Source organism: Candidatus Enterococcus huntleyi, assembly GCF_009933175.1.
GTDB classification, from domain to species: Bacteria; Bacillota; Bacilli; order Lactobacillales; family Enterococcaceae; genus Enterococcus_K; species Enterococcus_K huntleyi.
Genome location: NZ_MAEJ01000009.1, coordinates 1 through 57,671 on the forward strand (window position 1 = coordinate 1; position 57,671 = coordinate 57,671).

The window sequence follows — 57,671 nt, forward strand, 5'->3', positions numbered from 1 at the left end:
CTATTGACGGGGTGCACACCAATTCTTGTCATTTGCCACTCTTCTAAAAATCTCGAAAACTGTGCGAATAGACACTAGTGGGAAAAAATCCCAAAATCTCTAATTATCAACACATTATGAAAAATTAAAAAAAGCGATTTGTTATTGCCAGTCCTGCTTACCAAGTTTCACAGTAGCAGGATGGTAGGCGTTGAGCTATCATGTGAACTGGAACAGTTCACTTCATTTGAAAGCTCTTAGCTGCCAGTCCTGCTTACCAAGTTTTACAGTAGCAGGATGGTAGGCGTTGAGCAATCTTGTAAACTGGAACAGTTTGCTTCATTTAAAAGCTCCTAGCTGCCAGTTCCACTTATATAAGTACACTAGTGGGATGGTAGGCGTTGAGCGATCATGTGAACTGGAACAGTTCACTTCATTTGAAAGCTCTTAGCTGTCAGTCCTGCTTACCAAGTTTCACAGTAGCAGGATGGCAGGCGTAGAGTAATCTCGTAAACTGAAACAGTTTGCTTCGTTTAAAAGCTCTTAGCTGCCAGTCCTGATTACCAAGTTTCACAGTAGCAGGATGGTAGGCGTTGAGCAATCTTGTAAACTGGGACAGTTTGTTTCATTTAAAAGCTCCTAGCTGCCAGTCCCACTTTTATAAGTACACTAGTGGGATGGTAGGCGTTGAGCAATTTTGTGAACTGTTCCAGTTCACAAGATCGCTTTTTAGCACGCACAATAGTTATACTTTCTTTAATATAAAAAAAGAGAGCAGGATTTCCCCTACTCTCCATTCTTGATTCTATACTAAACAGTATTAGCTGATTTTATTCAACTACTTTTTTCTTTTTAGAAGATTTTTCACGTTCACTCTTATTCAGAATTTGTTTACGTAAACGGATGCTTTCTGGTGTTACTTCACAATATTCATCATCATTCAAGAATTCTAATGATTCTTCTAAAGTTAATTTTTTCGGTTTTTTAATTACTGACGTTTGGTCTTTATTAGCAGAACGCACGTTAGTCATTTGTTTAGCTTTAGTAATATTAACGGTTAAATCGTTGTCACGATTGTTTTCACCGATAATCATACCTTCGTAAACATCAGTTGTTGGTTCTACAAAGACTGTTCCACGTTCTTCAATACTCATGATTGAGTAAGTAGTCGCTTTACCAGTATCGATTGATACCAACGCACCTTGATGACGTCCGCCGATTTGACCTTTAATCATTGGTAGATATTGATCAAATGTGTGGTGCATAATGCCGTAACCACGAGTCATAGATAAGAATTCAGTTGTATAACCGATTAATCCACGAGCAGGTGCTAAGAAAATCAAACGAATTTGACCATTTCCTGTATGGATCATATCTTGCATTTCACCTTTACGTAGGCTTAATGACTCGATTACACTACCCATATATTCTTCAGGTGTGTCAATTTGAACACGTTCAAACGGTTCACATTTAACGCCTTCGATCATACGTTCAATTACTTCAGGACGTGATACTTGTAATTCAAAGCCTTCACGACGCATGTTTTCAATCAGGATAGATAAATGAAGTTCCCCACGACCAGAAACAGTCCAAGCATCAGGTGAATCTGTTGGTTCGATATTAAGAGAAACGTCTGTTTGCAATTCTGCCATTAAACGTTCTTCGATTTTACGAGCTGTAACAAATTTTCCTTCGCGACCAGCAAATGGTGAATTATTTACTAAGAAAGTCATTTGTAAAGTAGGTTCGTCAATATGCAGAATTGGTAATGCATCTTGGTGGTCAAACGGTGTAACTGTTTCCCCAACGAAGATATCTTCCATACCAGATACGGCAATCAAATCACCAGCTTTAGCTTCTTGGATTTCTAAACGTTTTAAACCAAAGAAACCGAACAATTTAGTGACACGGAATTTTTTAACTGTGCCATCTAATTTCATTAGTGCAACGTTATCGCCAACTTTAACAGATCCTCTAAAGATCCGGCCAATTCCGATACGTCCAACGTAATCATTGTAATCAAGTAAAGAGACTTGGAATTGCAAAGGCTCGTCACTGTTATCAACAGGCGCTGGAATGTGTTCAAGAATTGTATCAAAGACAGGTGCCATACTTGCTTGTTGGTCATCTGGATTATCAGATAAACTTGATGTTCCATTCAAAGCTGAAGCATAGATAACTGGGAAATCTAATTGATCGTCATCTGCTCCTAATTCGATGAATAATTCTAAAACTTCATCAACTACGTGTTCTGGACGTGCTGATGGTTTGTCAATTTTATTTACAACAACAATCGGTGTAAGATGTTGTTCTAAGGCTTTTTTCAATACAAAACGTGTTTGTGGCATTGTTCCTTCGTAAGCATCTACGACTAAAAGAACCCCATCAACCATTTTCATGATACGTTCAACTTCACCACCGAAGTCCGCGTGTCCTGGTGTATCCATGATATTAATACGGGTTGTTTTATAATCAACCGCAGTATTTTTGGCTAAGATCGTAATTCCACGTTCTTTTTCGATTGCATTTGAGTCCATTGCACGTTCTTGTAATTGTGTATGACCATCTAATGTATCAGACTGTTTTAATAATTCATCTACCAAGGTTGTTTTTCCATGATCGACGTGGGCAATAATTGCTACGTTACGGATATCATCTCTATATTTCAATGTAAATTAACTCCTTTTTTCTTCCCGAATGTGACAAGGCATTTGACTCGACTGTTTATTATAACAAAATTCTTTCATGAAATATAGTAAAAAGTTTTCAAAATTGCAGAAAATCTTAAATTTAGCAATATTTTTGTGAAAAAAGAGCTATTTTTTTGATTAACCAAAGAATTTTCTCATCAAATTATAGCATTCCTATCATTTGACTGTAGGCTTTTGGTGTACCCGCCACGAAATGTTCTCTTCCATTGAACGATAACGATTGTCCGTCTATACGACTATAGCGAAAATCAAAAGCATCTAAAATCGCACAACCAGCCGCATAATCCCATGGACTCAAATTTGTTAGATAAGCAACTCTTGCCCCTTTTATAACAGCAATCAACTCAATCCCAGCGCAACCACTCATACGCACACCCATGCTCCGTTTGCCGATTGCTTGGGCTTGATAATGATTATGCAGATACATATGGGCATTCATGCCAATCAGCCCCTCTGTCAAAGCCTTGTCTTCAGGCCGCTCAAGCTGTTTCTCATTACAAAAGACGCCATATCCACGTCCTCCCCAGTATAATTCATCTTGCATGACATTATAGATGAAGCCTAATTTAGAACGCCCTTCTTCATACAATCCAACCATAATACAAAAGTTTTCTTTTTCTAAAACAAAGTTTAAAGTTCCATCAATAGGGTCAATTACAAAAACTTCTCCACTCATGGATGTTAGTTCATTATAGCCATTTTCTTCAGCTAAAATTTTAGCTTCTGGATAATTCTGGTGGACTTTATCGATTAAAAAATTCTGGATTTCGCGATCCATATTGGTAACTAGATCCGTCCGACTACTCTTTTCGTCAATTGAAAGCTCTGCACTTAGACTAGATTTAATTTTATCGCCAGCCTGATAGAGCCACTGTTTAATTTCTTGGATTTGTTGGTCCATTAAGCTCACCCTTTCATCTTTAAGCGTCCAGATTTTAAATTTTTGGCCTCTTGAACTGTTCGGTACAACGAATAGCCAGAAACTTTTTCAAACTCTTTACCTAAGCGTTTCTCTTCTCCGATACTCTTCACCACTTCTTTAAATCGCTTATAAGTTTGCATGAATGCTTCAACTGAAATTCCTTGCTCATTAGCCGCCTCTAAATCCGACCACATATTCATCACAACCACCATTTCATCTGTGGTCCAATCTAAGTCTATTGGGTACTGATAATCTGACATTTTTAATGCTCCTCTTCTAGCTATTTCTTCCTTCTCATTGTAACATATTGGAAGCCAGCTGTTTCTATCAAATAACTTAACCATGTTGTTAGAGAAATTCACTAAATAAGTTGAGCGAGTATTTTAAATGGTAGAAAATTAGCGCATTAAGTCGCGGAGGTAAAATAAATAAAAAATGTCTCGAGAGTACCTCAGATTTCACTCGTCAATCAGCCAATCATTTAGGCTACTAACTGAATGAATAATCTCTAATAAGCTAGGCAAACCTATTAATCATTATTATCACCGTTGTCTGTTTTTGGAAACCTTAATCCGTTATTTAAAATAAGAAAAATAGCGATAAAGGACTGTAAATCACCTACTTTTTAAAGACTTGTGGCTAGTTGCGTATCATTTCGGGGAAATATCGAGGTAAAAATGCTAGTTTAGAGGGCAAAACTCACTAGGTAAAGGTTTTCTGATTTTTTGGACTTTGCTAAATTATGGAAAAACACCGCAACTAGCCACAACTTTGAAAAAACGCGAAAAACCGCAATTTCCAGCAAAACGTGAATTTAACTCAGATGTTTTTTATAAAGATCGTCCGTAGAATCCTGAGTTTGCAACGTTTATAGCTCTTATAATTTCCAACCCTATCATCTAATAGGTAGTAAACCAGCAAACTTGTGGCTAGTTGCGCACCTTTCAGGGAAAATATCGACGTGAAAATGCTACTTTTAAAAGAAAAATCCATTGTTCAGTGGCTTTTTGCTAATTACAGATCTTTTAAAAAACGCGAAAACAGCGCAACTAGCCACAACTTTGAAAAAAGCAGAAACTATCAAGCAAACGACTCTATGTAAAATAAATAGAATAATTGATTTGTTATTGCCAGTTGCCAGTTCTGCTAACCAAGTTTCGCAGTAGCAGAATGGTATGCGTAGGGCAATTCCGAAAAATGGTACATTTTTCCACCGCTCTGCGCCCTTAGCGCCAGACTCGTTTATACAGAAGATATAGTTGCAAGCTCTATTAGTATCTGCAATTCTAATATAAGTCCATTAATCGAATGGCATTCGTAGAGCAATCTTGTGAATTGGAACAATTCACCTCATTTAGATGCTCTTAGCTGCTCAACACTATAGTTGGAAATCCATCTAGCAAGAATGGTATTCGTAGGACAATAAAAGAAAATGGAACATTTTCATTCCTTATCCGTCCCTAGCTGCCAAACTCGTTCACACAGGAATATTTAGTTCCCCAATCAGTATACTTAGCTATTCATACTATCCATATCTAAAAAAACAACTTCACCTTATACCATTTCTGCTCTATCTCATCTAAAACCAGGTAACTAAAATAGACAACCTACTGTACAAATAAATTCAGCAGGTTGCTTATCCTTAACTACTCAAGGAATAGTTTACTTGTGATTTTTCCGTGCTCAGTTGATAAATCGACTTTTTCGCTCAGATATTAGCTCCTATTATCTCTTATCAATAGAGATATTTATTCTCTTCCTGAACACTCCTTCTCAAGCATTCTGCCGTGATTGTTTGGGCATTTTCAAACATGTCATAAGGTACCCCTTCAAAAACTAGATGACCACCAAATTTACCGCCATCTGGTCCTATGTCAATAATCCAATCCGCTTGTTTAACTACCTCTAAATTATGCTCAATCACAATAATTGAATTTCCATTATCGACTAGTTTGTTCAATAGCTTCATTAGTTTACGTACATCTGATAAATGCAGACCCGTTGTCGGTTCATCTAAAATAATTACGCTATTTTTCTGCTTAATTTTTTGAGCTAACTTTACTCTTTGACGCTCACCACCAGATAATGTACTTAATGGTTGCCCTAGAGAAAGATAGTTTAGTCCAACCTCTTTCAGTGTCTCTAACTTGCTAATTATTTTTTGATTCTCAAAAAAGTGTAGAGCCTCATCCACAGTTAGATTCAATACATCTACAATACTGTGTCCTTTTACTTGATGCTTGATCGCTTCGCTGCTATAACGAGAGCCTTTACAAGTTTCACAAGTAGTGATTACTGGATCCATAAAAACAAGTTCGGTCACTATCACACCTTTTCCACCACAGATTTCACAGGCACCTTTAGAATTAAAACTGAATAAGGCAGGATCCTGTTTTGTTTCATCAGCAAATAGTTTACGTATCGGATCAAAAAAATTCAGAAATGTTGCTGCTGTAGATCGACTTGATGCTGTTATTGGCTTCTGATCAATTCTACTTATTTTATCTTGATTTGCATTGTATAGACAATCCGTAATCAATGAGCTTTTCCCAGAGCCAGCTACACCAGTAACAGCGACCAAAATCCCTAGTGGGATATTGACACTTAAGTGTTTCAAATTATGCGTCGCTGCATCAACTATTGGAAGCACCCCGTTTGCTTTCCTAACATTTTTTTTAATCCCCACAACTTGCTTCATAAAATCACCAGTAAGCGTTCCTGATTCGAGTAGTGCTTCATAACTTCCCTGAAAAACTATTTGACCGCCAAATCGTCCTGCTTTTGGACCCACATCAATAATTTCATCAGCGATTGAGATCACATCTTTATCGTGCTCTATGACAAGTATCGTGTTGCCTTTGTCTCTAAGCTCCAGTAGTAGCTTATTAATCTTACTGACATCTCGCGGATGCATACCTGTACTCGGTTCATCAAATATATAGGTCATATCCGTTAATGTACTACCTAAATGCTTCACTAGTTTCACTCTTTGCGCCTCTCCACCTGATAACGTTGAGGTCTGTCGATTTAAACTAATGTAAGGCAACCCAATGTCAATCAACTTTTGCAACTGGCCAGATAAGTCACTAATTAAGGAAGAAACATTATTATTTTTAATAGAAGAAATCACTTCATGGAGTTCTGAGATTTCCATGCTCGCCATATCAGCTATCGAGTAATCTAAAATTTTAGAAGCTATTGCTGCCTCGTTTAAACGCATGCCTTTACATGCGGGGCATTCTACAGTTGAAAGAATTTTTTTGCTTTTTTCTTGTGTGCTTTTACTTAATTGTGATACGTCTCTATTAAGATAGGACTTTGAAAATTTATTATATAAACCTTCAACCTTAGGATGTTTCCTGTCCCCTACTTTTTCAGTTGATCCATAAAGTAATAAATTATATTCTTCATTCGTGTATTGATCAATCCTCTTATTGTTATCAAACAGACCTGATTCCACATATACTTTCCAGTACCATGAACCAATAGCATACGATGAGTCTAAAATTGCCCCCTCATTTAAAGACTTCCTTTTATCTAACAATAAGTCCATATCTATATCTGTGATGTTTCCAAGACCAGAGCAGGTACGACACATTCCTTTAGGATCATTAAATGAGAAGCACGATGCACTTTCTAATAAAGGAAAGCCAATCCGAGCGTACAATAATCTTAAACTCGTATACAGGTCACTAATTGTACCTACCGTTGAACGAACATTTCCCCCTAAAGAAGTTTGATCTATAATTACAACCGGTGTTAAGTTGTCAATCGCATCTACTTTAGGTCGTGCTTTTTGAGGAAGCTTAGCTCTAATAAATGTCGGATAGGTTTCATTCATTTGCCTTTGCGCCTCTGTTCCAATCGCATCAAAAACAAGCGTCGACTTACCCGACCCCGAAACACCTGTAAAGACTGTTAATTTTCTCTTCTCAACAGTCAAAGAAACGTTTTGAATATTATGCTCTGACAGATTTTTAATTTCAATTTTCTCTTTCAATCCCACACCCATCCTCTTCAAAATAGTCACCATCTACATGGTCAGTTTCTATTTTAAGGTGTGACATTATGTCAAGGTCAAGCAGTAATCTCAAACTGCAACTCTACCACATAATTATCTGTATTCGTTTCATTATGAGGACCTAATTCATAGACATGCCTGCTCTTCCCAGTCATGCTGTAGCGTTCATTATTCTGTAACCAACGCAAAAAATCACAATATGCTTCCTCAATATTATCTAAACTGCCATAGACACTTTTACACGCAATCAGATTTGTGTTAGTCAGATGTTTCATTTTGATAGTCTCTGTTGTAGGAATCAATTCTAGCGCATTTTTAGGTAAGACCTCGACACAAACCTCTATCTCTTTCTTATTCCGCTCAACAATTGAAAAACGATTCGTATGATTGATTTCAATTTTATTTTCTTCGATAAAATTGTTTAACGTGAGCCACAATTCATCCTCATCCTGATAATTTCTAACCTTATTTTTATAAGTGATAACTGACGTTGGTGCCAAGTTTTTTATTTTAAAAAAATGATTTTGTTCATTCTTTACAGCCTGCATATTTTCAATATAAATATCTGCTTTAGTTATCTCGTTCTCTCGGTCTTTAATTTCACGCTTCAAAAATTCTTGCTTATTTCTTATTTCAACAATTAATTCATTTTCTGGATAAGCCAGTAATTGTTTTACTTCAGGAAAACTAAAACCTAAATTTCTTAAAAATGAAATTTTTTCTAATTTTAAAATATCATTATCTGAATAATATCTATAATTTGTTCGTTCATCTACTTCATAAGGAGTAAACAAGCCCAATTTTTCATAATAACGCAACATTCTTTTAGAGATTTTTGTCATTTTAGAGAGTTCACTAATTAAGTACATCCACAGTCAGCTCCTTTTCTACACTAAACTATTCTACCAAGCACCATCCACTGATTAATTTACCTATACTTTACCACAAATAGTTCTATTCTATGTAGCTGATTCTGCCAGTTCTGCTAACCAAGTTTCCGGATGCGTAGAGCTATCCTGAAAAGTTCATTACCTTTTAAAAGCAAAACACGGCCAAACTTACTCAGTAGAAAAACATTGATTTTCTACTTCATTTTACTCTGCAATCAGCAAATTAGTTAGAATGCTAAATTTTAATACAGCTCCTAATACTCTCAATATACTTACACGTTGAATTCGATATGTACTCTTTATATTTTATTATGTTTCTAAACATTCCTACATCGGTAAAAACAGCGTCTCATGACGAAATCAGAATTGCTAGTAACAAAAATGCTTAGTTTGTACATAAAATGCAATACAGATTTCTTATTATTAGACTCATAGACATGTCCGAAGAAGTTATCTATTAGCTGTTTTATATTAGTAAAAATAATAGCTAGCACATCTAGCAGTAGGGATTCCTGTAATTAAAAAATTCTGCAGTCCCTAGAGGGGAATCATGAATTACTGGCTGTTGCTCCTGTTTTTTACAGCTAGTTTGAACTGATTTAGCAATGAGATCAACGCACTTTGTTGAGCTGCTTGCGACCAGACTGCGAACTTTTTTGATGAAAGGAATCCCGGATGCGACACATAGTTTCATACATAAAAAAAGCGGTACTATTCTTGAGCCCACAACAAAAAGCCGAGCATGGCGGCTCGGCTTTTCTTGTGTGACAAAATAATGCTATTAAATGTGAATTGGCAAACCTAATGCCAATTCAGAAGCATCCATAGTAATTTCTCCAAGAGATGGATGAGGGTGAATTGTTAACGCAATATCTTCAGCATTCATGCCAGATTCAATTGCTAGAGATAATTCAGAGATCATGTCGCTGGCACCAACGCCACCGATTTGCGCACCAATTACAACGTTGTCGCCAACCGTTGTTACTAAGCGCAAGAATCCTTCTGTTTTACCTAATGAAATCGCACGGCCGTTCCCACCGAATGGGAATTTGAAGGCTTTCGCTTCAAGTCCAGCTTCTTTAGCTTCAGCAATAGTCATCCCAACACTTGCTAATTCAGGATCAGTAAAGGCTACAGCTGGCATAGCTTTGTAGTCAACTGCGACTTTCTTGCCAGAAATTGCTTCTGCCGCAATCTTCGCTTCGTAGCTTGCTTTATGTGCTAAAGCAGCACCAGGTACGATATCACCAATCGCAAAAATATTTTTAACGTTTGTACGTCCTTGGTTATCGACTGGAATCAAGCCACGTTCGCCAACTTCAACGCCTGCTTGTTCTAAACCTAAATCGTCTGTATTTGGACGACGACCAACAGTCACCATCACATAATCCGCTTCGACAGATTCTTCTTTGCCGTTTACTTCATATTTAACTGTTACGCTATCTCCATTGTCGACAGCTTCTTTAGCCATCGCAGAAGTTACGACAGTTACGTTTTTCTTCTTGAAATCATCTAAGACAAGTTTAACCATGTCTTTTTCATACGTTGGTAAAATTGATGGACTACCTTCTAAAATAGTTACTTCAGCACCAAGGTTCGCATACGCGCCCCCTAGTTCAGCGCCAATAACACCGCCACCGATAATAACAAATTTCTTCGGTACTTCTTTCAAGTTTAAGCCGCCTGTTGAATCAAGTACACGTCCACCAAATTTGAATCCTGGGATTTCAATCGGACGAGAACCTGTTGCAACAATCGCATTGTTGAATGAATACGTTTGTGCTGAATCCGGATGGATGACACGTAATGTATTTTCATCAACGAAGAAAGCTTCCCCTTCAATCACTTCAATTTTGTGTTTTTTCAGTAACATGCTGACACCTGAAGTTAATTTTGGTACAACTTTTGTATCTTTCCACTCTTGTGTTTTTGTAAAATCAAGTTCAACACCTTTGGCAGTTACACCAAATAATGTAGAGTCTAATGATTCTTGGTAATGATGGCCTGCTGAAATTAAGGCTTTTGAAGGAATACAACCAACGTTTAAACAAACGCCGCCGATATATTCACGTTCAATAACCGCTACTTTTTGGCCCATTTCAGCCGCGCGGATGGCAGCTACATAGCCGCCAGGTCCCGCACCAATTACTACTGTATCTAATTCAATGGCGAAATCTCCTACTACCATTTGTCAATCATCCTTCCATCAATAATAATTCTGGGTCTGCTAAAAGACGTTTAATGTTGTTCATTGCTTTTTGGGCAGTTGCGCCATCAACGATACGATGGTCGAAGCTTAATGAAAGTTTCATCACGCGACCAACAACAATTTCACCCTCTGCATTAACAACTGGTTGTTGTGCAATCGTACCGACACCTAAAATAGCTACTTCAGGGTAGTTAATGACTGGTGTGAACCAACCACCACCGACAGAACCGATATTACTGATTGTGATTGAGCCATCGCGCATATCTTGAGCAGATAATTTACCTTCAATTGCTTGCGCTGCTTTTTCATTAATTTCATCAGCAATTGTAAACATACTCTTCGTATTTGCATCTTTAATATTTGGTACATATAAACCATGATCCGTATCTGTTGCAATACCAATATTAAAGTAGTTTTTGTAGACAATCTCTTGTGCTTTATCATCGATTGAAGCATTCAAGATTGGGAATTTTTGAACTGTTGCTGTTAAAGCTTTAACAACATATGGTAAGAACGTTAATTTTGTGCCATTTTCAGCGGCAACATCTTTAAATTTCTTACGGTGATCCCAAAGTTTAGAAACTTCAACATCATCATGTAATGTAACATGAGGTGCAGTGTGCTTGCTATTAACCATCGCTTTAGCAATTGCTTTACGCGTTGGTGTCATTGCTTCACGTGTTTCTAATTCGCCAAGGTTAGATTTGAAGGCTTTTGCAGGAGCTGGTGCTGCTGCTGGCGCTTCATTAGTTGTTGTAGTTGTTGCTGGTGCAGCTTCATTTGTAGCTGCTGCGGCTGGTGCTTGACCACCACCGGCTAAGAAGCTATCGATATCAGCTTTGACCACACGGCCACCGTTTCCAGTAGGTGCTACTTGTGTAATATCAACGTCTTTTTCACGTGCATATTGACGGACTGAAGGCATTGCTAAAACACGTTTGTTTGGATCTGCTGCGGCAACAACTCCAGTATTTCCACTTGCTACAGGAGCTGCAGCTGTTGGAGCTGGCGCTGCGTCAGTTGCAGGTGCTGCTGGTGCAACGGCTGCATCATTGTGACCAGGTGCATCGATTTCCACTAAGACATCGCCAACATTTGCGACTGTCCCTTCTGGAACAACGATTGTTTTAACAGTCCCAGTCACAGGAGATGGAATTTCTTCCACTGATTTATCGTTTTGTACTTCTAATAATGTATCATCTTCGTTAATTGTATCGCCGGCTTTAACAAACCATTTAACGATTTCACCTTCAGCAATTCCTTCACCAATATCTGGTAATTTGAATTGGAAGACGCCTCCGCCACCTGCTGCAGGAGCGGCTGGAGCTGCGGCTTCAGTTGGAGCAGCAGGCGCAGCTGGTGCTTCTGCTGTAGGTGCTGCATCGTTTCCTTCATGTCCAGGTGCGTCGATTTCGACTAGGACGTCGCCAACATTAGCGACTGTCCCTTCTGGAACCACGATTGATTTAACTGTTCCGGTTACAGGAGAAGGAATTTCTTCTACTGATTTATCGTTTTGAACTTCTAATAATGTATCATCTTCATTGATGGTGTCGCCTGGTTGTACAAACCATTTGACGATCTCGCCTTCCGCGATTCCTTCACCAATATCTGGTAATTTAAATTGAAATGGCATCGTTTTTCTTCCCTTCTTAAATTAATCCTTAGAATGTTGCAATTTCTTTCGCTTTTGCTTCGATATCAGAAGCATTTGGTAACCAAGTATTTTCTGCTTGACCAAATGGGAAGACTGTATCAGGAGCTGACACGCGGCCAATTGGTGCTTCTAACGAAAGTACTGCGCGTTCAGAGATTTCAGAAACTACTTGAGCGCCGACACCTGCTTGTTTTTGTGCTTCTTGAACCACAACTACGCGGCCTGTTTTTTCAACTGATTTGATAATTGTTTCAATATCTAAAGGAGCGACTGTACGTAAGTCGATAATTTCAGCTGAGATATTTTCTTTCGCTAAGTTATCAGCTGCTTTGACAGCTTCACGAACCATTGCACCATAAGTGATGATAGAAACGTCTGTTCCTTCACGAGTCACAGCTGCTTTATCTAAAGGCACTTCATATGCTTCATCTGGCACTTCCTCACGGAAAGAACGATACAATTTCATGTGCTCTAAGAAGACCACTGGATCGTTACTTCTAATAGAAGAAATTAATAAACCTTTTGCATCATATGGGTTTGAAGGAATAACCACACGTAAACCTGGTGATTGAGCCATCAAGCCTTCTAAGTTATCTGAGTGAAGTTCTGGTGTATGCACCCCACCACCAAATGGTGAACGGATAGTGATTGGCATGTTTCTAGTGCCACCCATACGGTAACGTGTACGAGCCATTTGTCCAACAACTTCATCCATTACTTCAAATACGAATCCAAAGAATTGGATTTCTGGAACTGGACGGTAGCCTTCTAGTGCTAAACCAAAAGCCAATCCACCGATTCCTGATTCTGCTAAAGGTGTATCGAATACACGATCTTCCCCAAATTTTTCTTGTAAACCTTCTGTTGCACGGAATACCCCACCGTTTTTACCAACGTCTTCACCAAAGATTAGGACGTTTTCATCGTTCTCTAATTCAAGAGCTAAGGCATCAGTGATAGCCTGAATCATTGTTTTTTGTGCCATGATTATTTCGACTCCTTCGCTTCATAGAATGCAATTTGCTCTTTAATCGCTTGTGGTTGTACTTCAAACATATTTTTCAAGAAATCTGAAACTTTTTGTTTAGGTACACGGTCAGCTTCGGCAATTGCTGTTTTAATTTCTTCTTTAGTTTGTTCAATAACTGCTTCTTCTTTTTCTTCAGACCATAGTCCTTTTGCTTCCAAGTATTTACGGAAACGAACTAATGGATCTTTTTGTTGCCATTCGTTATCCATATCTTTCGAACGGTAACGAGTTGGATCATCCCCTGAAAGTGTATGTGGACCATAACGATAAGTTAATGTTTCAATTAAGACAGGGCCATTACCATTTGCTGCCCATTCACGTGCTTTTTTAGAAACTGTATAAACTGCTAATGGATCCATACCATCAACTTGGATCCCTGGAATCCCAGCTGACACAGCTTTTTGTGCTAATGTTTTAGCAGCTGTTTGTTTTTCACGCGGTGTTGAAATCGCGAAACCATTATTTTGAATAAAGAATACGCCATTTGCTTTGTAAGCTCCGGCAAAGTTGATTGCTTCATAAAAATCACCTTGCGATGAACCACCATCACCTGTATAAGTAAACACAACATTTTTCTTGTTACGTTTCTTCATACCTAAAGCAACACCTGCTGCTTGGATGTACTGTGCACCGATAATGATTTGTGGTGGCAACGCTTTTAAATCTTCTGCATAATAGTTCCCTGCAGCATGACCACGTGACCATAGGAAAGCTTCTGTTAAAGGTAAGCCATGTTGTACTAATTGAGGCACATCACGATACCCTGGTAATAAGTAATCTTCTTTTTCCATAGCAAATTGACTTGCTAGTTGACTTGCTTCTTGTCCAGCTGTTGGTGCGAAGAAGCCTAGACGTCCTTGACGGTTCAAAGCTGTTGAACGTTGGTCAAGTACTCGTGACCAAACCATGCGAGTCATTAGTTCAACTAATTCCTCATCTGATAAATCTGGTACTAACTCAGGATTTACTACGTTCCCATCAATATCAAGTGCTTGATATGTTGGAAATTCTGCGTTGATTTCGTCTAATAGTAGGTTGAAATCAAGTGGTTTTTGTTTCTCTGCCATTTTGTCACACATTCCTCTCTATAATAGAACTTTTTTTCCTTTGCGGTTGAAACAGATACTCAAACTGTATCATAATTCTCCCGGCTACATTTATAAATTATCATTTATCCAAAATAAACACAAATAATATGCCCGAGATTTGAAAATAAATATTTCAGCAGTAATCCAAGCAATGACAATATTAGTGAAGGTACTCACAAATAACGAAAGCGATTCACAGGTTTTATTTTATTCTTTGAATAATTTTATCAGAAAAATAATACAGGTATATTGATAATTCAGCATTGTTATACTTTCATAAAAAATGAAGCGTTTTACTGGACAATGTGAAAATCCGCTCAAAAAAATGACAAGCATTATTTATTTTTTTATTTTCACTACAAAAAAAGTAACAGAGTCTCAAAACTTGATCCCCTGTTACAAAAGTTTTTTTATTATTTGACTAAATCCACTCATTTGTTAAGTGAATATAAATTTTCTTAGCTCCTTGCACGGAAATTAAGTACAGCACAACCAAAAGGAGCATCCAAAACCAATAAGTCGTAGGTAAAGAAACAAAATCAAAGAATTGGCGTACTGGCGTCAAGACGATGAGTAGCCCCGCAACAATAACAGCTAGACTAGATAAGAACACGGGCCATGATGGGCGACTTTGAATAAACGGAATTCTCCGTGTCCGAACAACTTGGACAACAAACGTTTGAGTGAGCAACCCTACAACAAACCAGCCTGTTTGAAACAGCCCTTGTTGCTCAACTGTATTGGCTGAGAAGACAAACCACATGACAAGAAACGTCATTATATCGAAAATACTGCTGACGGGTCCAATGAAGACGGTAAACTTGAGTAATTTCTTCGTCTCCCATTTAACTGGCTTCACTAACTCTTCTTCATCCACTTTATCCCACGGCATTGTCAATTGAGCCAAATCATAAATCAAATTTTGGACAAGCAGCTGGATAGAAAGCATTGGCAAGAATGGCAGAAAAGCACTGGCTACTAAGATAGAAAAAACATTTCCAAAATTTGAGCTGATGGTAATCTTAATGTACTTCATCATATTGCTGAAAACTTTCCGACCTTCCAATACACCCTCTTCTAGCACATGCAAACTTTTTTCGAGAAGAATAATCGAGCTGGCATCTTTGGTGATATCAGCGGCCGTATCGACAGAAATGCCAACATCAGCTTTTCTCAAAGCAGGTGCATCATTAATCCCATCGCCCATAAAGCCGACTGTATGACCATTTGCTTGAAGCGCCGCAATAATTCTAGATTTTTGCATTGGTGTCAATTTAGCAAATAGATTGGTCTGTTCAACTACTTCTTGCAGCTGCTCATCTGTATAAATTTCAACTTGAGGACCTAAAACAACTTGAGCGACTTCAATCCCAACATCGCCACAGACTTTTTTTGCCACTACTTCATTGTCCCCTGTCAAAACTTTGACATTTACACCATGTGCATGCAGTGAATCGATTGCTGTTTTGGCAGATTTTTTCGCTGGATCAAGAAAGCCCATATATCCGACAAGAATCATCTCAGACTCATCTTCCACCGTATAGACAGCCTCACGATGAGCATCTTTCTTCATAGCAACTGCAATCACGCGCATTCCTTGCTCATTCATTTGATGATTCAGTTGATTCATTTTTTGCCGTAGCTCGTCAGTCAAAGGAACAACTTCACCGTCTATTTCAGCAAATTGACAGACAGTTGCCATTTCTTCAATTGCCCCTTTAGTGATCATCATTTGATGACCATCTGCTTCCATGACAACTGTTAATCGACGGCGCGAGAAATCAAATGGAATTTCATCTATTTTTTTAAGGCTAGAAAATTGTGCCGTTCTTTGTTCCATATTATAGTAGGAAATCACCGCAACATCCATTAAATTTTTCCAACCCGTTTGATAGTGTGAATTCAAATAGGCCAAATCTAGGACTTGCTGATTCTCTTCACCCAATGGACTCAGATGCTTCACCAAGACCACTTTATCTTCGGTAATCGTCCCAGTTTTATCTGTACATAAGACATCCATACTGCCTAAATTTTGAATGGATGGCAACTCTTTGACGATAACTTTATGCTTCGCTAGACTCATCGCCCCTTTTGCCAAATTACTAGTCACAATCATCGGCAACATCTCGGGCGTTAAACCCACAGCCACGGCGATGGCGAAAAAGAAAGCATTCGGCCAATCGCCTTTAGTCAACCCATTAATGACAAGCACCACTGGAAATAAGACAAAAATCATTCGTAACAAAAGCTTGCTTACCTGGGTTAAACCAGTATCAAAGGCCGTTTTCCCACGTTGAGTCGTCGCATTCTTAGCAATGTCACCAAAGAAAGTCTGCGCCCCTGTTTTCAAGATAATCGCTTGGCCTTGGCCACTTAAAACATCCGTGCCCATGAAGACTAGATCTTGTAAATCAATCGCTGAAATATCATCCTTTTTCTGATCAATCCCCGCATCCACAAATTTCTCAACCGGCATCGCTTCTCCTGTGAGCGATGATTGATTAACAAATAAATCCTTTGTCCAAATCAAGACAGCATCAGCCGGAATCATGTCCCCGGTTGCCAACGTAATTAAATCTCCAGGAACAACTGCTTCCATCGGAATTTCCTTATTTGTTCCATTTCGCGTGACTTGGCAGGTATTTTCGATTAACTCCTTTAAAGCTAAACTAGCTTTTTGAGAACGATACTCCTGAACAAAAGTAATCAGCACACTCGCCATAATCATCGTTCCCATCACAATGGTTGCTTCTAAATCATGGGTCAAGAATGAAATAATCATCAGTAAAGCGAGCACATAGACAAAGGGGTCTTTAAAGCCTCCTAAAAATAATAAAACAGCTGGCGTCGGGCGTTGTGCGCTAACTTCATTAGGTCCAAATTCCTCCAACCGTTCTCTAGCATCCTCTTCAGACAAACCTTTCAGTGAAGTCCGCAATTCCATTAATAATTCTCGTTGCGATAATTGAGCCAACTTTTTTAGCTCTTGATCCTTTCTCATTACATTCATTCCGCTACTTTTTTTATTCATCATGTCAAAATCCTCCTACTTCCGCTAGAAGGACTTTGACATAATGGTCCCTCTAGCAGCTATTTAATTTTTCCCTCTGGGGACTGGGGTGATCCATCTGTTTCTCATCCTTTCTGTTTTTGGGTTTTGTTTTTGAAAATTATAAGTGTTAGGGTGGTGGATTGGGACTAATTTCTGGCTGCGACTATAGGTAATAATGATTTGAATTGCTCAATTTACTATCCTAGATTACACATCTAGTTTTGCTAATGGTAACTTGTTGATAGTAAAATAATGCTACTTCATTATTATCGCGCTGTGTTTAGCGATTTTCCTAATTGCTTTTCGCTAGAGCAACAAGTACTAATAGAACTCACGACTTTATATTTCTTCAGAAACGAGTCTGGCAGCTAAGGGCTTAAAGTGGTGGAAAAATGTTCCATTTTTCGGGATTGCCCTACGCATTACTGTAATACGTTTAGCCCTTTTACTAGAGTGGCAGGTGCTAATAGATCTTGCAGCTCCGTCTTTTGTATACACGAGTCTGGCGCTAGGGACGGGTAAGGAATGAAAATGGGACATTTTCTTTATTGTCCTACGCATACCATTCCACTACTGCGAAACTTGGTAAGTGGAACTGGCAAAAAACGCGTGCTCAACTAATGAGCACGCGTAAAATAAACATTCATGTCCATCGTTGAGCTTTAGCACTATAGGGCGTAGATAGCATTTGCTATCAGCTACATTATGGATAACCTTCACGATCATCCCTGTTCGACCAACTAAAAATCTCTCGATCTTTTCGCGGCAGTAGCTTGTGTCCATATAGGAGCCTCACCTAACAATTATTCTTTTCATAAATACTATAATCGATAACATTTTAAAAGTCAAAGCATACCTAAACTTTTTTTCACAAATACCGAAACTTTCCTGTAAAATTTATAAATCAGTCCCTCTCACTCATCTTTCAATAGCTGCTCTAGCTCATCCATTTTTTCAGTAAATTGTTTAAAATTTTGTTGGTGAATTCGACTGACGTTAATCCGTAGGCCATTTTCTTTACTGCCATACAGATAAGCGGGTCCTGCGGCTATACCGAGTTGGAGCATTTGTTTAGCTAGTGGTTTAGTTAGCGATTTGCCTTGCCAAGTCAACCAAGAATAATAGCCGCCTTGAGGTGCTTGACCTTGCCAAAAAGTTTGTCCGTCGAGCCATTCTTGAAAATGCTGCGCTTGCTGTTGCAATTTCACACCTAATTGTTTTAGTTTATCGGGATAACTTTCATCTGACAAGGCCCAGTATGCTAATACTTGCGGAATAATGCTGACTGAAAAATCCATTGTTTTTCGAGCTTGTACCAATGAATCCAGCACATGACTTGGTGCGCAGACCCAGCCAATCCGCGTTGTATTACCTAAAATTTTAGAAAATGAACCTATGTATAGCACATTATCTGGATCAAGTTTTTTCAAAGTTGGTAACGTTGGCTTATTATAGGAAAGTTCCGCAAAAACGTCATCTTCCACGATGGGTATTTGATAATTTCGACAGAGTGCAATCAATGCTTTCCTTCTATCTAAACTCATGACAATCCCTGTCGGATTTTGAAAGTTAGGATTGACCATCACCATTTTAATTTTTTTTGCCAAAATCATTTCCTCTAATGCTTCGATTTGAATGCCCTCTTCATCCATCGGCACACCATAAAGTCTGACTCCAGCTGCTTGAAACATCGGCAATTGATAAAAGAAGGACGGATCTTCCACAGCTACCGCTTCGCCGGCTGATAACATCGTCTGTAAAATGAGGAACATTCCTTGCTGCCCACCAGCTGTGATTAACGTTTCTCGCGGACTCACAGACTGTTCATAAATTTCTGAGATTAATTGACCAATCGCTATGCGTAATGGCAGATAACCTAGCTCATCTTGCTTCGTCTCCTCCGAAAGAATTTCACTCCATGAAAACGTCGGAAACTCGAAAGATGGAATCAGTGCAGTTGGCAATTCTCCTGAAAAAACATCGATCAGTTGCTTTTGCTTTTTACGTTCAGTAAATTCATTGACGAATGAATCATCTTTAAATAGAAGGTTTTGAGAAAGATAGTTGCGCCAATCAATGCGCGGTTCTGCATAAACGCCCCATTTCTCTTCATTCACAAAGGTGCCGCTGCCTTGTTTTCGTACCAAAACGCCTAAGCTAGTCAACTCTTCTAAAGAGCGAACCACTGTTGAACGATTGACGCCAAATAAGTCAGCCAATTTGCGTTCTGACGGTAACTGCTCCCCTCCGTTGAGAACGCCTTTTTTTATTCGCTCCGTAATCTGTTCCATAATCTGTATGTACGCCGCTTTGTCGGCTTGCTCATTTTTCCGTATTCTATCCCACATGAGTGATTCCACTCCTTTTAATTTTAAAATTGGATGAGTTAAAAATAAGCCAATTGGCTGTTTTTGTCAAATCAAGACTCGCGTATACTAAGTTTACTGATAAATTTATGGATGGAGGCACACATATGATTAAAAAAATAGTAACCGTGGCCGGCTCAGATTCTAGCGGAGGCGCTGGGCTTCAAGCGGATTTAAAAACATTTCAAGAATATGGGACGTTCGGCTTTTCAGCTGTCACAAGTATTGTCACTATGGATCCTGCAGAAAATTGGTCCCACACCGTCACGCCAATCGCACCTGAGTTAGTCGAAAAACAATTGAAAACCATTTTTGCTGGCGGCAAATTAGATGCAATAAAAACGGGGATGTTAGGAACTGTTGATGCCATCGAAGCCACCCGCAAAGTAATTGACGACTTTCAAATGGACAACATCGTGATTGATCCAGTCATTGCTTGCAAAGGAACCAGCGAATTATTGCAACCAGAAAATGTGGCGGCGATGAAGCGTCTCCTTTTACCTAAAGCAACGATTACCACACCAAACTTAGTTGAAGCGGGTATTTTATCTGAATTAGGTGACTTAACTTCTATCGAACAGATGAAACAAGCTGCGAAAAAGATTGCTCTATTAGGCCCTCAGCATGTGGTCGTAAAAGGTGGTCATCGTCTAGGGTTAGACAAAGCCGTTGATGTCTATTATGACGGACAACAATTCACAATTCTTGAAAATGAATTGATTCCAACCGATTACAATCATGGCGCGGGCTGTACCTTTGCAGCTGCCATTACGGCTGGCTTAGCAAAAGGTTATTCTGTAGAAAAATCAGTTACCTTGGCCAAAGCCTTTGTAGCAGCTGCCATTAAACAAGGAATAAAGATTAATCCCTATCTGGGCCATGTCTGGCACGGTGCTTATAATCACGCAGAAAATCGGATGAATGGGAAAGGAGCCACGTATGAATAAAAAAATATCACTCCAAAGTATCGTTCAAGTCGCCTTATTCGCTGCCCTCACAATGGTCGGCACAACGATCAGAATCCCTTTTCCCGGTGCCTTCGTGCATCTTGGTAACGCGGTTTTACTGTTGGCGGTTCTCCTCATTGGTTACAAAGGCGCTTTAGCTTCCGGCATCGGTTTTGCTCTTTTTGATAGCTTAAATGGGTATATCACCGAAGCGCCTTATTTCTTAGTGGAAAGTTTACTAGTCGGTGGCGTCGCTTATTTATTGTTTCTTCTATTTAAAAAGAATCCCTCAGCGATTTGGCAATTATTGGTGATTGGCGCAGGAACCGGTCTGGCAAAAATAGTCATGACGCAACTGAAAAATACCGTCATGAATGTACTAGCAGGTGCTGATCTTTCGGTCGCCTTCACAGGAGCTTTAGCGAAATTACCCGCCACTTTGATTAATGTCTGCATCACGATGTTAATCGTGACCCTGGTCTACTTCCCTTTACGGAAAAGTATGTCTGTAATATTTCGTGGGTCCGTTCATTAAACAAATTATTCACCTCTTCATATAAATCAAATAGGACCTGCCACCGACAAACTAGTTTTTAGACTGGTGCGCCAAGTGACAGGTCCTATTCGATTATGTTTGTTCGGCATTAATAGACAGTCTATTTATTTCACTGAAACGTTTCTGGCCGTGGTTGTTCTTTATCAAAATAATAAGCAATCGCGTCCAAAATGCGTTGACTCGCTTGCCCATCGCCATAAGGATTAGCCGCTTTAGCCATTTTTTCATGAGCGATTGGATCCAGCAATTTGGTGGTTTCTTCATAAACAACTGCTTCATCTGTGCCAATCATTTTTAACGTCCCCGCTGTCACCCCTTCTGGTCGCTCGGTCGTATCGCGCAAGACAAGTACTGGCACACCTAATGACGGCGCTTCTTCTTGAACCCCACCCGAGTCAGTTAATATTAAGTAGCTACGGGCTGCAAAATTGTGGAAATCGACGACATCTAATGGTTCAATCAAATGAACACTCGCTAAGTCACCTAAAATCGCTTGGGCTTCTTTACGTACTTGAGGATTTTTGTGCATCGGGAAAATCACTTCTACCTCCTGATTCTCTTCAACAATTCGGCGGATACTACGAAAAACTGCCCGCATCGCTTCCCCAAGATTTTCTCGGCGGTGCATCGTCACTAAAATCAGCTTTTTATGATCGATTGCTTTAGGCAATTCAGGATGCGTATAAGTTTGCGATACCGTGTATTTCATCGCATCAATCGCCGTATTCCCAGTAATAAAGATTGCTTCTTCAGGATGATTTTCCTTCAATAAGTTTTCTTTACTAGTGGTTGTCGGCGCAAAATACAAATCGCTCAAGACATCAATCAATTGGCGATTCATCTCTTCGGGAAATGGGGACCACTTATTCCATGTTCGTAAGCCGGCTTCCACATGCCCCACTGCAATTTGTTGATAAAAGGCGGCATTTGTAGCCGCATAAGCGGTGGTTGTATCGCCATGCACTAAGACAATATCTGGTTTTTCCGTTTCCAAGACAGGTTTCAGCTCAGTCAATACGCGACTAGTGATATCCGTCAACGTTTGACCATTTTTCATAATATTTAAATCATACTCAGGCACTAATTCAAAAACAGTCAATACTTGATCAAGCATTTCTCTATGTTGAGCCGTTACGGCTATTTTTGCGTTAAAGCGAGCGTCACTGTGCAGTGCTTTTACTAACGGCGCCATTTTGATTGCTTCAGGCCTTGTACCAAAGACCGATAAAACATTTATTTTTTTCAAGTCACGTCCCACTTTCCTGCTATTTTTTCTATTACTCATATTTTACCATGATTAACCAAATAAAAAAGTCCTTTGCCTATTTTTGACAAAGAACTCATGAATTTATAGTAAAGCGACAAAACGACCCATTTTATTTTGATTACTCTCTAACACCGAAAGCATTCTTGATCACGTTAAAAATAGCACCTGAGAAGATATAAATCAGCCAGCTTGTGGCCCAACCACCCATCCAACCAGAAAATCCCCAGATAAAGAAGATAATCGTTATAACAGGCCAATAAATCCCTGCAATAATTGTAAACGTTGGTGAGTAGTTTTTATGCTTTTTTGCTCGAGGCCCCATTTCATCTTCATCAGCAATAAAGATCCGTTCTGCTAGAAATTTAGTGAAGCCACCTTGATTAATACCACCATAAACAATTAATAAAACACCCAGTCCAAGCATGAAAAACATGCAGGCTGCCCCAAAATTGTCATGATAAGGATCAATAGATCCAAATGCGATTGGAGGGGCCACTGAGAAAATACATAGACCAATTCCTAAGACAAGACATAAGACAAATGAGCGTTGATATTGCTCTTTTTCATGACTAACAAAATTCGCAGTCTCTGGTGCAATATAGCGATCATCGAGCTCTTTATTAATTTTGCTAAACGTCACACCGCCTGTAATAAATAATCCCACAGCAATAGCAATAAAAAGAAATAAGAATAAGACACCAACTACATCTAAATACAGCATGCTAGCCAGTATAAGAACCCCCACACCTACAATAATCAGACCGACACCAAGAGCAATCATCAAAGCTGCACTCCGTCTTCGTGCTAAATAATGCTGCGCTTCATCTACGCCAATCGCTTCTCCGCCAAAGAACGGTTCTTCTCGCTCTAAGTCTTCATCCTCGACATGTAGCTCTGCCAACAATTCATCGATTGAGCCAAACTCAGAAATCGTTGTTCCGACCGCCTCGTTCTCACTTTTACCTTCTTCTACTAATTCTAAATAGCGATCTTCCATATTAGCTAACAAATCAGTTTTTAATTGGCGACTTTCTATCGTTTCTGGAATCGCTAAGAACAGTCCATCCAGATAAGTTTTGATTGTATCCATTTTCTTTCCCTCCTATATGAATCTGTCCATGACGTCTTTCGTCAACAGCCACTCTTCCTTTTTTTCAGTCAAATAATTTTTTCCTGCTTCGGTTATCCGGTAATACGTCCGCTTTTTCCCGTGCGTAACTGCGCCAGGAAATGATTCGATGTAGCCATTCTTCTCTAATCGTGAAAATGCTGAATATAAAGTGGTTTCTTTAATGACATATTGTTCATTAGAAACCTCACGAATCCTTTTTGAAATTGCATATCCATAGGAATCTCCTTCATTTAAGATGGACAAAAGAATCGTGTCATTGTAGCCTCGAATGCCATCACTGGAAATCATTTTGCCCCTCCTTTTTTACTACGTCTGTCGTTGTAATGAGTGTACCATGATTACTACGACAGGTAAAGTAAATTTTTTTAAGTTTTACTTTTTTTATAATTTCCTCTATCACGCCATCTAACTGAAAATAAATCTATATAGTAGAAGATAAACGCAAAAAACAGCCTCACAAAATAGCGAACTATTTCGTAGGGCTGTTGCTTGATTAGTATTCATTTAATAACTCATTCATGCAACTGTTCAACTACATCAGCTATCACGAACTGCTTATTTTCGATCTTCAGTCTTTTTTTTGCAATCTTTTGAACAAAATAACGATCATGAGAGACAAGTAATATCGTGCCAGTAAATTTTTGAATGATTTGTTCAATTTCTTCCCGACTGCCTATGTCCAAATGATTGGTCGGCTCATCTAACAGTAGGAAATTAAACGATTGCTGCATTAGTTTGGCCAGCTCTAAGCGAATTCGTTCTCCTCCAGACAAATCTTTTAAGCGTTTGAAGACATCCTCACCATAAAAACTGTACTTAGCCAGCGTTCGTCGTAGCATTTCTTCTGTTCCTTCAACTTCTTTGAAATACTCTAGCAGACGTTGTTGAGGATTTTCATAGACAATCGTTTGCGGTAAATAGCCAATCGAGACAGACGGTCCTAAACGAATGACGCCTTCATCTGGTTGTTCTTGTTCCAATAACATTCGTAAAAATGTCGTTTTCCCAGAACCATTGCCGCCTTCTAAACTGATAATATCTTGCCAGCGAATCTGACAATCCGCTTCTTCAAACAAGGCTTGTTCCCCATAGAATTTCCAAAGTCCTTCTACTGTCACGACTTCTTTACCCGAACGTTGACTATTAACAAGTTCTGCTCGAATCACTCGCTGATCAGTCTGCGGTTTTCTAAGCTGCTGAATTTTTTCTAAACGATGCTCCAGCTCTTTAGCTTTTTTGAAGAACTTCTCGTTGTCTGATTCATTTCCCCACTGTCGATACCGGCGAATCGCCAACTTCATCTTTTGTATTTCCTTTTGCTGTAAGGCATAATCCTTCGCCAATTTTTCCTCTTGTAACTTTTTCTCTTTCTTATAAAAGCTATAATTGCCACGGAAAACTGTGACTTGCCCTTCTTCCAGTTCAACAATTTCTTGAACTACTTCATCTAAAAAATAGCGATCATGCGAGACAATCACAAACGTTTTTTTGCTACTGCGAATAAAACTCTCCAACCAACTCATCGCCTGTCTATCCAAGTGATTAGTCGGTTCATCTAGCAAATAGACATCGGCCTCCGTTAATAAGATTCGAATCATCTCTACAAGAACCTTTTGTCCACCGCTGAGTGCCGCCAACGCTGTATTTCTCTTATGTTGAAAATTCATGCCTCTAAGCATGGTTTCTATTCGATCTTCTAATGTATAACCACCAATTTCTTCATATTTTTCCTGTACTTGACCATATTGCGCCAACAGTTTTTCGGTGACCTCTTGCCCACTTGAAAAGAGGTCTTCAAAATAATGTAAAGAGTTTCTGACCGCTTGTATTTCAGGAAAACTATCCAGTAAATAAGCAAAAACTGATTGCTCGGTTTCTTCTGGAAGCTGCTGCACATAAGCCATCGCCAATTTCTTTCGTCGACTGACTTGCCCAAAATCAGCTCCTTCAAGTCCCACCATAATTTTTAAAAGCGTTGACTTTCCCGAACCATTCGCGCCAATCAGACCAATTTTTCGTCCAGCATAAATTTCTAATGAAACATTATCTAAAACGGGTACCCCGCCATAATTTTTTGTTACCTGATTTAATTGAATAAACATTTATTTTCTCTCCTTGGACCTTTCCAAAGAAAAAAACAAGAGGCCACAATAATACGTGACCTCTTGTTATTATTTCAGCTATCTACTAAGAATAGAAACTTTGAAATGGTCATCGATTTATTTTATTTTTGCTAAAAATTGACAGACTTGTCCCTTGGGTAGCAAAAGTAAAACCAATTGCATGGCAAAAAATTATATAAAACATTTCAACTGCTAGCTTGTTTGTTATTTTTTGCATGCTCGCCATTTTCGTTTCCTCCTTCATTTCTCATTTCATTTAGTATACCATAAGTCGAAAGCGGAAAACTAGTCCAAGTCCTCGACTAGTCTTCCGCTTATAATAAACTGTTAAAATCGTTCTGTAATTTAGATTGTATCGCCATTAAAGATCGAGTTCTTAACAATCACATAATCTACTTTGCGAATAGCCTCAAGATCACGGCCACCAGAGTAAGAAATCGCAGACTGCAAATCTTGTTGCATCTCAGTTAAAGTATCCTTTAATGAGCCTTTGTATTGTAACCAAATTTTCTTACCTTCAACGTTTTTCTTTTCACCTTTTTGGAATTCTGACGCACTCCCGAAATATTCTTTGTACATTACGCCATCTTCGACTTTTGTTTCACCAGGTGATTCTTCATGGCCAGCAAATAATGAACCGATCATGACCATTGTCGCACCAAAACGAACTGATTTTGCAATATCGCCATGGGTACGAATCCCGCCATCAGCGATTAACGGTTTGCGAGCAGCTTTAGCACACCAACGTAAAGCAGCCAATTGCCAGCCCCCAGTACCGAAACCAGTTTTAATTTTTGTGATACAGACTTTACCAGGTCCAATCCCAACTTTCGTTGCATCCGCACCAGCGTTTTCTAACTCACGCACCGCTTCAGGTGTACCGACATTACCGGCGATCACGAACGTTTCAGGTAAATGTTTTTTAATATGTTGAATCATTTGAATCACTGAATTAGCATGGCCATGCGCGATATCGATTGTTATGTAATCCGGCACTAATTGTAAGCTAGCTAACTCCTCAACGAATGAATATTCTGCTTCTTTGACGCCAACACTGATAGAAGAAATCAACTGACGTTCTTTCATTTTTTGTACAAATGGAATACGAGCCGCTTCATCAAAGCGATGCATAATGTAGAAATAGCCATTTTCAGCTAAGAATTCCGCAATCGTTTCATCAATAATTGTTTGCATATTGGCTGGCACCACTGGCATCTTAAAGCTATGCTTGCCCAACTTAACCTCAGTATCACACTCTGAACGGCTATTAACAATACACTTGTTAGGAATTAATTGGATATCTTCATAATCAAAAACTTTCATAAGAACTGCCTCCTGATGTTCATTTCAGTAAAACACGAACATTAATTATTTGTCAGATGCTTTTCAGGGCACCATCTGTAATTTACAACAGATATTCTATAAAATCAAGTCTTTTTTGTTAAGTTTTGACAATTTATCCGAATTATTTCATTCTAAGGCTATATATTGTTCGCTCATACCTGGAAAAACGTAAAAAATCCTCTAAAAATATAGATAATTTCTCCTATCTACATAATTAAAGGATTTATTTCACTAACACTCACTTTAGACTCACTAATTGAAGTATTCCTCACCCATCGAAATTACAACAGACTTTAAGCGTTCTTCAATGTGTCGTTTTCTATCTATTAAGGTAAGATATTGCCTGCTGCTAGATAGATATCATACCAGTCTTCGCGACTGATTTGAATCTCAGAAGCGTCCGCAATTTCTTTAATACGACCAAGATTCATTGTTCCAGCAATCACTTGGATATTCGCTGGATGGCGTAAGATCCATGCTGAAGCTAGGCCAGTTGGGGTTGTTTGATATTTTGCAGCCAACTCTTCTAACTTTTTGTTTAACTCAGGGAATTTTTCGCTGCCAATAAAGACACCTTCGAAAAAGCCATATTGATAAGGTGACCAAGCTTGGATAGTCATATCATGTAAGCGAGAATAATCTAAAATCGCGCCATCGTGATTGACACTGCCCGCATCTGTCATATTGACATGAATTCCTTGATTAATCATACCCGTATGCATAATACCAAATTGTAATTGATTCGCTACAAGTGGTTGGCGAACTGATTTTTTCAACAACTCAATTTGCATCGGATTTTGGTTACTCACACCAAAGTATTTAACTTTCCCTTGCGTTTCTAATTGATCAAAAGCAGCCGCAACTTCTTCCGGTTCCACTAAAGTATCTGGACGGTGTAACAATAATGCATCGACCTGTTCAACGCCTAATCGAGTCAAGCTATCTTCGACAGATTGAATGATGTGTTCTTTAGAAAAATCAAACATCTTTCCTGGAACAATCCCACATTTTGTTTGTAAGAACAAGTCTTCACGACGTAAAGAACTTTCTTTTAAGGCTTTCCCAAAAATCGATTCACATTCGCCACCGCCATAAATATCAGCGTGGTCGAAAAAGTTAATACCGTTCGCAGCAGCCGTTTCAATAACTTCCACTGGATTCTCTGCATTGTTCATGCGCATGCATCCTAAAATGACTGATGAAACTTCTTGATTAGTTGATCCAAATTTAATTTTTTTCATGATAACCCTCCATTTTCTTTCTACCTAATATAGTGTACCATATCTGCTTTGAAAAGGCTTTATTGGCGAAAAAATTGTTATCGTTGTATTTATGTTCACTCTCTTTTTCGTTAGCATGCTTCTCCCCAGTCTATAGTGAATTATCTTAAAATTTAAACTAGAATAACTTCATAAATTTTTCTTTTTCTTCTAAATGTGGAAAATGAGCCGATTCAGAAAAAATAATTAATTCCTTCTTTGAAGAAGTAATTCGGTCAAAAAAATGGATGACTAGCTCTTTCGAGACCTGTAAATCTTTCTCTCCATGAATAAAATAGACAGGAATATCAAAGCTTAAAGAGCCTTCAAATAAATTGGCTTCCAGTAGTGTTGGAAATAACATGCGATTTGAATGAATTAATCCTCGTAAATAATTTAACTTTTCAAAAAAAGTATAGCCTTGAAATAGAAATAAGCGTGTTATTAATTTCACTTCAAGATCAGGATCAAAAAACATACCCCCATGATACTTTTCGACAAGCTTCCCCTTAACCTTCCCAACGTATTTTTGCGTGGGAAAATCTTTCTTTTTTCTCATCTTTGTGAGTTGTTGTAATATTTTGGTTGTCTGTTCTTTGGCAGTCAACTGATAAATTTTTTGATAAAGAATTTCTTCTGATGAGCGAACATCGATTACTTGACTAATACCATAGTATGCTGAAAATACAGCTGGTCTTAGCTGAAGAACTTTTATACCGATATAGCTTCCATAAGAGTGCCCCATCAACACCAATTGTTTCAGCTGATAAGTTTCTTTTAAGTAAGCAGCCACTTGTATGACTTGTTCGATCAACATATCTTCAGTCACCTCTTTTTGAGTGAAGGATAGTCCTGAGCCAAGAAAATCCAAGTAGCATACTGCATACTTTTCATCTAAAAATCCGCTTAACAATTCGTTTTCAAAAATCGGAAATTCCGGACTACCCGGTCCCCCATGTAAAAATAAAACCATTTTTCTTACTTGTGGATTTCCAACTAAAAACCAACCATTTTGATGCCCATCAATGGTAACTTTCTCTTTTACCACTCGTTTTCCTCTCATTTCTATATACTCCCTCGCCATTGTTATCACACCTCCATTCGTTGGATTTCATTTCCTTGAAAATTAACTACAACGATTGCGATACAACAAATCACAGCTACACTTATCAGTGAAACTAGTAAATTGTCCAACACAAGCATGTTTGATAAAACAGCTGAAAAAATAATTGCACTACTAATAGTAATAGCAATCGAACGTTTATATAAACCTATACTCATCGAGAAAATCCCTATCATCGCCGCTAAAACTGAAATAATCAACAAGCTAGTTACTAATTTTACGCCCAGCTGAAAACTAAATGAATCAGAAATTAAGGAGAAGAACCCCTCACTAAAGTAAAAGAGAAGAAAAGCGCTACCTACACCGATCAGAGTTAAGCTAATACTTACGAGCATACTGACAAGTATTTTCACTAAAAACAGAGATTTTCTATTCACTGGATAAGAAAAGAGTAGATACTTTTTTTCAGTTGTATACTCTTCAACAATCAGACGGCTATTAATCATCGCAGAAACTACTGAAAAAATACATAGCGCCAATAATGTACCCATTTGATAGATAAACTGATAAGTCCCAAGCTCAGAATGATTTTTTACATCTTCCGGTTTTGCTATAGAAATGCCCGCAAAAAAATACATAAATAAAAGCAATAACCCCACACAAATAGGTAGCATTTTTAAGCAGGCCTCTATATTTACTTTTTTATTTTCAGCCTTAATTATATTCAGCATCATTTGACATCCTCCATTAAATAAATTAATTTTTCTCTCAATTGTTCTCCATAGTCCATTGTGAGCTGCATCAATGTCTCATCAACAACAATAGTCCCAGCATTTAATATTAAGACTTTATCGGAAATTTCTAGTGTTTGGTGAAGTAGATGACTAGAAATAATAAAGCTCATCCGCTCTTTTTGTGCTAGTTGCCTTATCAAATGCCCAATATCATCGATACCTTTTGGGTCAAGTCCATTAAATGGTTCATCTAAAATAACTAACTTTGGATTATGAATAATTGTACGAGCAATCGCTAGACGTTGCTTCATCCCTAATGAATACTCTTTTAGACAGGTATCCTTTTTTGAAAATAATCCCACTTGATCCAACACTTGATTGACTTCCTCTTCTGACTTTCTATTTCCCATGTAAGTCAGATGAAGCAGTAAATTTTCTTGTCCAGTCAAGTGTTCATAGTACTTAGGCTCCTCTATTGAAAAGCCAAGTTGCCCCAATAAAGTTGGAAAAGCTTCTTCAATAGTCTGCCCCATAAACTGAATCTCACCTGAACTTTTTTTACTCAGACCCGCAATCATTTTTAATAAAGTTGTTTTGCCTGAACCATTTTTTCCTAAAAGTGTATAAATAATTCCTTCATCAATTGAAAAAGTTGCATCTTTGATAATTTCTGTATCTCCATAGCTTTTCGCAACATTTCTGACACTTACTATTTCCTTCATCATTGTCTCCTCTTCTTCAAATAGACTACCAGTCTATTTTCTTTAAATTAAAAAGTATTAGTCAACTAATACTTTTTAATGAGTTTTTATTTTTTTATAAAAATCCTGTAATTTCTCCTGAAGATTAGTATCTATTAAATCCATTCCTTGAGTAGCAAATAAGCTTTTATAAAACGCCAATTTCTTTTGAAACTTATCTATATCGATAAAATACACCTGCAGTCCCAACCAAATACTAAAAAATTCAACAACTAATTCTGAAAGTTCATTGGGAAACTCAGATTGGATGGATCCATCTTCAATCCCGATATTTATCAATCTTTCAATATTCGGAACTTGATACATCATATTCATCAAATAAATTTCACCAAATATCTTCGGCTCCATAAATAAAGATTTCGCCGAACACATCATCTCAATTTTTTTTTCATTTTTTAGTGTGAACACTAATAGCTTTTGAATCTTTTCAAGCCCCGATAGCTGACTATCATTCATCACTTGAGTAAAATCTTGTTCAGTTGTATCAATTCTCGACATGATCTTTTCAAAAATTTCTTTCTTCGACTTAAAATGATAATAAATAACACCTTTACTCAATCCTTGATTCACGATATCTTGCATCGTTGTATTATCATAGCCTTTTTCAAAGAACAACTTTTGTGAAACTTCTATTATTTTCTCAATCGTCTTTTCAGGATACTTATTTCTAACCACTCGAATAGACACCTCCTAAATACATCGATAGTTAATCAGTAACACTTTAAACAAACCAACGGTCTATTTAGATACTAGCACACCTATATCCTATTTACAAGCGTACGTTCAAAATGTAGTTTGGTCATTATTCATACAAATTCGGTAGATAAGTTCATCTATAGAATCTATATATAGTAGAAACTGACAATGTGCCATAGATATTTAAAACAGATAAAAAGTGCTAGAAAACCTATTGAAGGATTTCTAACACTTTAACTTTTTATTCTTTCCCTAGTTAATGAAATCTCAGAATAAATACATGCTATTTACTCGCTTTATCACCAATATCTGTCCGGTAAAATGTGCCGGTCGTATCTAAGTTATCAAGAATCCCATAGACTTTCTCCTGAGCTTCTTTCAAAGTTTCGCCTGCAGCTTCCACTAGGTAGACGCGTCCACCATTTGTCACTAGCTTACCTTCTTGTTCTGCTACTCCAGCGTAATACACATGACTATTTTCAAACGCAGGGATTTCTGGTAATAGTTGGCCTTTTTGATAATCACCAGGATAACCATCCGCGGCCACGACTACACCCAGACTAAAACCTGTCTCTTGCCAATCAATGGTTGGCACACGATCATTTAGTAAATCATCGATGATTTCAGCTAGATCACTATTTAAACGTTGCAAGACAACCTGTGTTTCTGGATCGCCAAAGCGGGCGTTAAACTCGATAACTTTTGCGCCTGCTTCTGTAGCAATCAAGCCGGCATATAAGATACCGGTAAATGGTCGGCCTTCTTTGACTAAACCTTTGGCAGTGGGCACTAAAATTTCTTTAACTGCTTGATCGACCATCGCTTGCGGAATTTGAGGCACGGGAGAATAAGCGCCCATTCCGCCTGTATTCGGACCTTTATCGTCATTATAAGCACGTTTGTGGTCTTGGGCGATGACCATTGGATAGACTTCCTCGCCACGAACAAACGCCAATAAAGAAAATTCTTGTCCTTCTAAAAATTCTTCAATCACGACTTGTGCGCCGCTCTCGCCAAACTTGTTGTCCTCCAACATATCTTTCAAGGCTGCGATTGCTTCTGTCATCGTTAAAGCAACGACGACGCCTTTACCAGCAGCTAAACCGTCTGCTTTGATAACAATTGGCACGCCTTTTTCTTTCACATAGGCTTCCGCTTCGGAAAACTTCGTAAAGGTTTGATAGTCGGCTGTCGGAATCTGATAGGTCACCATAATTTCTTTGGCAAAATTCTTAGAGCCTTCAATTAAAGCCGCTTCTTTGGTTGGTCCAAAGGCTTTCAGCCCCGCTTCAGAAAATACATTGACGATGCCATTCAATAACGGAATTTCTGGACCGACAAATGTCCAGTCCACTTGATTTTCTTTGGCAAAATCGACTAACCCTTGATTATCCAGCTCGCTAATCGCAACCAGTTCGATCCCATCTTTTTTCATCCCGGCATTCCCCGGTGCACAAAAGACGCGCTCAACAAGCGGACTTTTTAAAAATTTTTGGGCAAGCGTATGTTCGCGCCCCCCACCACCGATGACTAACACTGTTTTTTTCATGTGTACCTCCTAGGTTGACTTCACTTTATCAAAATTTAAGAAAAAACCATTAAAATTCTCTTCTAAACTAATTGTCCAATTGAAAGAGTCCATTGCGCAAAAGTGAGTGGTTCAATAACACCCCACTCACCTCGCCTAACTATTCTATAAACATTCTATTTCTGTCTTCTGATTAATGTCTAAAATGACGGACATCGGTAAAGACCATCGCGATTTGATATTTATCTGCCATATCAATTGATTCTTGGTCTTTGATACTGCCGCCCGGTTGAACGATTGCTTTAATGCCATTCTTGGCTGCATATTCAACTGAATCACTCATTGGGAAATAGGCGTCACTAGCTAGAACGGCTTCTGAGATTTTCTCACCGGCTTGTTCCACAGCTAATTTCACTGAACCGACACGATTCATTTGTCCAGCACCGATTCCTAACGTTTGATGGCTGTTGGCTACAACAATCGCGTTTGATTTCACATGTTTAACAGCTTTCCAAGCAAAAGCTAAAGCTGCTAATTCATCTTCAGTCGGTTGTCTTTTTGTAACGACTTTCCATTCAGCTGGGACTTCTTCAATCACGTCTTGATCTTGAATCAATAAGCCCCCAACCACAGAAACTGTTTCTGGTTTTGCTTGCTCATTTTGAGCGGTAAAATCAAGGGTTAATAGACGCAGGTTTTTCTTACTTGAAAGTAAAGCAAAGGCTTCTTCACTAAAGGCTGGCGCAATAATAATTTCTAAAAATAGTTTGTGCATTAGTTCAGCTGTGGCTAAATCAACGGTTCTGTTTAAAACGATAATCCCACCGAAGATTGAGACTGGATCGGCATCATAAGCAGAACTATACGCATCAAAGATTGTTTTGCCTGTGCCAATGCCACATGGATTCATGTGTTTCAAAGCAACCGCTGTTGGGTCGGTAAATTCACGGATAATGCGAATCGCAGCATCGGCATCCTTGATATTATTAAAGGAAAGCTCTTTACCGTGCAATTGTGTAGCACTCGCAATCGAGAAGGCTTGCGGTAAAGCATCTTGATAGAAGGCTGCTTCTTGATGGCTGTTTTCTCCATAACGTAACGTTTGTTTCAAATCATAGGTAAATGTCACTGTTTCTGGCGTTTTTTCTTCAACTAATTCTGTCAAATAACTAGCAATCAACGCATCATAAGCTGCTGTATGGCGGAAGACTTTAGCGGCTAATTTTTTACGAGTTTCGCTAGATGTTTCACCGTCATTTTTCAGTTCTGCCAAGACAACTTCATAATCTTTCGGATCAACGACAACCGTCACAGAAGCAAAGTTTTTAGCAGCTGAACGTAACATGCTTGGTCCACCGATATCGATATTTTCAATAGCTTGTGCTTCTGTTACATCTGGTTTTAGAATGGTTTCTTTAAACGGATATAAATTTACACAAACAAAATCAATCGGTGAAATATCGTGTTCAGACATCGCTGCCATGTGGGCGGGTACGTCGCGACGCCCCAAGAGTCCGCCATGAATTTTTGGATGTAAGGTTTTCACACGGCCATCCATCATTTCTGGAAAACCAGTCACTTCGTCAATCGAAATTGTCGGAACGCCCGCCTCATCAAGGGTTTTTTTCGTGCCGCCAGTTGAGATAATTTCAATTCCTTGTTCGATTAACCCTTGTGCAAATGCAACGATTCCTGTTTTATCTGATACGCTAATTAATGCTCTTCTCATAGCTAATTTTACGCCCCTTTATAATTATGTGAAATTTCAGCAAGTACTTTTGGATACAGTCGATGCTCGACCTGATGAATTTTAGCTTCTAGGCTTTCTAAGGTGTCCTCTTCTGCGACTGTGACCGCTTCTTGAGCTATCACGGGTCCCGTGTCGACGCCGGCATCGATATAATGTACGGTCACGCCAGTCTGTGGTACCTTTGCCGTAAAAGCATCTTTAATGCCGTGTAATCCTGGAAAATTAGGTAATAAAGACGGATGAATATTAATTATTCGTTGCGGAAAGGCTTCTAATAAACACGGGCCAATAATCCGCATGTAGCCGGCTAAGATAACCCATTCTACTTGATATTCTTCTAGCAAATGAAGTAATTCCGCTTCATACACAGATTTTTCCGAAAAATCTTTTGGTGAAAAGCTGACTGCTTCAACCTGATGATTTTTCGCTCGCTCTAGCACGTAAGCATTCGACTTATCGGAAAATACTAGCGCGACCTCCATCGCAATTTCTTGTCGTTCTACTGCCTGGATGATCGCCTCAAAATTACTGCCATTGCCAGATGCCAAGATCGCTGCTCTCATGACCTAGACTCCTTTTAGCACAACTGGCTGTGCTTGTTTTTCTGTCACTGAACCAATCGTAAAGCAAGCTTCGCCATTTTCTGCCAAGGTTGCTTTGACATCAGCCACTTTATCAGGTGCAACAGCCAATACCATGCCAATCCCCATGTTAAAGATTTCGTACATTTCTGCTGCCGGAATCTTGCCATATGTTTGTAAAGCCTCAAAGATTGGCAAGACTGGCCAGCTACCGATTTCAATTTCAACGCTGAGCTCCTCTGAGATCATACGCGGAATATTTTCAATAAAGCCACCACCAGTAATATGGGCAATCCCTGACACTAATTCTTTTTTGACTAATGGCAGTAACGCATTGACATAAATTTTCGTAGGGACTAATAATTCTTCCCCTAATAATTTATCCTCAAGCTCTGGCAATGAAGTTGAACCAGTAAAGCCTTGTTTTTCAAAAAAGATTTTACGGACTAATGAGTAACCATTCGAGTGAATTCCACTTGAAGGCAGACCTAGCAGAACGTCTCCCGCTTGAATCTTCTCACCTGTCACGAGTTGACTTTTCTCAGCAATCCCTACTGCAAAGCCAGCTAAATCATAATCATCTTCGCCGTACATGCCAGGCATTTCAGCAGTTTCGCCACCGATTAAAGCAGCACCCGCTTGTACGCAGCCTTCTGCCACACCTGCGACCACTTCTTCTAAGCGCGCCGGCACATTTTTACCTGTCGCGATATAATCCAAGAAATATAAAGGTTCTGCCCCTTGTGCCACGATATCGTTGACACACATCGCCACGCAATCAATCCCGATAGTTGCGTGATTATTTTCCTGAATTGCGACCATTAATTTTGTACCGACCCCGTCTGTTCCCGAAATCAGAACAGGTTCGGCTACATCTACCGTACTTAAATCAAAACAACCACCAAATCCACCAAGTGCACCCATCACGCCTATACGTTCAGTCCGTTTTACGTGTTTTTTAATTCGCTCGACTACTTCATAGCCCGCTTCTACATCAACGCCCGCTTTAGCATATGCGTTCTTCATATCTCTTCGCTCCTATTCATTCCTAAAAAAAGGATGTCTTTTCTTTGAGTGATGCTTGATATTTTTCTTCATAATCATAGAGTGGCGTTGGATAATCTCCATTAAAATAAGCCATACATAACCCTGAATAAGGCGCATCAAATTTTAAGCCAATCGATTGAATCAAGCCTTCTTCACTTAAAAAGCTGAGCGAATCAGCACCGATTGCTTCACGAATTTCGTCAATCGAAAGGTTTGCCGCAATCAGTTCTTTTCTCGTTTGAATATCGATGCCATAAAAACATGGATATTTCAAAGGCGGTGCCGCAATCCGAACATGAACTTCTTTAGCGCCCGCTTCTTTTAAGAGCTGGACAATCCGACGACTTGTTGTCCCGCGAACGATTGAATCATCAACCATGATGACTTTTTTGCCTTCAACCACCCCACGGACCGCTGAAAGCTTCATACGCACCCCTTGCTCACGCAATTCTTGGGTTGGTTGAATAAACGTCCGAGCGACATATTGATTTTTGACAAGGCCCATCTCGTAAGGAATACCGCTAGCTTCAGCGTAACCACTGGCTGCTGAGAGCGATGAGTTTGGTACACCCACGACCATATCTGCTTCAACAGCGGCCTCTTCAGCTAAACGGCGCCCCATATTTTTTCGTGCGGTATGCACATTCACGCCGGCGATATTTGAGTCAGGTCGTGCAAAATAGATATATTCCATCGAACAAATCGCTGGCTGTGTATCTGTTGTATACGCCTCGATTGTCACACCTTCGTCATTAATAATCACCATCTCACCCGGCTGCACATCGCGGACAAATTTTGCCCCAATTACTTCAAGTGCGCAGGTTTCAGAAGCCACAACATAGGCGCCGTTAACCATTTGACCAATCGATAACGGACGGAATCCATTTGGATCTAACGCTGCAATCATCGCATCTTCCGTCATTAACAGATAAGCAAAGCCGCCTTTGACTGTATTCAACGATTCTTTTAATTGCTCAATAAAGGTTGCCTCTTTACTCTGACGAATCAGATGCATCAAAATTTCTGTATCTGAATTCGAATGAAAAATCGCGCCATCTTTTTCTAATTCCCGACGTAGCGTGCGCGCATTGGTTAAATTCCCATTATGCGCAAGCCCCACAGAAGTGTCGTAGAATTTGAATAGGAAAGGTTGGATATTATCCACGCTCCCATTACCAGCTGTCGCATAACGGACATGACCAATCGCTGCGTTTCCTTCTAATTTACTCAACTGACGTTCATCTTTAAACACATCAGAAAGTAAACCTAAGCCGCGATAACCATCGAGTATACCGTCTTTATTGACAACAATTCCGGCTCCTTCTTGGCCACGATGCTGCAAACTATGCAAACCAAAATACGTTACTCGCGCGGCATCTGGATGACCCCAGACGCCGAAAATCCCGCATTCTTCATTTAAACTTTTTACTTCATAAGACATGAGATGGCATCCTCCCAAAGCTGTTTCGCCTGTGAAACTTCAACAGAGACCGTTTCGTCCGCTGTCGCAATCGTTAATTGACCAGTCGCTGTGACTGTTCCAACCTTGACGGCTTTTTCAGCCATGATTTCTTCAAAAGCAGCTTTATTTTCAGGCGCAACAGAGACAACAAAACGTGACTGTGTTTCTGAGAATAAGTGCGCTACTGGCATGTCGACAGCCACATCGATGCCTAAATTATTAGTAAATGCTGATTCCGCTAAAGCCACACCCAGGCCACCTTCGGCACTATCATGCGCACTCTTGACTAAGCCGGCTTTAATTGCCGCTAGAACCGCTGCTTGATTGTCTTTTTCAGTCGCCAAGTCAAAGTTCATCAATTGTCCTTCGATACGACCTAACTGCATTTTTTGTAATTCTGAGCCATTAAAATCAGCGAAGGTTTCGCCAACTACATAGATTAGATCCCCGGCTGTTTTAAATTCTTGTGTCGTAATCTCATCAAGATGATCAATTAAACCAACCATCCCAATCATTGGTGTTGGGTAAATTGCTTTGCCATCTGTTTCATTGTACATTGAAACATTTCCAGAAATAACTGGTGTATCTAAGACGCGACAAGCTTCCGAAATTCCATCTGCTGAAGTCCATAATTCCCAGAAGCCTTCTGGTTTATCAGGTGAACCATAGTTTAAGCAATCAGTAATCGCTAACGGACGTCCGCCACTAGCCACAATATTACGCGCAGCTTCTGCGACCGCAATTTGGCCACCAATCTCAGGATTCAAATACAAGTAACGGGCATTACAATCCGTCGTCATCGCTAAGGCTTTATCTGTACCACGAACCCGTAAAACAGCGGCATCGCTCCCAGGTCTCACGACAGTATTCGTACGAACTTGTGAATCATACGTTTCATAAATCATTTTCTTCGACGCAATTGTTGGCTGTTGTAACAACGCCAATAACGTTTCACTGCCACTTTCAATAACAGGTTCGAACTCAGCTAGAGCCGCAAATTCTTTGATACGCGCTGGTTCTTTACGTTCTTTTGTATAGACAGGTGCATCCTCTGCTAAGGCATCTACTGGTAAATTCGCCACTTCAACGCCACGATGATACAGACGGTATAACCCATCATCTGTTACTTCACCAATCGTTACAGCATCCAGATCGTATTTTTCAAATAATGCCACGACTTCTGCTTCGTGTCCTTGTTCGACACAGATTAACATCCGTTCTTGTGATTCTGACAACATCATTTCATATGGCGTCATATTTGTTTCACGTTGTGGCACATCGTCTAGGTATAATTTCAAACCAGAGCCAGCTTTAGAAGCCATCTCCGAGCTAGAAGAAACCAGTCCGGCAGCGCCCATATCTTGAATACCGACCAAAATATCTGAATGGTCGAGAATTAATTCTAAACAAGCTTCCAATAATAATTTTTCCATAAACGGATCGCCAACTTGAACAGCTGAACGTTGTTGTTCTTCACCTTCAACGAATTCCTCTGAAGCAAACGTCGCACCGTGAATCCCATCGCGTCCCGTTTTCGCTCCAACGTACATAATTGAGTTACCAACACCTTTGGCTTGGCCCTTTTGAATATCCTTATGGTCAATAATTCCAACACACATAGCATTAACAAGCGGATTGCCGGCGTAACAAGCGTCAAAAGCCACTTCGCCACCAACCGTTGGAATCCCGATACAGTTGCCGTAGCCGCTAATCCCAGCAACGACTTCTTCTAATAAATATTTGGTGTGTTCATTATCTAATTCACCAAAACGTAGGGAGTCCAAAATCGCAATCGGACGCGCACCCATACTGAAAATATCGCGAATAATTCCGCCAACCCCAGTCGCAGCTCCTTCATAAGGCTCAACAGCAGAAGGATGATTATGACTTTCAGCTTTAAAAACCACCGCTTGACCATCACCAATATCAACGATTCCGGCTCCTTCACCAGGTCCTTGTAGCACCTGTGGGCCAGACGTTGGGAATTTCCGTAAGACTGGTTTTGAATTTTTATATGAACAATGTTCACTCCACATGACTGAAAATAAACCAGTTTCTGTGTAGTTTGGCATTCTTTTAAGTATTTTTTCAGAAATCAACTGATATTCTTCATCCGTTAATCCCCATTCCGCATAAATGCGTTGTTCTTTAATCTCTTGTGGTGTTGGCTCCATCACTTTCATCATTAGTTTGCAGTCACCTTTCCGAAATTTTTTAGGATAGAAGAGAAGAAACGTTTGCCGTCAGCAGAACCTAATAGCTCTTCCATTGCGCGTTCTGGGTGAGGCATCATGCCTAGCACATTGCCCGCTTTATTTGTGATTCCGGCAATTTGTTCCAGACTGCCGTTGATATTTTCGCCATAAGTGAAGACGATTTGTTGATTATCTTTTAATTCTTGCAAGGTTGCTTCATCACAGTAATAATTTCCTTCTCCGTGCGCAACAGGAATTTGAATGACTTCATTTTCGTCATAATCAGAGGTAAATTTCGTTTGGTTATTGACTACTTTCAATGGCACTGTTTTACAGACAAAATGTAGCGAATCATTTCGTTTCAGCGCACCAGGTAACAGGCCAGCTTCCGTTAAAACTTGGAAGCCATTGCATGTCCCAAAGACTGGTTTGCCTTCGTCAGCAAAACGAATCACTTCAGACATAATTTTAGAAAAACGAGCAATCGCACCGCAACGTAGGTAATCACCATAAGAAAAGCCCCCAGGCAACAAGACGCCATCAAAGCCTTCTAGAGAAGTCGCATCGTGGCGAACATATTCAGCCTCAGCGCCCATAATATCTTTGACCGCCCATAACATATCCATGTCACAGTTTGATCCAGGAAAAACAATGACAGCAAATTTCATGTTAGGCTTCCTCCGTTGTTGAGATTTCATAACGATACGTTTCCATATTGACGTTCGCTAACAATTTGTCACACACTTCTTCGATCATTTCTTCTACTGGTCGCTCTGATTTAGCCACTTTAATTTCGAAGTATTTGCCAATCCGAATCTCTTCAATCTCCGCATAGCCCATCCGATGCACGGCACCTTTCACGGCTTCTCCTTGTGGGTCTAATACTGAATCCTTATAGGTTACATAAACTTTTACAAAATACATGGTTGATAGCTCCTTCTTGTGTTTGTTTTTTATTTTAATTTAAATAAGTAACTATTTTCTTCGATTGATAACTCTCTGACTGACGTTACTGTTTAGACTAAATTTCTTCTAAACGGCGCAAGACTTCTTGATAGACAGGCACGATATCACCTAAATCACGACGGTAAATATCTTTGTCCAAATGGTCATTCGTCTCAGCATCCCATAAACGACAAGTATCCGGTGAAATTTCGTCAGCTAATAAAATCCGACCTGCTTGATTTAGCCCAAACTCGACTTTAAAATCGACTAGCTTGATTGATAATTCCTTGAACAGGTCAATTAAGGCTTGATTGATTTGTCGAGTGATGGTTTTAATTTCTTGAATTTGTTCAGTTGTGGCAATCTCTAAAGCGAGAATGTGATCTTCATTGATTAGTGGATCATCTAAGCGGTCTTCTTTGTAATAAAACTCAATGATTGGAAATTTTAGGGGTTGTCCTTCAGGCACATCTAAACGTTTAGAAAAGCTGCCTGCGGCGATATTTCGCACGACGACTTCTAAGGGGATAATTGTTACTGCTTCAACTAATTGTTCGGTTTTTGATAGTTTTTTGATGAAATGGCTAGAAATCCCTCGTTCTTTCAATTTTTCGAAAATTTCCGAAGTGATTTGATTATTTAATTCGCCTTTTCCTTGGATTTGATCTTTTTTCACACCATTTAGAGCAGTTGCTTGATTCAGATATTCTACCCAAAGAACACCTTCTTCATCAGTTTTATAAAGTTTTTTAGCTTTTCCTTCATAGAGCAACGCTTGTTTTTCCACTACTTGACCTCTCCCTTGTTCGAACGTTACAAACAATAATTATCTCTAACGTTCAGCTTAATGTTTGTATTTAGTTTAACAATCATCTGTTTTCGGGTCAATATTTTCCGTTCATTTATTGAATAAATAAAACTTAACGTTCGTGTTTTGCTAAAAATATATAACGCTGATATTCCAATCAATTTAAGAAGCGTTTACATTTTTATGAACTAGTGCTATAGTATAGGGTATAAGTAATGAACCTATTTTACCTATCCAAAAATAGCGATAAGGCTCTAGAGGAGGAAACTTGGATGACGAGTTTACAGACAATGGTGCAGCAGTTTTTAGCAGATCTTGATACGGAAGAACAAGTCCGTTTATACAATGATTTACTCGCTTTAGAAGCAGTTCATCACTTAAACGAACATGCTAGCTTCTATACTTTTCGAAAATTAAAACGGGCCACTCATCGACATTTTGAATGTCGCAAACGGACCCTACGATTCGTTAATAAAAAAAATAATGAATTGATTATTCATCAATTACATGAACAACATATTTTCAAAAATCATTACCGCATTCAGGTTTTTTACAATCTACATGAATATGATTTCAAATTTGTCGAAGAGCTCACAACTGCCCTTCGTAAAAACAACCTGATTCAACCAAGCGGCTTATCAATTAATTATGCATAAAAGAGAGTGTAGCAAAACCACTAATTGGTTTTGCTACACTCTCTTTATTCAAATAAAAAAATAGTCTTGATAGAAGCCACTCTTCAGCACTTCTATCAAGACTACCTGATTATTTGTCTCATCTGCTTTAATTAGCAGAATTATTCGCAACGAAACAGATTACAAGTCCCTGATAATACCCCGTACGTTTTATTCCCCTAACCCAACACGTTCAAAAATTGTTTCAACGTTTTTTAGATGGTAATTGTAGTCAAAGGCATCATCCAGCTCTTCTTTGGATAACACAGAGGTAATTTTTTCATCTGCATCTAACAACGGTCGGAAAGCTGTTTGATTATCCCAAGCGTAAGCTGTTTTAGGTTGCACTAAATCATAAGCTTCTTCACGAGACATGCCATGATCAATCAACTTCAACAGTACACGCTGGCTATAGATTAAGCCGAATGTTGCGTTCATGTTACGCTTCATATTCTCTGGGAAGACTGTCAGATTTTTCACGATATTACCAAAACGGTTTAACATATAATTCAAGAGAATCGTCGTGTCTGGTAAGATAATACGTTCAGCTGACGAATGAGAAATATCTCGTTCATGCCACAATGAAACATCTTCATAGGCAGTAATCATATGTCCGCGGACAACACGAGCTAGACCCGTCATATTTTCTGAACCAATCGGATTACGTTTATGAGGCATCGCTGAAGATCCTTTTTGGCCTTTCGCGAAGAACTCTTCGACTTCTCGCGTTTCGGATTTTTGTAAACCACGGATTTCTGTGGCAAATTTTTCGATACTTGTCGCAATCAAGGCCATTGCTGAAAAATACTCAGCATGTAAATCGCGTGGTAAGACTTGGGTAGAAATATCCTGCGCACGAATCCCTAGCTTATCGCAGACATAAGCTTCAACAAAAGGCGGAATATTGGCAAAAGTACCTACTGCACCAGAAATTTTCCCGGCTTCAACCCCTTTTGCTGCATGCTCAAAGCGTTCAATGTTGCGTTTCATTTCTGAATACCATAAAGCTAATTTTAAGCCAAAAGTAGTTGGTTCTGCATGCACACCATGGGTTCTGCCCATCATGACAGTCCGTTTGTGTTCTTTAGCTTTTTCACCGATGATTTCAGTAAAACGTTGTAAGTCTTCACGTAAAATATCATTGGCCTGTTTGATTAAATAGCCATATGCTGTATCCACTACGTCGGTGCTTGTTAAGCCATAATGAACCCATTTCCGCTCTTCACCTAACGATTCAGAAACAGAACGAGTAAATGCTACAACGTCATGTCGAGTCTGTTCTTCAATTTCTAAAATGCGGTCAATATCAAAGCGAGCATTTTCGCGAATCTTTTTAGCATCCTCTTTAGGAATTTCCCCTAATTCTGCCCAAGCTTCATCAGCTAAAATTTCAACTTCTAACCACGCTTGATAACGATTTTGATCTGTCCAAATTCGACCCATCTCTGGTCTTGTATAACGATCCAACATAAAAAGTTTCTCCTATTCTTAATCCCAAATATTTGTTTGTTTAACTTCTTTTAAGGTTTCTTCTATATTCTCAGTTAAAATAGTGATATGACCCATTTTACGCCCAGATTTAGCTTCTGCTTTCCCATAATAATGAAATTGCCAAGCGGCTTTTTCCATCGTCAAGTCATAGGTCTTGAGTAATTCATCCCCTAGAATGTTAACCATCACAGCATCGCTTAACAAACGAATTTCTGGTAATGGCCAACCCGCAATCCCACGAATGTGAGCATCAAATTGGCTAATAGAACACGCTTCAATCGTATAATGTCCTGAATTATGCGGTCTAGGTGCCATCTCATTGACATAAATGCTGCCACTTTCTGTTAAGAACATCTCAACTGCTAAAGTTCCAGCTAAGCCAATCGCTTCAGCAATGACTTTAGCAATTCTTTGAGCCTCTTCAATGACTTCTGCAGAAACATTAGCCGGAGCTATTGTTTCGTGAAGGATATTGTCTCTATGGCGATTTTCCACCACCGGAAAAACAGTATATTCTCCTTCGCCATCACCTGCAACAAGCACCGATAATTCTTTTTCATAAGGAATCCAAGCTTCTAGGACACAGGTTCCTTCGCGCAAAAGATTCATAGAAGGCGCCAAGTCTTGCATGCCGTATAAGACATACTGACCTTTACCATCATAGCCGCCGCGCGTGGTCTTTAAGACACACGGATAGCCGATACTATCAATCTCTTCTTGAATATCCGTTGGGCTAATAATCGTTGCATAAGGGGCAATCACAATATTATTCGATTCTAAAAATGATTTTTCCATTAAACGATCTTGCGTAATTGCTAATAAATCAGTTCCTTGAGGAATCGACGTCATCGGCAAAATTGTATTAAGTGCTTCGACACTGACATTCTCAAATTCATACGTAATTACATCGACACGTTTCGCCATTTCTTCAAGGGCAAAATTATCATCGTATTCAGCCACAATTTGCCAATCAGCGACTTGTGAAGCAGGGCAATCTTCAGTCGGATCTAGTACTCCTACTCGAAAACCCATTTCTTTTGCACTCTGTGCCATCATACGGCCTAACTGACCGCCGCCAACAATCCCGATTACCGAACCAGGTAATAAAGGTTTAACCAAGTTGATCACTACTTTCCATTACAGTTTCCGTCATGACTTTTCTTTTTTCGTCCAGTCGTTCCGCTACCTCTAAATCATACATGGAAAGCATCTGCGCCGCAAGTAAACCTGCATTAATTGCCCCAGCTTTTCCGATTGCTGTTGTTGCAACAGGAATTCCTCCTGGCATTTGAACAATCGACAATAACGAATCCAAGCCATTCAATGTTCGTGATTGAACTGGAACTCCGATTACTGGCAAGGTTGTTTTGGCAGCGACCATTCCTGGTAAATGAGCTGCTCCTCCTGCCCCAGCAATAATTACTTTAAGGCCACGCCCTCGCGCTTCTTCAGCATATTTAAACATCAAATCAGGTGTACGATGAGCTGAAACAACTTTCTTTTCATAAGGAATCCCCAATTCTTCTAGACTGGCACAGGCGTGCTTCATTGTTTCCCAGTCAGATTGGCTTCCCATAATTACAGCTACTAAAACGGTCATTGATCTGCCTCACTCTCTTTTATTCGATTTCATTTTATCAAGGCTTGTTTTCCCTGTCAAAGAATTTTCGAATATTATCATCTGTTTTTCACCGATTGTTCGGTTTATGACTGGATAAAAAAGAAGAAAGTTGACAAAGCAACTTCCTTCTTTTTAAGAAACACTAAATTTCTTCTTCTGATTTCAATCCATTGAATAGTACGTTCAGTACAATGGCCGTTAAACTACTCATAACGATTCCATTTCCAGTAAACATTTGTAACGTTTCTGGCATTTGACTGAATAGACCTGGCAATACGTTAAAGCCTAGACCAAAACCAATCGAAACAGCGATAATCAATAAATTCTTATCATTATTAAAATCAACTTTTGAAAGCATCCGCATTCCTTGAACAGCGACCATACCAAACATCACTAACATGCCGCCTCCTAAAACTGATTCAGGAATGATTTGAGCTAAGGCTCCAACTTTAGGAAAAAGTCCTAAAGCAATCAAGAAAAAGGCTGTGAAGTAAATGGGTTTTCTAGTTTTAATCCCAGATAATTGAACTAAACCAACGTTCTGTGAGAAGCCTGTATAAGGGAAGGTATTGAAAATCCCGCCTAAAACAACTGCTAAACCTTCTGCACGATAGCCACGTTTCAAGTCATCTTCGCCAACTTTTTTTCCAGTAATATCACCTAAAGCGAAGTAAACACCTGTTGACTCTACCATGCTGACGATTGAAATAATTACCATCAAAAGAATTGACCAAACATCAAAGGTTGGCATACCAAAATAGAAAGGCTGAGGTACATGGAAGACTGGCGCATGACCAATAGCTGCTAAATCAACTTGACCTAAGACTGCTGCAAGCACCGTTCCACCAACTAAACCAATCAAAACAGCAATCGAACGAATGAAACCTTTAGCGAAAATTTGAATACCAATAATTAGACCAATTGTCACAAACGCTAATAATAAATTCGTAGGGTCGCCAAAGCTTGGATCAGTTTTTAAACCGCCACCCATTTTTTCAACTGCTACCGGAATTAATGTTAGACCAATAACGGTAATTACCGTCCCTGTCACCAATGGCGGGAATAATTTCTTAATCTTTGAAAAGACCCCTGCGATTAATACGACAAAAACACCTGAAGCAATAACCGAGCCATAAATGGCGCCGATTCCGCTATTATTACCAATCAAAATCAGCGGAGCCACTGCTTGAATTGCACATCCTAGAACAACTGGCAAGCCAATTCCGAAGAATTTGTTGACTGTTAATTGAAGCAAAGTAGCAATCCCACACATAAAAATATCAATCGAAATTAAGTAAGTCATTTGTTGCTCATTAAAGTTTAACCCTGTACCGATAAGTAACGGTACAGCAACCGCTCCTGCATACATAGCTAATAAATGCTGTAATCCTAATACGGCTGCTTTACCGTTCTGCGTTTCCTTTTCCAAACTATGCGTCCCCCTCAAGAAATTCTACTTCTCCATTTGTTAATGAAGCAATTCGCGCTAATGATACGACCTTCAAGCCCATATCTTCAATCAATTGACGACCATCTTGGAATGATTTCTCAATGATAATCCCGATTCCTTCGACTTCAGCTCCCGCCTGTTGACAGAGCTCGATTAACCCTTTAGCTGCTTGACCATTCGCTAAAAAGTCGTCAACGATTAAGACCTTGTCTTCATTTGATAAAAACTTTCTAGAAATCGAAACAGTGCTCGTCACTTGTTTCGTAAAAGAGTATACAGAGGATGTCAATAGCTCCTCATCCATTGTCAAACTTTTAGCTTTTCGCGCAAAAATCATCGGAACATTCAATTCCTTTGCTGCAAAAACAGCTGGTGCAATTCCTGAAGCTTCGATTGTTACAACTTTGGTAATTCCAGCATCTTTAAATACTTCAGCAAAACGTTGCCCCATTTGTTCCATCAACACAGGATCTACTTGGTGTGTGACAAAGCTATCAACTTTTAAGACACCTTCACCCAAAATATGTCCGTCTTTTTTGATACGCTCCACTAGCTCTTTCATTTCATTCTCTCCTATCCATTTAGTTATCGAAAAAATAAAGCAATCAGCATAACAAATAGTTTTTCAACCGTCCGTTATTACAGACTCTGCTTAAAATAAGCAAAAAACCTCTTTCGCGTAAGCAAAAAAGGTGCACAAATAACACGTTTTTTACTTATAGTCCAACATTTACGGTGTCGGGTAGAGACTGTCGACCTTATCTCGACGATATATAAGTGAAACATTTTTAAAAAGATAGGTCTATTATCTATTTAATTACAAAAAAAAGCAAGGCTTGTAAGCCCTTGCTTTTTAAAAATCTTAATATTTTTTCTAAAAAAAGAAAAATCATTCGGTTTCTTTCTGTTCTTTTTGACGATAATTCTCCATTTTTTTGCTAAATAACTGCCCATTACTCGGTGGTGTATAGGTAATGGCATTGGCGCCAGCTTCGATTGTGGCCAAAATACCTTCATCGGTAGGCCCTCCGGTAGCAATAATCGGTAATTCTGGATATTTTGCTCTGAAATAGGCCACAGTTTCCACTGTCTTCTTCCCTGCACTGATATTGATGATTGAAACGCCTGCCTCAAGCTTTTCATCAATCGGGGTATAGATGGAAGTGACCGTGCTGATCACTGGAATATCTACAACTTCACATACTTGTCGAACCGTTTCAATCGGTGTCGGCGCATTCAAGACGACGCCAATCGAGCCTTGCGCTTCGGCAAACATACTCATATAGGCTGAACGTGTTCCTTGCGTCAAGCCACCGCCAACTCCAGAAAAGACTGGAATATTTGCGGCTTCGATAATTCCTTTCGTGATGGCCGGATGCGGCGTAAAAGGATAGACAGCAATCACTGCGTTCGCATTGTTATTACAGACAATCGCGATATCAGTCGTAAAGATAATTGAGCGAATTTTTTTGCCAAATACACGAATACCACTTGCTTGTAGTATAACCTCAGGAACGCGTACAATATCTTTTCTTAACTCCGTCGTAATTTCTGGAACAAATTTTTCTGCCATTTTTTTCGACCCCTTTCAATCGGGCACTTTGTGAGACAAATTGTCCGTTCTTACCGTCGATCGTACTGGTCTAACTTGTACGTTTCGATTACTTCCGTAACTTTGTGGGCATAATTTGGATCTGTTGCGTAGCCACCCTCTTGTAAAGCCTTCGCTGCTTGTTTGTAATTTTCTGCCAAGAGCACCTTTTCATATTGTTGAGGATTCCAAGTCACGCCATTAACGAATAGCATAGTATGATCATCCATTGAAGCTTCCCATGAGTCATAAACCTTAAAATCACCTTGAATGACTATCCATTCTTCATTTACATATTCTCGCGTTTCCAAATTAACTTTCTTCTCGTTGCCAAATGACTTCATACCAAATAAATTATTGTATTGACTGGCTAATGAACTTTGCCCCCAATTGGATTCAAGAATAGCTTGTGCGATAATAATGCTTGGCAATACACCGTAACCCTCTTGTAGTTCTTGGGCATGGGGAACCAGACGGTTAATAAATTCCTCATGACTCATCGTGACTATCTCCGTTTGATCTAGCGACTCTGATTCAATTAATGGTGCAGTTAAACTCTTCAAAGAAAAGACAAACGCTACCCCAATTAACAACAATCCTAGCAAAAGCTTTGGAATGCCGACCGTTTGCTTTTTCTTTTTATATTTTTTTCGTGTGCTCATACGACTCCTATTCTTAGAACAGTTTAAGATATTCTTCCAGCGTTAAGTCATTTTCTGTAATATACTTCGCACTTTCTTTCCCCACATATCTTAAATGCCATGGTTCATAATCAATCTTGGTTATTGCTTCTTTCCCTTTAGGATAACGGACTATAAAGCCAAATTCAGGTGCATTTTCAGCTAACCATTGTGCCCCAGGTTGCTTCCCAAAGCCCTCTTCTAATACTTCTTTGGGATAGTTATTATACCACGATTCGTCTACAACATCGACTGCTAAGCCTGTATGGTGTTCACTATATCCTGGCTCAGTCACCGTTTTTTTGGTTTCCGCAATCGCTGCCTCTTCATCAAGCCCATCTCGAGACATGATTACATTGACTTCCTGATCAAAAACAGTTTGTTGATACGCTACTGAGCGAAAAGCTGAAATAATTACCAACGGGTGATTCGCTTTTGTCGCTGCTTCAGACATCTTTTCGTAACTATCGGCAATCCGTTTGTCAACTTCATAGCCATTAGACAAAGCCACCAAGTTTTCTTCATTAACTTCTGTTGTTAATTTATTCTCAGGTCCAACGAGTACTAACGCCCAGTCGCTCGTTGAAATATTAGGTAAATCTGCCGCAACGGCTGCTTCTTTTGCTTCCTTCTTAACCTTTTCCGTTTTCTTTTCAGTTGTTTCCACAGTCGGTGTAGATTTCTTTTGATCAAATCTACCTGTAATACTTAAAAATGAAACGACAAGTATAATACAGACGGCGAATATGCCGAAAAGTGTTTTAGGTGAAGTGAGTGTTTGTTTAGTTTTAATTGTTCTAGCTCCTAAGCCTGTGACATGAGTGAAGGTAAATCGATTGTAAAATGCGCATGTGCACTACAATTACGGTAAACGATCGAGATATTCTTCTAGTGTTAATTTATTTTTCTCTATATATTCGGCATTTTCTTTGCCAACATAGCGGATATGCCACGGTTCATAAGTAATCGCGGTAATTTTTTCTTGATTTTTAGGATAACGGATAATAAAGCCATAAGTAGCTGCATGTTCGGCCAACCATTTTGCACCCGGCTGTTCTCCAAAGCGTGCATCAAGCAATCCGCCAACATAATTTTTATTCCACGATTCATCTACCACGTCCAAAGCAAGTCCCGTATGGTGTTCACTAAAGCCTGGCTCAGTCATCGTTTTCTTGGCTTCCTTAATAGCAGCTTCTTCAGAGAGCCCCAGTCTACTCATATTTTGTGAGACTCCCTCTTCAAAAACTTCTTCTTGATAGGCAACTGAACGAAAGGCTGAGATAGTCACCAACGGATAGCCAGCTTTTTCGGCAGCCGCAGCTAGCTCTTCGAAGCTTTTAGCGATTCGCTTATCCACTTCAAAACCATTCGCTAACGTCGTTAATTGGCTATCAGGAATTTCTGTTTTCAGTTTATGATTGGGACCGACTAAGACTAGATTCCAGTCATTTTTCGAGACCTTAGGAAGATCCTTGAACTGTTCTTCAGGCTGTTCTAGTAAACTTGCTACTTTTTTTTCAGCGACCTGTTCAGTCGTATCCGTTGTTTCTGATTCAGCAGTCTTCGTTTTTTCCGTATCCTGCTGCTTGGTTACGGTTGTTTGACTCGTCTCTTTGTTTTTTTGCTTTTTTGTCGTACTTGTTGTAGATTCTGTTGTGCCTTTTTCGCTAGACGGTAGGTTGGTTTTTGACGCCGATTGAGCCTGTTCAATGGTTGAATCTAGCGTCTTTTCTGAATTATCCGTATTCGTCACCTTAAAAAAAATGAACAACGAGATAATTAATAACCCTACTGCTGCAACTATTTGTTTGTTCTCACTCACGACTTGTATCCCTTCAAGTTATTTTCCTTGGTCGTTTTTAATATAAGTTTCTTCCAAATTTTCATTGACCCATTCCAATAATTCGACAGGTGATCCTTCAATTTGTTTCTGGATATTCGCCGGTAGTCGGAAGCTGACACTATCATCATAGCCCCACTCATCGTAGTGAATGCTGACTTTCAAATTAATAAATCCTCGCTCTTTTTGGACCTCAGTTTGAAAGGGAATCATTTCGACATCCCCTATTTTTGCTTGCAACCATTTTTGAGCAATTTTCGTTTTTAATCGTTTATATTCAGCCACTGCTAAATTTCTTTTTTCAGGAAAAAGGGCGGTTTGTCGTAATACTTTATTCATCAGCATCCATTCATAATCACTAAATAAATTCTTAACCTTTTGCATCATCTCAGAAGAAAAAGTTCGTTGCCCCACTTTCCAGGCTTCCCAATAATCCTTTTCGATTTGCAACTGTTCTTGATAAAAATAAGCCTCTGTTCCATACTGTTCAATAATTGCACTGATAATAATATCAATATATACACGATGCATAGTTATCCCTCCTCGTAATGTATTGTACTTAACAATTGATGAAAAATCATCCTTTTTCAATTTATTTTCCTTTTTTTTATAAAAATTGATGACTATTCCCCTTTTTCTCTTCAATTACTTGCTTTTTACCCATACTCTTCAACTATACTCCAGCTTTTTTCAGGTCGTGAATAAGTGTAAGAAGCCATTTTTCTGCTATACTAAATAGGTACCTTTTTATTTGATTTTTCTGGTCATTAAAAAAATATTCTTAAAGGAGCCGATTATTTTGAAAACTTATCATTGGGGAATTGTGGGTCTAGGAGAAATTGCCCACCAATTTGCACAAACTTTTAATCACTCATCAAGTCAATTAACTGCTGTTGCTTCCAGAACACAAGAAAAAGCAGATGAATTTGCAAAGCACTATCAAATTCCCAAATCTTACGGTAGCTATGACGCACTTCTAGCGGACCCAACTATCGATATCATTTATATTGCCGTTCCCAATCGTCAGCATATTGACTATATCTTACCGGCATTAGAAGCTGGCAAGCACGTATTATGTGAAAAAGCCATCACCATGAATCAAGCTGAATTAACACGAGCTGTTCAATTAGCTGAAAAAAATAACTTAATCTTAGCTGAAGCAATGACCATCTTCAATATGCCTTTGTATCAACAATTGCGTGAAATAGCTGATTCTGGAAAACTTGGAAAACTAAAAATGATCCAAGCTCCTTTTGGTAGCTATAAAGAACCTGATCCTAAAAATCGCTTTTTCAACCCAGATTTAGCTGGTGGCGCCTTACTTGATATCGGTACCTATGCAGTCTCCTTTGCTCGCTACTTCTTAAACGCTCAACCATCTGTCATCGCATCCAATGTGTTACCTTTTGAAACAGGAGTGGATGAACAATCTGTGACTATTCTGCGCAATAATAAAAATGAGATGGCAGCAATCACCCTGACTTTCCAAGCAAAAATGCCGAAACTCGGCGTCGTTGCCTTTGAAAATGGTTATATCACGGTTCCAGAATATCCTCGTGCTGACAAAGCCGAAATCTACTATAATGATGGTACGAAAGAATTTATCGAGTCTGGTGATACACAAGAAGCCATGAATTATGAGATTCAAAATATGGTCGCCTTCATCGAAGGAACAAAGCCAAATAAATCCCTATACTTGACTATTGACGTCATCCAAATTCTGGATGATATGCAAAAAGCTTGGGCTGCTCAGTAACGCGATTCACTACTAATTATTATAATAAAGAAGAATGTCTCTTCTCTGTTACACGAACAGAATAAGGGACATTCTTCTTTTGTATCTATTTTATTGTGGCTAACAGTATTACCTGCCTTCTTAATTGTATGTATCTTAATCGATAAGCGTAAGTTTCTGAGCAAATTCTGCTTTGATTTCAATAAAACTTCTAAAAGACTGCAAAAATTGAAATAGCTCTGCTCGATTTTCAAACTCTTCACGACTGGTAGGCAAAGGCATTTCCCTATATTCTTCATACACTTCAAAGATTCGTTCCAAAATTTCTTTGCCGTCATTTTCCTCAGCGAAGGTTTCCGCAGTGTACTCTAATAATGAGACGATTTTTGCTACCTGAATATCGACAATCTCGATTCTATCTAAGCTTTGAATCATATCATTCAAGACACTAATCTGTGAACGTCGCATGGCAAAATAAGAACCATAATAGACATCCCGACCCACCCACTGATTTTCTTGATAGGTTTGAGCACGCAGTTGCCCTTCTCGGATGAAAGTCAACAATCCTTGACAGTTTTCAACTAGCTTTTGCTCCGTGATTTCTTGGGTTAAGTATAAAGACATTTCTGTGAGTAATTTTCGAAACATCGTTTCAATAATTTGTTGGTCTTCCTTCAAACGATTTTCAGAATTTGGCATATATAAATTTGCCAATAAAGCCAGCCCGACACCAATCATCATGAGTAGATATTCATTGGCTATCAGAGACCAGCTCATAGACTCCTCAACTAGATAATGCGTGACTAAGACAGAGCTCACAACAATCCCATCTGACAAACCAAACAAAACGGCTAACGGAATAAACAGCAATAAAAAAAAGCCGAAAGCAATCGGTTGATAACCTAAAATTGAAAAACAAATGAACGCCAGTCCAGTCGCCAGTGTCAATGATAGCAGTCGATAAATCCCCGTTTGTAAAGAGGACTTTTTAGAATTTGTGACACTTAAAACAGCAATAATTCCCGCCGCTGGTGCATACAGTAACTGCAAAGCATTCGCTAAAATCATTGCCAAAGCCGCGCTTACGGCCGTTTTAACCGTTCTAAGTCCGATGCGCATAAAAATCCCCTTTCTGTTATTTGATGGTGCTAATTATACTTGAAATAACATCAGAAAACTAGCTACAAATAATCAGTGACAGATTTGTACTCACCTATTTTTCTCAATTGGGCTACTCTCTATATTTGAGATTAGCACTTTATCTATTATATACACTTCTATATTTGTTCATGTACACTTGCTTTCATCTAAGTGTGTGCTACTCAAATAAAAGCGATAGAACCGACAAAACACCCCATATAAATACTATTACCAAAAAAGGTGCCAGAAAGCTAATTATTAAAAGCTTTCTGGCACCTTTACTGATTATTTATTGACTGTTACACAGGCCCCACGCTTATTCTTCGTCTTTATTAGGTGTTTCATAAAGATTGACTGAGCTGTTTGTTCCTTTTTTCGAAAAGTTTTCGATGAGTTCTTTGACATCTAAGCCTGTAGTTTCTTTCAATGTTTCTTGCGTACTGGCTAACAAGTTAGTCGCATAATTTGAGATGCGATTCGCTCCCGAATTTTCGCCACCTGAACCAGTATCCACCACCGAAATTTTATCGATATTGCCTAATGGTTGTGCTGCTTCTTTCATTAATTGAGGCAACATTTCGATTACCATGCTGAGTACAGCTGCTTCGCCGTATTCTTTAAAGGCATCGGCAATTTTTTGTTTTGCTTCAGCTTCCGCAGAGCCTCGAGCTAAAATAGATTCAGCTTCCGCTTGACCCGCCAAACGTGTCCGGCTAGCATCGGCTTCCGCTAATGACTCTACTCGGAAACGATCCGCTTCGGCTTCAGCCACTTCTTTAGCCTTTTGTGCTTGAGCTTCTTGCTCTTTAGCATAACGATCGGCATCGGCTTTTTTCTTAACCTCAGAATCGTATTGTTTCTCACGACGGATAATTTCTTTTTCTTCTAGCTCAATTTGTTTTTGACGCTCAATGACTTTAACTTCCATTTCCTGTGCGATAACTTCTTGTTGTGCACGCGCACTTTCAAGATTATAGGCCTGATCGGCTTTCGCTTTGGCAATATCTTGTTGTTCTTTGTAATTAGCAAGCTTTAATTCTTTATCTTTCACAGATTCAGCGATTTCTGCTTGACGTTGCAATTCCGCTTCTTGAGATTCTTTTTCTGCTTGAGCTTTTTTAATTCGAGTTTCTTTCAAAGCTTCCGCTTCAGCAATATTCGCATCACGCTTAACTTGGGCAATTCTTGGTTTCCCTAATGAATCAAGGTAGCCATTTTTATCGCGAACTTCTTTAATTGTAAATGAAACGATAATCAAACCCATTTTCGCTAAATCGACAGAGGCAACTTCTTGCACACTTTGACTAAACTTATCACGGTTTTGATAGATTTCTTCGACAGTCATTGATCCTAAAATCGAGCGTAAATGACCTTCTAATACTTCGCGTGCTTCATTTTCTAACTCTTCACGTGTTTTACCTAAGAACTGTTCAGCTGCTGTCGCAATTTCTTCAACAGATGAGCCGATTTTGATGATAGATGTTCCATCACACATCACGGGAACCCCTTGTTCTGTGTATACTTCTGGTGTTGATACATCTAACTTACTTGAAAGTAAACTGATTCGATTTGAGCGTTGGAATACAGGCAATACGAATGCCCCACCACCACGTACTATTTTAATTTTGTTCTTGCTTTCGTCCGCATGAACGTTCTTTGAACCTAAATAACTTCCGCTAATAATTAAGGCTTCGTCTGGTTTCGCTGTTTGATATTTTGACACAAAAACAATCAACAGCATCAACAAGATGAAGGCAACAATCGCGATTGGTATAACAATAACTGGTATCTCCATTTTTTTAATCTCTCCTTTACTTTGTTAAAGCGTCAGCGTTTCTTCATAAGGAACTACATAACAAATCCGGTCTTTCACTTCAATAACTAAGACACTTGATCCTTGATGAGCATCTTGCGTTTGTCCAGTGTAAAATGCTGCTGGCCGATTGACCGAGCCTGTCACACTTCTCATCTGAATTTCACCCATCCCTTGTATTGGGATCGTCGTTACAACAGTTGCAATTCGACCTTCCAATTCCTTCTCAGAGGTTGAAATAGTTGATTCTGCATTCCTCATGGGAACCAGCACATAAAAATTGAGAAGAAAAACGAGACCACTAGCAAGAATAATACTGACCGCCAAAATAAGTACACCATTGAGGTTCGTCAGTTTTTCACCTAAATAACCAAATAAACTAGTAAAAGCAAACCAGGGTACTACAAGCATCGGATCAATTGGCCCATCAAAATCAAAGATGTCCCCAAATAGAACCAAGACTAAAGCAATTACTGCACTACCAATTAAGATATACCAGTAAATCGTTTCCAAGGAAATCCCATCCATTTTCTCATCTCCCTCTGTCCTAGTTCTATTCTACCAAGACATTCAGTAAAAACCTAGAGAAATCGTGGCTTCGACGAAATTGCTTGCCGAAGCCACCCTATAAATTTCAGATTATTCATTTGATTTTAGTGCTTCAATCATATCAACTTTTTTCAACTTGTAATACATTACGACACCTACGATAAAGGTAAACAAAATCGTAATCAGACTAGAATAGACATAGCTGAGCCAATGAATCTCTGGGGAGAACATCACCATATCCACCTCTACTGTTTGTAAAATGTAGCCATGCTCCCATTTTCCAAGGAACAAGCCGACAAAAATCCCTAAAGCAGTTAAAATAATATTCTCTCTGTAGACATACATAATTAATTCCTTGTCATAAAATCCTAAGACTTTAATAGTTGATAATTCGCGGATTCGCTCAGAAATATTAATGTTCGTTAAATTGTATAGCACAATAAACGCTAGCATGCCCGCCGAAATAATCAATACCCAAATAACAATATTTAGACTCCCAATTGTATCATCTAAGGCATTAATCGACTGTGTTAAGAAAGCAACGTTGATGACTTTGGGATTATCCATCAGCTCTTGCGCCATCGAATTTTCTGTCTCTTTCCCTAGATCTTTCGTAAATAGGAGAATATCTGAATTGTAGACAGGGCTCTTTTTAAAGATTTTTTCATAATAAGTTGGGGTCATGTAGGCAAAGTGTCCGGTATAATTTTCCGCAATGGCCGAAATCTTCACGTTGAATTTCTTTTTATCACTATTAGCTAATTCAATCGTGTCCCCCACCTTCAGATCGAATAACTTAGAAAGCTTCTCATTAATAATTACACCATCATCAGATAGAGAATATTTCTCACCCGTTTCACGGTCATTAAATAAGACAAACTTGCTAATATTTTCTGGTTCCATTGGCACATAAACACTCACATCTTGGCTTGTTTTTCCACTTTCAGAAAGTGTCAACGTTTCG

At 39.1% G+C, this 57,671-nt stretch carries 49 protein-coding genes and 2 riboswitches (1 of these 51 running past the window's edge); of the genes, 4 read left to right on the forward strand and 45 right to left on the reverse strand.

Going from position 1 to position 57,671, the window contains the following annotated elements:
- Positions 1–809 precede the first annotated feature (809 nt).
- From typA to BAU15_RS06340, 11 genes are all read right to left on the reverse strand, one after another.
- Positions 810–2,648, reverse strand: coding sequence for a translational GTPase TypA (gene typA / locus BAU15_RS06290; RefSeq protein WP_161841890.1), 1,839 nt, complete (start codon positions 2,646–2,648; stop codon positions 810–812).
- A 184-nt stretch (positions 2,649–2,832) separates the two neighbouring features.
- Positions 2,833–3,591 carry an inositol monophosphatase family protein gene (locus tag BAU15_RS06295; protein ID WP_161841891.1) on the reverse strand — a complete coding sequence of 253 codons (759 nt, stop codon included), beginning with the start codon at positions 3,589–3,591 and terminating at the stop codon, positions 2,833–2,835.
- A gap of 5 nt (positions 3,592–3,596) precedes the next feature.
- Positions 3,597–3,872, reverse strand: a complete 276-nt coding sequence (locus BAU15_RS06300; protein WP_161841892.1) for a UPF0223 family protein — start codon at positions 3,870–3,872, stop codon at positions 3,597–3,599.
- 1,475 nt (positions 3,873–5,347) lie between these two features.
- Positions 5,348–7,612 (reverse strand): excinuclease ABC subunit UvrA, encoded by a 2,265-nt coding sequence (locus BAU15_RS06305; RefSeq protein WP_272927914.1) that lies wholly within the window; start codon positions 7,610–7,612, stop codon positions 5,348–5,350.
- A 77-nt stretch (positions 7,613–7,689) separates the two neighbouring features.
- Positions 7,690–8,502, reverse strand: coding sequence for a MerR family transcriptional regulator (locus BAU15_RS06310; protein WP_161841893.1), 813 nt, complete (start codon positions 8,500–8,502; stop codon positions 7,690–7,692).
- Positions 8,503–9,304: 802 nt separating this feature from the next.
- Positions 9,305–10,711 carry a dihydrolipoyl dehydrogenase gene (gene lpdA, locus BAU15_RS06315; RefSeq protein ID WP_161841894.1) on the reverse strand — a complete coding sequence of 469 codons (1,407 nt, stop codon included), beginning with the start codon at positions 10,709–10,711 and terminating at the stop codon, positions 9,305–9,307.
- A gap of 7 nt (positions 10,712–10,718) precedes the next feature.
- Entirely contained in the window at positions 10,719–12,368 is a 1,650-nt protein-coding gene (locus BAU15_RS06320) for a dihydrolipoyllysine-residue acetyltransferase (RefSeq protein ID WP_161841895.1), read from the reverse strand.
- A 28-nt stretch (positions 12,369–12,396) separates the two neighbouring features.
- Positions 12,397–13,374, reverse strand: a complete 978-nt coding sequence (locus BAU15_RS06325; RefSeq protein ID WP_161841896.1) for an alpha-ketoacid dehydrogenase subunit beta — start codon at positions 13,372–13,374, stop codon at positions 12,397–12,399.
- A gap of 2 nt (positions 13,375–13,376) precedes the next feature.
- Positions 13,377–14,486 carry a pyruvate dehydrogenase (acetyl-transferring) E1 component subunit alpha gene (pdhA, locus tag BAU15_RS06330; protein WP_161841897.1) on the reverse strand — a complete coding sequence of 370 codons (1,110 nt, stop codon included), beginning with the start codon at positions 14,484–14,486 and terminating at the stop codon, positions 13,377–13,379.
- Positions 14,487–14,928: 442 nt separating this feature from the next.
- Positions 14,929–17,541 carry a magnesium-translocating P-type ATPase gene (mgtA, locus tag BAU15_RS06335; protein ID WP_161841898.1) on the reverse strand — a complete coding sequence of 871 codons (2,613 nt, stop codon included), beginning with the start codon at positions 17,539–17,541 and terminating at the stop codon, positions 14,929–14,931.
- Positions 17,542–18,200: 659 nt separating this feature from the next.
- Positions 18,201–18,370: riboswitch (M-box (ykoK) riboswitch) on the reverse strand.
- 103 nt (positions 18,371–18,473) lie between these two features.
- Complete coding sequence (locus BAU15_RS06340) at positions 18,474–19,907, reverse strand: aminotransferase-like domain-containing protein (RefSeq protein ID WP_161841899.1); 1,434 nt, start codon at positions 19,905–19,907, stop codon at positions 18,474–18,476.
- Positions 19,908–20,032: 125 nt separating this feature from the next.
- Here BAU15_RS06340 and thiD point away from each other — a divergent pair, with 125 nt between their 5' ends.
- Positions 20,033–20,872, forward strand: coding sequence for a bifunctional hydroxymethylpyrimidine kinase/phosphomethylpyrimidine kinase (thiD, locus tag BAU15_RS06345; protein ID WP_161841900.1), 840 nt, complete (start codon positions 20,033–20,035; stop codon positions 20,870–20,872).
- A complete protein-coding gene (locus BAU15_RS06350; RefSeq protein WP_161841953.1) occupies positions 20,865–21,407 on the forward strand; it encodes an ECF transporter S component in 543 nt (180 codons plus the stop codon). Before thiD ends, BAU15_RS06350 begins: the two co-directional genes overlap by 8 nt.
- Positions 21,408–21,537: 130 nt before the next feature.
- Here BAU15_RS06350 and wecB read toward each other — a convergent pair whose 3' ends face one another.
- The 20 genes from wecB to purC form a co-directional block, all read right to left on the reverse strand.
- Complete coding sequence (gene wecB, locus BAU15_RS06355; RefSeq protein ID WP_161841901.1) at positions 21,538–22,713, reverse strand: non-hydrolyzing UDP-N-acetylglucosamine 2-epimerase; 1,176 nt, start codon at positions 22,711–22,713, stop codon at positions 21,538–21,540.
- Positions 22,714–22,813: 100 nt separating this feature from the next.
- Positions 22,814–23,785, reverse strand: coding sequence for a permease prefix domain 1-containing protein (locus tag BAU15_RS06360; protein WP_161841902.1), 972 nt, complete (start codon positions 23,783–23,785; stop codon positions 22,814–22,816).
- Positions 23,786–23,797: 12 nt separating this feature from the next.
- Positions 23,798–24,115, reverse strand: coding sequence for a PadR family transcriptional regulator (locus BAU15_RS06365; RefSeq protein ID WP_161841903.1), 318 nt, complete (start codon positions 24,113–24,115; stop codon positions 23,798–23,800).
- A gap of 224 nt (positions 24,116–24,339) precedes the next feature.
- On the reverse strand, positions 24,340–25,929 hold the full coding sequence (gene abc-f / locus BAU15_RS06370; protein ID WP_161841904.1) for a ribosomal protection-like ABC-F family protein: 1,590 nt from the start codon (positions 25,927–25,929) through the stop codon (positions 24,340–24,342).
- Between the two features lie 109 nt (positions 25,930–26,038).
- Entirely contained in the window at positions 26,039–26,176 is a 138-nt protein-coding gene (locus tag BAU15_RS06375) for a hypothetical protein (RefSeq protein WP_161841905.1), read from the reverse strand.
- A gap of 119 nt (positions 26,177–26,295) precedes the next feature.
- The gene (guaC, locus tag BAU15_RS06380; RefSeq protein ID WP_161841906.1) at positions 26,296–27,273 is read right to left on the reverse strand and encodes a GMP reductase; all 978 of its coding nucleotides are present in this window, start codon (positions 27,271–27,273) and stop codon (positions 26,296–26,298) included.
- Positions 27,274–27,620: 347 nt separating this feature from the next.
- Entirely contained in the window at positions 27,621–28,535 is a 915-nt protein-coding gene (locus BAU15_RS06385; RefSeq protein WP_161841907.1) for an aldo/keto reductase, read from the reverse strand.
- A gap of 157 nt (positions 28,536–28,692) precedes the next feature.
- A complete protein-coding gene (locus tag BAU15_RS06390; RefSeq protein WP_161841908.1) occupies positions 28,693–29,616 on the reverse strand; it encodes an alpha/beta fold hydrolase in 924 nt (307 codons plus the stop codon).
- 26 nt (positions 29,617–29,642) lie between these two features.
- Positions 29,643–30,350: an ABC transporter permease gene (locus BAU15_RS06395; RefSeq protein ID WP_161841909.1), complete on the reverse strand. Its 708-nt coding sequence runs from the start codon at positions 30,348–30,350 to the stop codon at positions 29,643–29,645.
- The gene (locus BAU15_RS06400; protein ID WP_161841910.1) at positions 30,347–31,072 is read right to left on the reverse strand and encodes an ABC transporter ATP-binding protein; all 726 of its coding nucleotides are present in this window, start codon (positions 31,070–31,072) and stop codon (positions 30,347–30,349) included. The genes BAU15_RS06395 and BAU15_RS06400 overlap by 4 nt, the downstream gene beginning before the upstream one ends.
- 75 nt (positions 31,073–31,147) lie before the next feature.
- A complete protein-coding gene (locus tag BAU15_RS06405) occupies positions 31,148–31,786 on the reverse strand; it encodes a TetR/AcrR family transcriptional regulator (RefSeq protein WP_161841911.1) in 639 nt (212 codons plus the stop codon).
- A gap of 304 nt (positions 31,787–32,090) precedes the next feature.
- Positions 32,091–33,356: a phosphoribosylamine--glycine ligase gene (gene purD / locus BAU15_RS06410; protein ID WP_161841912.1), complete on the reverse strand. Its 1,266-nt coding sequence runs from the start codon at positions 33,354–33,356 to the stop codon at positions 32,091–32,093.
- A 172-nt stretch (positions 33,357–33,528) separates the two neighbouring features.
- Positions 33,529–35,064 (reverse strand): bifunctional phosphoribosylaminoimidazolecarboxamide formyltransferase/IMP cyclohydrolase, encoded by a 1,536-nt coding sequence (gene purH, locus BAU15_RS06415; protein WP_161841913.1) that lies wholly within the window; start codon positions 35,062–35,064, stop codon positions 33,529–33,531.
- An 8-nt stretch (positions 35,065–35,072) separates the two neighbouring features.
- Complete coding sequence (gene purN / locus BAU15_RS06420; RefSeq protein ID WP_161841914.1) at positions 35,073–35,648, reverse strand: phosphoribosylglycinamide formyltransferase; 576 nt, start codon at positions 35,646–35,648, stop codon at positions 35,073–35,075.
- A gap of 3 nt (positions 35,649–35,651) precedes the next feature.
- Positions 35,652–36,692 carry a phosphoribosylformylglycinamidine cyclo-ligase gene (purM, locus tag BAU15_RS06425; RefSeq protein WP_161841915.1) on the reverse strand — a complete coding sequence of 347 codons (1,041 nt, stop codon included), beginning with the start codon at positions 36,690–36,692 and terminating at the stop codon, positions 35,652–35,654.
- A gap of 22 nt (positions 36,693–36,714) precedes the next feature.
- Positions 36,715–38,154 (reverse strand): amidophosphoribosyltransferase, encoded by a 1,440-nt coding sequence (gene purF, locus BAU15_RS06430; protein WP_161841916.1) that lies wholly within the window; start codon positions 38,152–38,154, stop codon positions 36,715–36,717.
- Complete coding sequence (gene purL, locus BAU15_RS06435) at positions 38,139–40,361, reverse strand: phosphoribosylformylglycinamidine synthase subunit PurL (protein WP_161841917.1); 2,223 nt, start codon at positions 40,359–40,361, stop codon at positions 38,139–38,141. Before purL ends, purF begins: the two co-directional genes overlap by 16 nt.
- Positions 40,361–41,038 carry a phosphoribosylformylglycinamidine synthase subunit PurQ gene (gene purQ, locus BAU15_RS06440; protein WP_161841918.1) on the reverse strand — a complete coding sequence of 226 codons (678 nt, stop codon included), beginning with the start codon at positions 41,036–41,038 and terminating at the stop codon, positions 40,361–40,363. Before purQ ends, purL begins: the two co-directional genes overlap by 1 nt.
- Before the next feature lies 1 nt (position 41,039).
- Positions 41,040–41,294: a phosphoribosylformylglycinamidine synthase subunit PurS gene (gene purS, locus BAU15_RS06445; RefSeq protein ID WP_161841919.1), complete on the reverse strand. Its 255-nt coding sequence runs from the start codon at positions 41,292–41,294 to the stop codon at positions 41,040–41,042.
- Between the two features lie 97 nt (positions 41,295–41,391).
- Positions 41,392–42,102, reverse strand: a complete 711-nt coding sequence (gene purC, locus BAU15_RS06450; RefSeq protein WP_161841920.1) for a phosphoribosylaminoimidazolesuccinocarboxamide synthase — start codon at positions 42,100–42,102, stop codon at positions 41,392–41,394.
- 293 nt (positions 42,103–42,395) lie between these two features.
- Between purC and BAU15_RS06455 the strand changes: the two genes are divergently transcribed.
- The gene (locus BAU15_RS06455; RefSeq protein WP_161841921.1) at positions 42,396–42,779 is read left to right on the forward strand and encodes a hypothetical protein; all 384 of its coding nucleotides are present in this window, start codon (positions 42,396–42,398) and stop codon (positions 42,777–42,779) included.
- Between the two features lie 189 nt (positions 42,780–42,968).
- Here the strand turns inward: BAU15_RS06455 and purB are convergent, their stop codons facing one another.
- From purB to BAU15_RS06505, 10 genes are all read right to left on the reverse strand, one after another.
- The gene (gene purB, locus BAU15_RS06460; RefSeq protein ID WP_161841922.1) at positions 42,969–44,267 is read right to left on the reverse strand and encodes an adenylosuccinate lyase; all 1,299 of its coding nucleotides are present in this window, start codon (positions 44,265–44,267) and stop codon (positions 42,969–42,971) included.
- A gap of 18 nt (positions 44,268–44,285) precedes the next feature.
- Positions 44,286–45,407, reverse strand: coding sequence for a 5-(carboxyamino)imidazole ribonucleotide synthase (gene purK, locus BAU15_RS06465; RefSeq protein WP_202622717.1), 1,122 nt, complete (start codon positions 45,405–45,407; stop codon positions 44,286–44,288).
- Entirely contained in the window at positions 45,400–45,888 is a 489-nt protein-coding gene (gene purE / locus BAU15_RS06470; RefSeq protein ID WP_161841924.1) for a 5-(carboxyamino)imidazole ribonucleotide mutase, read from the reverse strand. Before purE ends, purK begins: the two co-directional genes overlap by 8 nt.
- A gap of 163 nt (positions 45,889–46,051) precedes the next feature.
- Positions 46,052–47,338: a nucleobase:cation symporter-2 family protein gene (locus BAU15_RS06475; RefSeq protein ID WP_161841925.1), complete on the reverse strand. Its 1,287-nt coding sequence runs from the start codon at positions 47,336–47,338 to the stop codon at positions 46,052–46,054.
- Position 47,339: 1 nt separating this feature from the next.
- The gene (locus tag BAU15_RS06480; RefSeq protein ID WP_161841926.1) at positions 47,340–47,921 is read right to left on the reverse strand and encodes a xanthine phosphoribosyltransferase; all 582 of its coding nucleotides are present in this window, start codon (positions 47,919–47,921) and stop codon (positions 47,340–47,342) included.
- Positions 47,922–48,058: 137 nt separating this feature from the next.
- Positions 48,059–48,156, reverse strand: a riboswitch (purine riboswitch).
- A gap of 92 nt (positions 48,157–48,248) precedes the next feature.
- Positions 48,249–48,932, reverse strand: coding sequence for a beta/alpha barrel domain-containing protein (locus BAU15_RS06485; protein WP_161841927.1), 684 nt, complete (start codon positions 48,930–48,932; stop codon positions 48,249–48,251).
- 50 nt (positions 48,933–48,982) lie between these two features.
- Positions 48,983–49,612, reverse strand: a complete 630-nt coding sequence (locus tag BAU15_RS06490) for a glycoside hydrolase family 73 protein (protein WP_161841928.1) — start codon at positions 49,610–49,612, stop codon at positions 48,983–48,985.
- A gap of 13 nt (positions 49,613–49,625) precedes the next feature.
- Positions 49,626–50,423, reverse strand: coding sequence for a M15 family metallopeptidase (locus tag BAU15_RS06495; RefSeq protein WP_420022121.1), 798 nt, complete (start codon positions 50,421–50,423; stop codon positions 49,626–49,628).
- Positions 50,424–50,492: 69 nt separating this feature from the next.
- Positions 50,493–51,452 (reverse strand): M15 family metallopeptidase, encoded by a 960-nt coding sequence (locus BAU15_RS06500; protein ID WP_161841929.1) that lies wholly within the window; start codon positions 51,450–51,452, stop codon positions 50,493–50,495.
- Positions 51,453–51,470: 18 nt separating this feature from the next.
- Positions 51,471–52,001: a hypothetical protein gene (locus tag BAU15_RS06505; RefSeq protein WP_161841930.1), complete on the reverse strand. Its 531-nt coding sequence runs from the start codon at positions 51,999–52,001 to the stop codon at positions 51,471–51,473.
- Between the two features lie 268 nt (positions 52,002–52,269).
- Between BAU15_RS06505 and BAU15_RS06510 the strand changes: the two genes are divergently transcribed.
- The gene (locus BAU15_RS06510) at positions 52,270–53,226 is read left to right on the forward strand and encodes a Gfo/Idh/MocA family protein (RefSeq protein WP_161841931.1); all 957 of its coding nucleotides are present in this window, start codon (positions 52,270–52,272) and stop codon (positions 53,224–53,226) included.
- A gap of 135 nt (positions 53,227–53,361) precedes the next feature.
- Here BAU15_RS06510 and BAU15_RS06515 read toward each other — a convergent pair whose 3' ends face one another.
- From BAU15_RS06515 to BAU15_RS06530, 4 genes are all read right to left on the reverse strand, one after another.
- Positions 53,362–54,324, reverse strand: a complete 963-nt coding sequence (locus tag BAU15_RS06515; protein ID WP_161841932.1) for an aromatic acid exporter family protein — start codon at positions 54,322–54,324, stop codon at positions 53,362–53,364.
- A gap of 337 nt (positions 54,325–54,661) precedes the next feature.
- On the reverse strand, positions 54,662–56,140 hold the full coding sequence (locus tag BAU15_RS06520; protein ID WP_161841933.1) for a flotillin family protein: 1,479 nt from the start codon (positions 56,138–56,140) through the stop codon (positions 54,662–54,664).
- Between the two features lie 24 nt (positions 56,141–56,164).
- A complete protein-coding gene (locus BAU15_RS06525; protein WP_161841934.1) occupies positions 56,165–56,686 on the reverse strand; it encodes an NfeD family membrane protein in 522 nt (173 codons plus the stop codon).
- Positions 56,687–56,797: 111 nt separating this feature from the next.
- Positions 56,798–57,671 carry the final stretch of an FtsX-like permease family protein gene (locus BAU15_RS06530; RefSeq protein ID WP_337247991.1) on the reverse strand. 2,552 nt of this gene lie beyond the right edge of the window, so only the last 874 of its 3,426 coding nucleotides appear in the window; its start codon lies beyond the right edge, outside the window; its stop codon occupies positions 56,798–56,800.

Excerpts from the sequence above, each read along its gene's own strand:
- BAU15_RS06295 (WP_161841891.1), bottom strand. The coding sequence starts at position 3,591 with ATGGACCAACAAATCCAAGAAATTAAACAGTGGCTCTATCAGGCTGGC.
- BAU15_RS06300 (WP_161841892.1), bottom strand. The coding sequence starts at position 3,872 with ATGTCAGATTATCAGTACCCAATAGACTTAGATTGGACCACAGATGAA.
- BAU15_RS06310 (WP_161841893.1), bottom strand. The coding sequence starts at position 8,502 with ATGTACTTAATTAGTGAACTCTCTAAAATGACAAAAATCTCTAAAAGA.
- lpdA (WP_161841894.1), bottom strand. The coding sequence starts at position 10,711 with ATGGTAGTAGGAGATTTCGCCATTGAATTAGATACAGTAGTAATTGGT.
- BAU15_RS06320 (WP_161841895.1), bottom strand. The coding sequence starts at position 12,368 with ATGCCATTTCAATTTAAATTACCAGATATTGGTGAAGGAATCGCGGAA.
- BAU15_RS06325 (WP_161841896.1), bottom strand. The coding sequence starts at position 13,374 with ATGGCACAAAAAACAATGATTCAGGCTATCACTGATGCCTTAGCTCTT.
- pdhA (WP_161841897.1), bottom strand. The coding sequence starts at position 14,486 with ATGGCAGAGAAACAAAAACCACTTGATTTCAACCTACTATTAGACGAA.
- mgtA (WP_161841898.1), bottom strand. The coding sequence starts at position 17,541 with ATGATGAATAAAAAAAGTAGCGGAATGAATGTAATGAGAAAGGATCAA.
- BAU15_RS06340 (WP_161841899.1), bottom strand. The coding sequence starts at position 19,907 with ATGTGGGATAGAATACGGAAAAATGAGCAAGCCGACAAAGCGGCGTAC.
- thiD (WP_161841900.1), top strand. The coding sequence starts at position 20,033 with ATGATTAAAAAAATAGTAACCGTGGCCGGCTCAGATTCTAGCGGAGGC.
- BAU15_RS06350 (WP_161841953.1), top strand. The coding sequence starts at position 20,865 with ATGAATAAAAAAATATCACTCCAAAGTATCGTTCAAGTCGCCTTATTC.
- wecB (WP_161841901.1), bottom strand. The coding sequence starts at position 22,713 with ATGAGTAATAGAAAAAATAGCAGGAAAGTGGGACGTGACTTGAAAAAA.
- BAU15_RS06360 (WP_161841902.1), bottom strand. The coding sequence starts at position 23,785 with ATGGATACAATCAAAACTTATCTGGATGGACTGTTCTTAGCGATTCCA.
- BAU15_RS06365 (WP_161841903.1), bottom strand. The coding sequence starts at position 24,115 with ATGATTTCCAGTGATGGCATTCGAGGCTACAATGACACGATTCTTTTG.
- abc-f (WP_161841904.1), bottom strand. The coding sequence starts at position 25,929 with ATGTTTATTCAATTAAATCAGGTAACAAAAAATTATGGCGGGGTACCC.
- BAU15_RS06375 (WP_161841905.1), bottom strand. The coding sequence starts at position 26,176 with ATGGCGAGCATGCAAAAAATAACAAACAAGCTAGCAGTTGAAATGTTT.
- guaC (WP_161841906.1), bottom strand. The coding sequence starts at position 27,273 with ATGAAAGTTTTTGATTATGAAGATATCCAATTAATTCCTAACAAGTGT.
- BAU15_RS06385 (WP_161841907.1), bottom strand. The coding sequence starts at position 28,535 with ATGAAAAAAATTAAATTTGGATCAACTAATCAAGAAGTTTCATCAGTC.
- BAU15_RS06390 (WP_161841908.1), bottom strand. The coding sequence starts at position 29,616 with ATGAGAGGAAAACGAGTGGTAAAAGAGAAAGTTACCATTGATGGGCAT.
- BAU15_RS06395 (WP_161841909.1), bottom strand. The coding sequence starts at position 30,350 with ATGATGCTGAATATAATTAAGGCTGAAAATAAAAAAGTAAATATAGAG.
- BAU15_RS06400 (WP_161841910.1), bottom strand. The coding sequence starts at position 31,072 with ATGAAGGAAATAGTAAGTGTCAGAAATGTTGCGAAAAGCTATGGAGAT.
- purD (WP_161841912.1), bottom strand. The coding sequence starts at position 33,356 with ATGAAAAAAACAGTGTTAGTCATCGGTGGTGGGGGGCGCGAACATACG.
- purH (WP_161841913.1), bottom strand. The coding sequence starts at position 35,064 with ATGAGAAGAGCATTAATTAGCGTATCAGATAAAACAGGAATCGTTGCA.
- purN (WP_161841914.1), bottom strand. The coding sequence starts at position 35,648 with ATGAGAGCAGCGATCTTGGCATCTGGCAATGGCAGTAATTTTGAGGCG.
- purM (WP_161841915.1), bottom strand. The coding sequence starts at position 36,692 with ATGAAGAACGCATATGCTAAAGCGGGCGTTGATGTAGAAGCGGGCTAT.
- purF (WP_161841916.1), bottom strand. The coding sequence starts at position 38,154 with ATGTCTTATGAAGTAAAAAGTTTAAATGAAGAATGCGGGATTTTCGGC.
- purL (WP_161841917.1), bottom strand. The coding sequence starts at position 40,361 with ATGATGAAAGTGATGGAGCCAACACCACAAGAGATTAAAGAACAACGC.
- purQ (WP_161841918.1), bottom strand. The coding sequence starts at position 41,038 with ATGAAATTTGCTGTCATTGTTTTTCCTGGATCAAACTGTGACATGGAT.
- purS (WP_161841919.1), bottom strand. The coding sequence starts at position 41,294 with ATGTATTTTGTAAAAGTTTATGTAACCTATAAGGATTCAGTATTAGAC.
- BAU15_RS06455 (WP_161841921.1), top strand. The coding sequence starts at position 42,396 with ATGACGAGTTTACAGACAATGGTGCAGCAGTTTTTAGCAGATCTTGAT.
- purB (WP_161841922.1), bottom strand. The coding sequence starts at position 44,267 with ATGTTGGATCGTTATACAAGACCAGAGATGGGTCGAATTTGGACAGAT.
- purE (WP_161841924.1), bottom strand. The coding sequence starts at position 45,888 with ATGACCGTTTTAGTAGCTGTAATTATGGGAAGCCAATCTGACTGGGAA.
- BAU15_RS06480 (WP_161841926.1), bottom strand. The coding sequence starts at position 47,921 with ATGAAAGAGCTAGTGGAGCGTATCAAAAAAGACGGACATATTTTGGGT.
- BAU15_RS06485 (WP_161841927.1), bottom strand. The coding sequence starts at position 48,932 with ATGGCAGAAAAATTTGTTCCAGAAATTACGACGGAGTTAAGAAAAGAT.
- BAU15_RS06490 (WP_161841928.1), bottom strand. The coding sequence starts at position 49,612 with ATGAGCACACGAAAAAAATATAAAAAGAAAAAGCAAACGGTCGGCATT.
- BAU15_RS06505 (WP_161841930.1), bottom strand. The coding sequence starts at position 52,001 with ATGCATCGTGTATATATTGATATTATTATCAGTGCAATTATTGAACAG.
- BAU15_RS06515 (WP_161841932.1), bottom strand. The coding sequence starts at position 54,324 with ATGCGCATCGGACTTAGAACGGTTAAAACGGCCGTAAGCGCGGCTTTG.
- BAU15_RS06520 (WP_161841933.1), bottom strand. The coding sequence starts at position 56,140 with ATGGAGATACCAGTTATTGTTATACCAATCGCGATTGTTGCCTTCATC.
- BAU15_RS06525 (WP_161841934.1), bottom strand. The coding sequence starts at position 56,686 with ATGGATGGGATTTCCTTGGAAACGATTTACTGGTATATCTTAATTGGT.